Source organism: Cupriavidus necator N-1 (genome assembly GCF_000219215.1).
GTDB lineage: Bacteria > Pseudomonadota > Gammaproteobacteria > Burkholderiales > Burkholderiaceae > Cupriavidus > Cupriavidus necator.
This window is the reverse complement of record NC_015724.1, coordinates 1-57,671: the sequence shown is the minus strand read 5'-3', so window position 1 is coordinate 57,671 and position 57,671 is coordinate 1. Positions and strand designations below refer to the sequence as shown.

The following is a 57,671-nucleotide window of genomic DNA, read 5'->3' as shown; positions in this document are numbered from 1 at the left end:
ACGGCTTCGGCATCGCGCAGGTTCGGGATCGCCTTGGGCGACACGAACGACGTGATCTCGATGCGGGCCAGCCCGGTGTTCGAGAGCTGGTCGATCAGCGCGATCTTCTCTTCGGTCGGGACGAATTCAGGCTCGATCTGGAAGCCGTCGCGCACGGACACTTCATTGATGCTGACCCGTCGGGGGGCATTGGGAAGCCACATGGTTATTTCCTTTCAGCTAAAGCGCGGGCTCAGACCACGCCGGCGGCGCGCAGCGCGCGCAGTTCGTCGCCGGCAATGCCGATGCCCGCCAGGATCTCTTCGGTGTGCTGGCCAAGCTCGGGGCCGATCCACCTGGTGCGTCCCGGGGTCCCGCTGAGCTTGGGCACGATGCCTGACAGTTCCAGCGGCGAGCCATCCGGCAAATGGTGTGGCTCGATCATGTCGCGCGCGCGGTAGTGCGCGTCGCTGCTGATCTCCGCCGCGGTGTAGATCTTTCCGCAGGGCACGGCCGCGGCTTCCAGCGTTGCCAGCACCGTGTCGAGCGCATGCGCGGAGGTCCAGGCGGTAATGGCGTCGTCGAGCATGGCGTTGTGCTGCACGCGCCCGTCGTTGTGCGCCAGGCGTGGGTCCTCGCCCAGGTCGTCGCGGCCGATGGCGGCCATGAAGCGCCGGAAGATGGCATCGCCGTTGCCGGCGATGATCACGTACTGGCCGTCCTGGCACGGATACGTATTCGACGGCGAGATGCCCGGCAGGCTCGCGCCGGAACGCTCGCGCACATGGCCGAACTTGGCGTACTCCGGCACCAGGCTCTCCATCACGGCAAAGACCGACTCATAGAGCGCCACGTCGACAAACTGCCCTTCGCCCTGGTTGGCGCGCAGGTGGTGCATGGCCAGCAAGGCGCCGATGACGCCATACAGCGACGCGAGCGTGTCGCCGATGCTTACGCCCGAGCGCACCGGCGGCCGGTCGGGATAGCCGCTGACATAGCGCAGCCCGCCCATCGACTCGGCGATCGCGGCAAAGCCGGGGCGGTCCTTGTAGGGACCGGTCTGGCCGTAGCCGGAGATGCGCACCATGACCAGCGCGGGGTTCACCTTGCGCAGGTCTTCCCAGCCCAGGCCCCATTTCTCGAGCGTACCGGGACGGAAGTTCTCGATCACGATATCGGCTTCGGCCACCAGCTTGCGCACGATCTCCTGGCCCTGTGCCGAACGCAGGTCCAGCGTCAGCGACTTCTTGTTGCGGCTCTGGCTATACCACCAGAGCGAGGTACCTTCATACAGCTTGCGCCACTTGCGCAGCGGATCGCCGTCCTTCGGCGATTCGATCTTCAGCACTTCGGCGCCGAACTGCGCGAGCAGTCCGCCCGCATACGGGCCTGCAATCAGCGAGCCGAGCTCGATCACGCGGACGCCCTGCAGCGGCATCGTTCCGTTGTTCGCTTCGTTAGCCATGGCGGTTTGCTGCTCCTGTGGATACGGTGGTCTGTGATGCAAGATTGGAAGAACTCGCGCGCGCGGTAAAGCAACCATTGGCGAGCCCGCCATCGCGAAAAACGATGGCAGCGCTGGCGCGCTATTCATCCTCGCGCAGCCGGTCCACCAGCAGCCGCGCCACCGCGGACAGGCCCTCATACGCACGCACGCCGATCACCAGCTGGCGCGCGGCCCACGCTTCATCGAGCGCGACGGTGCAGATGCCAAGGGTTTGCTGGTAAGGCCCGGCGCTGGACCTGGGCAGGATCCCCAGGCCCAGTCCCGCCTGCACCATCAGGCACAGCGCGTCGTAGCCGGGCACGTGGATGCGCGGCTTGAACACGCGGCCGGCCTCGCTGGCGGCCTTGGCCAGCTGCAGGTGGATCTGGCTGCCTGCGTGCAGGCTGACGAAGTCGTAGTCGAAGGCCTCGCGGATGGTCACCGAGTGCCGCCCGGCCAGCGGATGCGCGCCGGGCACCACCACGACCAGTTCGTCGCGCCGGTAGGGGAACGTCTCCAGCTCCGCTCCCACCGCACCCGCGGTGAAGATGCCGATGTCCGCGGCGTTCTCGGCCACCGCGCGCACGATGGCGGTGCTGACGCGCTCTTCCAGGTGCACGTCGATCAGCGGGTACTCGGCCAGAAACGACTTGAGCTGCGCCGGCAGGAACTGCGTGATGGCCGAGATATTGGCCATCACCCTCACCTGCCCGCGCAAGCCGCCGCCGTAGTCGCGCATGCGCACCAGGATGTCATCCAGGTTGTGCAGCACGCCGCGCGCCAGGTGCGCCAGCTCCATCCCGGCCATGGTCGGCTGCACGCCCTTGTTGCTGCGCATCAGCAAGGCCGTGCCCAGCCCCTGCTCCAGCTCGCTCACGCGCTTGCTGACCGCGGCCGCGGCAAGGTGCGCGTGCTCCGCGGCCGCGGCGATGGAGCCGGTTTCGGCCACGGCGACAAACAGGCGCAGCGAAGTGGGGTCGAGTCTCATGATGCGATGTCTCCCGGATCCGGTGGCCTGCGATGGCCCCGGCCCTTGTGTTGCATGCGGTCCGTTGCGGCTAAAATACGGCCATGACCTCCGCCGCCAAACCGTCCGCCCCCGTCGACAACGACGCTCCGCCGAAGCTCGAGGAAGGTCACCGCGACTACGTCGCGGCGCTGGCGCGGGGCCTGGCGGTGATCCAGGCCTTTACCGAGACCACGCCGGAACTGACGCTGAGCGAGGTGGCGCAGGCCACCGGCATGACGCCCGCGACCGCGCGCCGCGCGCTGCTGACGCTGCAGGCGCTGGGCTATATCGGCGCCAACGGCCGCCGCTTCGTGCTGCTGCCCAAGGTGCTGTCGCTGGGCGCCGCCTTCCTCAGCTCGATGAACCTGCGCGACATCGTGCAGCCGTTCCTGCAGGAGGTGGCCGAGCGCTTCCGCGATTCGGTCTCGCTTGCCATCCTCGACGGCGACAGCGTGGTCTACCTGGCGCATGTGCCCAGCCGCCGGCGCATTGCCTTCCGCGCTTCGGTGGGTTACCGGCTGCCGGTCCATTGCACCTCCCTTGGCCTGGCCTTGCTGGCGCACGCGCCCAAGGCCCAGCAGAACAAGATCCTCGACAAGGCGCCATTCCAGAAATTCACCCCGGTGACGCTCAGCGATGCCGACGCGCTGCGCGCGGCGCTGGCACGCGCGCTCGAGCAGGGCTATGCCATCCAGGACAGCCAGCTGGAGTTGGGCGTGCTGTCGATCGCCGTGCCGGTGCGCGACCCGCAACAGCGCGTGATCGCCGCCATCAACTGCTCCACCGAAACCGAGCGCACCAGCGCCGACGAACTGGTCGCCACCCGGCTGCCGGCGCTACGCGAAGCCGCCGCGTCGATCGAGGCCGCGATCCGGCGCGCGCCGGCGCTGGCGCACTCCATTACCGCCGCCTCCTGAACCGCCTCGCGCGCCGGCTTACTGCGCTGCTTCAGGCTGCAGCACGATATCCAGGTTGACCAGCTGGTAGCCGTCGCGCTCCGGGTGCGGCAGCGCGTCGACAATGTGGTCGTCGATGGTTGAGAAGATGCAGTCGACCGGATTGGCCGGATCACCGGCGAAGTACAGCTGCGATGTCAGGGTCCGGTAGCCTGGCTGCATCACGCGGTAGTGGATGTGCGGCGCGCGCTGCCGGTTGCGGCCCAGCCGCTTCATCAGCACGCCCACTTCGGTATCCTCGCGCCCGATGATGTAGCCACCCGGGCGGACGGTGAACACCTGGAAGCTGCCATCTGCCTCGCAACGCAGCTTGCCGCGCAGGTTGTCTTCCGACTGCGAGTCGTCTTCGTTCTCATAGCGGCCGAACTGGTTGGGCTGCCATACGATCATCATCGCGCCCGGTACCGGCTTGCCGGTGGCCGCATCCAGCACGCGGCCGCGCACCTCCAGCCGCTGGCCAGGCTCGTCCTCCGTGGCGATATGGCACGGGTTGGAGCCTTCGGCGATCTCGTCCTTGGGGAACGGACCGGTCACGTTCTGCGGCGTGGCGTGGTCATCGGTGCGTGCCAGGTCCAGCGCCCGCATGGTCAGGCCCATCATGTCGCACAGCATGATCAGCTCATCCTGCTGGGCCACCTTGCCCATCCAGGTGGCGATCCGGTAGAGCTGCTCGTCGGTCAGCTTCAGTTCGTCCAGCATGGCGTGGAAGTGCTTCAGCGCGACGCGGAACTGCGCCTGCAGGACCGGGTCCGCGCCAGGCGCGTCCTCGCACATGGCATCGAAGGCGCGTTGCAGGGTGTGGTTGTCGGGGTTGTTCATCGTTGTCTCCGGTGATTCTGTGTCAGTGGCTGGCGGCGGCCATGTCGGTGGCGCGGGCAAACAGGGTCCCGTCCGCTTTCAGCTTGTGCTTGGCCGGCTTGTGCGTCGGGGTGTGCGGAATGGCATCCACGGCAACGACATAGCGCGGCAGCTTGTGCACGGCCAGCCGGTCCCGTGCCCAGGCTAGCAACTCGCCCGGCTCGACCGACTGCCCGGGGCGGAACTGCACCGCCAGCAGGATCTCTTCTTCGCCCAGGTCTGCCGGCACGCCGATAGCCGCCGCTTCCTCGACTGCGGGGTGCTCGCCGAAGATCCGGTCGAGCTCGGCGCCGGACACGTTCTCGCCCTTGCGGCGGATCACGTCCTTCTTGCGTGCGACGAAGACGTAGTAGCCATCACTGTCCTGACGCACAAGGTCGCCGGTGGCAAACCACCCGTCGCGGAACGCGGCCTCGGTCTGCGCGGCGTCGCGATAGTAGCCCTGCATCAGCGTCGGGGTGCGGATCAGCAGTTCGCCCGCGGCGCCGGGTGCCACGTCGTGGCCGTCGTCATCGACGATGCGCGCCTCGGGCACCGGCACGGCCGGGTCCGGGTGCGGCGAGACCAGGCCCATGGTGCCGAGCTTGTGCGGGCCGTTGAACGGATTGGCGATGACGCCGGGGATTTCCGTCATGCCGTAGCACTCGATCAGGCGCGGCACGTGGAATTCCCGCTTCATCACCTGCACCATTTCCTTTGTCTGCGGGGCAATGAACATTTTGGAGAGGCGATGGCCAGGTACGAATTCCTCGCGCGGTCGCCTGGCCAGGATGCTGCCGGCCGCGGCCACAAGGTTGACTTCGGTCGCGCCGGTCTCGGCCGCGAAGCGCCAGAACGACGACGCCGAGAACCTGCGCAGAAGCACCAGGCAGCCGCCGCAGGCAAGCGCCCCCCCGACCGAATACATCAGCGCATTGATGTGGAACAGCGGCATCACGCACATCACGCGCTCGTCTGGCTGCAAGTGCAGGCGGCCGATGAAGGCCTCCGCCGTCAGCACATAGCCGCGGTGACTGTGCATGGCGCCTTTGGGAAAGCCGGTGGTGCCGGATGTGTAGATGATCAGCGCAGTATCTGCAGCGCTGCCGGCGCCGTCCGCATAGGCACCCGCATGGGCAGCTATCGACTGCTCCAGCGTCGGGACATTGTGACTCCCGCTCTCGTTGGCACGCAGCCAGATGGCGCCGCCCAGCTCCGCCGCGATTGCCGCGGCGGTTTCCAGCGTGGCAGGCGAACATACCAGGCCGCAGACCTGCGCATGCCGGAACACGTAGAGCGCTTCGTCCAGCCGGTAGTCGGGATTGGCCGGGACCATCGTCGCGCCGATCCGCGCCAGCGCGAACATCAGCACGACAGTGGACGGATGGTTTGCAGACAGCACGCCGACACGGTCGCCGGCGCCAACCTGCATCTCCTGCGCGAGCCAGCTCGCCACGCGCGCAATCCTTGCGTCAAGCTGGCGATAGGTCCAGGTCTCGCCTTCGAACAGCAGCGCCGGCTTGTCGGGATGCGCCTCCACGCGCGCCGCAAGGAAATCGGCCAGCGTGAAATCGTGGGCGCGATACTGCCTGAGCACTTCGAGCGGCGCCACCATGGCACCGCCTGCATTGGGTATGAGCGGCTTCATGATGCTTGCGCCGGCGCGGCGCTGTAGGTGATGGCATGTTCGGCTGCATCGGAGAGGATGAAGCCGATCGGCTGCTGGCGCTCTTCCTGCAGGTGGGCAATCAGGCTCGCCACGCGGGCCAGCATCGGTACGCCCTTGAGCGCCGTGGCGGGATAGCCTGCGTCCAGCAATACCGCCGGAATCGCGCCCGAAACGTTGAGCGGTAGTGGCTTGCTGTAGTACTCAGGCACCACTGCGGCCACCGCTTCCAGCGCAGCCACGTGATCACCGGCCACGCCGAGCTCGCGCGCAACGGCCAGCAGGCGGTGAGCGCGCGGGTCACCCAGCTTGTGCGTGGGATGCCCGAATCCCGGCAAGGGCCGGCGGGCCTGCCGCAAGGCGCGCACGACGGAGTGTGCACTCTCGGCCAGCGTGCCTGCTTCCTTGCCCGATAGCACTTCTCCGAGCAGCTGCCCCGCCGTCTCCGAGGCACCCAGGATGACGGAGCCGCAGCCCAGCACGCCGGCCGCCACCGCGCCTTGCAAGGCATCAGGGGCTGCGGCGAGCGTCATGCGCGCGGCCTGGACCGAGGGCACCAGGCCATGTTCGGCGATGGCCACCAGGCAGGCATCGGTGATCGCCACCAGCTTTGCATCCGGCTGGCGGCCAGTCAGCAGGAACAGAAAGTATTCCGTAAACCCCGTCTTGCCGATGATTTCCTGGCTCAGGTCCTTGCCATGGACCGATACGCCGTGGGTATCCACATAGGCGATGGCGGTGCGGCCGGCGGGTCGGGTTGGTTTCGTGTCCGTCACGTTGTCTCCGTTTTTTTGCGCTATACGCAAATTAATGCGGCATACGAATTATATTAGGTTTTGGCCGATTCCTTTGCAAGGTCGGAAGCCTGTTGCAATGTCATTCGCCCGCGGCGCTGCGCGTCCTGCACGCAGCGCCGGCGCCTGCCCGTCAGGCGCCGTCCGTGAACGGATCCACACCGACGATCCTGGCCAGCGCGCCGTCAGTGAACGGACCGACCTGGCGCAGCGCGCCATCGGTGGCGGGATCAACCGGGCGGGCCGCACCATCCAAGTACGGGTCTGCCTTGCGCACGGCGATCTTTCGGAACTGCTCGTCCGCCATGTGGCCGGTCTGCGAGCGCTGCAACGCCTCGGCCACGGGCAGCGAGGCCTGTGCCGCACGCGCCCCATCCGTCGGCGACCGCACCGAGGCCTGCGCCGCCGAAGCCATCACCAGCATTGCCACCGCGCCAATCATTCTCGTTTTCATCACTTGCTCCTTGAAAGCTGAAGGGCAGCGCACCCGCCGCGTTGGACCGGAAGCGCCGTTCACGGAATGAAATATAGATTAAACCGTACCGTATGGTATTCTTAGATTCAGAAGATACCGTTCGGATCTTCTGAAGTCTCCCCTCGTACCTCACGCTGCCAGTTCCACCGCCGGCCTTTTGGTAGACTGCGCGGGGCCCGGCGCCACGGAACATGGCGCCGGCGTCCAATCTTTTTTTCAAAGCTGGCTACTGCATGGAATCACAACCGGACTCCTCCGCCAACGCTGCTCACCGCCCGCCTTTGCGCATGACGCGTCGCGGGGAAGAGAAGCGCGCCCTGATCCTGAGCATCGCTGCGGATATGTTCCTCGAGCACGGCTACGACGGCGTCAGCCTCGACGAGATCGTCAAGGCGTGTGGGGGCTCCAAGACCAATGTCTACAGCTATTTCGGGGGCAAGGACGGCCTGTTCGTCGCCGTGGTGGAAAGACTCTGCGACCGCTTCCTCGAGAAAACCGAGACGAGCCTGGACCTGTCGCGCTGCAACGCCGCAGAGGGCCTGCAAAAGATCGCACACAGCTTCCTGCAATCCTTGCTGGAGGAGCGCCACCTCGCATTCCTGCGACTCATTTTCGCGGAATCGCGACGCTTTCCGGCTCTCGGCAATGCGTGGTACACGCGTGGCCCCGCGGCAACCTGTGCCTATGTCGCCGGCTTTCTCGCCACACAGCAAGTGGCCGGCGCCCGGCTGTCAGCCAGCCCGGAAGTCAGCGCCCGGCTCTTCCACGGCATGGTGCTGGCCAGCGTACTGCACCGGACCCTGGCCACCGGCGTGCGTCCGGACGACAGCGAAACGGATGCGCTGGTCAATGACGCCATCGCCCTGATCGTGGCAGAAGGCGCGCCCGGGGCCGCCTGATGCCATTCGGCATCTCGCCAGTCTTTAGGCGGAATGACGTGGCCGGATATGCCACACCCTGCCTTGAAGCCCATCGGGAAAACGCTCTGGGCGCGCAGGCCGAAATCCACGATCGCCCTCGCTATGTCACCGGCGACATGATCGCCATGCCCCTCGCCGCTGTTGCCGGTGTAGGCGTCTGCCAACTTCCCGTGATGAGGGTGTGGGACTAGCTGGCGGAGAGGACGCTGGTGCCCTTGCTGCCGGCGTGGCGTCCGCGCAAGGAAGTCATCCACGCCGTGTTACCGTCATGCAGAGGGCTACTGCCCGCGGGGCGGGAAGCTGATCGACCAGCTGGCCGACCGCTTCGAGGCGTTCGAGGAAGAATAGCCGCATAAGCGCGCCCTGAGCCTCTCGGCTGCATTCGATTGCACTGTCACAGCGCGGTTCAGTATCCTACGCGTCAAACCGACGGAATCCGGATAGCAAACATATGCAACTCAGAACCGAGGAGATCGAAGCCTACCTCCTGGTCGTCGAACTCGGCAGCGTCAGCGGCGCCGCGCGTCACATGGCGCTGTCGAAGTCCGTCGTCAGCAAGCGCATCAGCGACCTCGAGCGCAGCCTGGGCGTCACGCTGCTGCAGCGCTCCACGCGCCGCGTCCAGCCGACCGAAAGCGGCCGGCACTTCTACGAGCAGGCTCGTGCCGCCATGGCACAGCTCACCCGTGCCGCGGAAAGCATCTCCAAGACCTCGCAGGAGCTGTGCGGCGAATTGCGAATTCTTGCGCCGATGAGCTTCGGCACGCTCTGGCTCTCGCCGTTGATTTCCGAGTTTGCCAAGGCGCATCCGCGCCTGCATGTGGTCATGGAGCTGGATGACCGGCTGGTGGATACGGGATACGAGCGCTACGACGTGGCGATCCGCATCACCCGCCTGGGCGACAGCGCGCTGATCGCCCGCAAGCTGGCGGTCAGCCGGCGCATCCTGTGCTGCAGCCCGGAATACGCCGCACACGCTGGCCTGCCTGAGAGCATCGACGACATCGCCAGGCATGCCTGCCTGTCCTACAGCAATTCACCGCCCGGGCAGATCTGGGCGTTCCGCGGCCACACCCCGCAGGCCGCACCGAAGATCATAGCGCCACGCGGCGTGTTCACCGCAAACAACGGCGAGGTGCTCCGCGACGCCGCCCTGGGCGGCCATGGCATTGCCGTGCTGCCGCTGTTTATCGTATCCCGGGAGTTGGCGGCCGGCCGCCTGATCGAAGTGCTTCCCGACGAGGCGCCCATTGACGATGGCGTCTTTGCGGTCTACCCGCGCACCGCGTACACCTCACAGAAGATCCGGACGCTGATCCAGTTTCTGCAGCAATCGCTATCATCGCCGCCGTGGGAGCCGCGCTGCGAAAGCGCAGCGGGGACGCTCGACGTAAAGCCGGTCCTGTCAGTCTGACCAAGCGCCCTCCTGCGGCGGGGTCGGTTCAGACGCCCAGCGGATACGGCTTCTCCGGATCGATGCCGTACTTGTGCAGCGCCTGCTGCACAACCGCACCGTCCAACGCGCCCTCATCGGCAAGCGCCTTCAGCGCGGTCAGTGTGATCCAGTACCGGTCCACCTCGAAGAAGTGCCTGAGTTGTTCGCGCGTGTCTGAGCGGCCATAGCCGTCGGTGCCCAGCACAGCGTACCGACGCGGCACGAACGGACGGATCTGGTCGGCCAGCACGCGGACATAGTCGGTGGCTGCAATCACCGGGCCCTTCGTCGGAGCCAGGCATTGCTCCACGTGCGAACGCCTTGGGGCCGTGCCCGGATGCAGCAGATTCCATCTCGCCACCGCATTGCCTTCGCGCGCCAGTTCGGTAAAGCCCGGGCAACCCCAGAGATCGGCCTGCACGTCCCAGTCCTGTTCGAGCAGCTCCGCCGCCGCAATGACCTCGCGGAAGATTGTGCCGGCTCCGAGCAGTTGCACGCGGGGCCCGTCTTCGCGGTCGTCCTTGCCGCGCCGGAACAGGTACATTCCTTTCAGGATGTCTGCTTCCGCGCCTTCCGGCATGGCCGGATGCTCGTAGTTCTCGTTCATCACGGTGATGTAGTAATACACATCCTCCTGCTCCTGCACCATCCGGCGCAGGCCGTCCTGGATGATGACCGCCAGTTCGTAGGCGAAGGTCGGGTCGTAGCTGACGCAGTTGGGAATGGTGCCACCCCACACCAGGCTGTGCCCGTCCTCGTGCTGCAGGCCTTCGCCGTTGAGCGTGGTCCGGCCCGCCGTGCCGCCCAGCAAGAACCCCCGCGCACGCTGGTCGCCGGCGGCCCACGCCAGGTCACCGAAGCGCTGGAAGCCAAAGATGGAATAGAAGATGAAGAACGGGATCATCGGCTCGCCATGCGTCGAGTATGACGTGGCGGCGGCGATCCAGTCCGCCATGGCGCCGGCCTCGTTGATGCCTTCCTGCAGGATCTGCCCGTCCTTCGATTCCTTGTAGAAACTCAGCTGCGTCGCATCCTGCGGCGTGTAGGTCTGCCCCTGCTGCGACCAGATGCCGATCTGCCGGAACAGGCCTTCCATGCCAAACGTGCGCGATTCGTCGGAGACGATAGGCACGATGCGACGGCCAAGCGCCTTGTCGCGCAGCAGCGTGTTGAGGATCCGCACGAAGCTCATCGCGGTGGAGAACTCGCGTCCCTCGCCGCTGGCCTTGAGCTGCGCATCGAAGGCCGACAGCGCCGGTACCGGCAACGACGGCCCTCGCCTGCGCCGCGCCGGCAGATAGCCGCCCAGCGCCTTGCGCCGCTCGTGCAGGTAGGTATGCTCGCGCGAGCCCTCCTCAAAGCTGAGATACGGCAGCTCGTCCAGTTGCTGGTCGGACAACGGCAGCTTGAAGCGGTCGCGGAAATGCATGAGCGCTTCCACCCGCATGCTCTTCTGCTGGTGCGTGATGTTCTGCGCCTCGCCGGCTTCGCCCATGCCGTAGCCCTTTATCGTCTTAGCCAGGATCACGGTCGGCTGGCCCTGGTGCGTCGCGGCTGCGTGGTACGCGGCATAGACTTTGTGCGGATCGTGGCCACCGCGGTTGAGCGCCCAGATATCGTCGTCCGACCAGTCTGCCACCAGTGCCTTCAGCTCCGGCGTGTTGAAGAAATGCTCGCGCACGTAAGCGCCATCCTTCGCCTTGAAGGTCTGGTAATCGCCGTCGACGCATTCCATCATCCGACGTGCCAAGATGCCGGCCTTGTCGCGCGCCAGCAGCGCATCCCATTTACTGCCCCAGACCACCTTGATGACGTTCCAGCCCGCGCCGCGGAACTCGGACTCCAGCTCCTGGATGATCTTGCCGTTGCCCCGCACCGGGCCATCCAAGCGCTGCAGGTTGCAGTTAATGACGAAGATTAGGTTGTCCAGCTTCTCGCGCCCGGCCATGCCCAGCGCGCCGCGGGACTCGGGTTCGTCCATCTCGCCGTCGCCGCAGAACACCCATACCTTGCGGCCGCCATGCTGGCCGAATCCGCGATCCTCTAGGTACTTCATGAAGCGGGCCTGGTAGATGCCCATGATCGGCGCCAGCCCCATCGAGACCGTGGGGAACTGCCAGAAGTCCGGCATCAGCCATGGGTGCGGATACGACGAGATGCCCTTGCCGCCCACCTCCTGGCGGAAGTTGTCCATCTGCTCCGTGGTGAGCCTGCCCTCCAAGAAGGCCCGTGCATAGAAGCCAGGCGACGAGTGCCCCTGGAAGAAGACCAGGTCGCCACCACGCTGTTCGGACGAGGCACGCCAGAAGTGGTTGAAGCCGACCTCATACAGCGTCGCCGCCGAGGCAAAGCTGGCGATATGGCCGCCGACATTGGTATCGCGCGCAGCCCGCAGGACGAGCGCGATCGCGTTCCAGCGAATGTAGGAGCGGATGCGGTGCTCCAGGTCCTGGTCGCCGGGGCTGCGCGCCTGTGCATCGAGCGGAATGGTGTTGACGTAGGCCGTGTTGGCGCTGAACGGCAGGTAGATGCCAACGTGGTGCGCATGCTCGATCAGCTGTCCGATGAGGTAGTGCGCACGCCCGGCGCCTTCATAGGCAATGACCGAGTCGAGCGCGTCCAGCCATTCCGTAGTTTCCTGTGCGTCGATATCGTCGTTGCGGGAATTGGGCAGTGCTTGCGCCATTGTTGAACTCCTGTGAGGCAAGGATTGGCCGAAGTGCCCGGGCGGCCATGTTTTTCGGGCCAACCGGGTGGGGCATCAAGGCTAGCACTGGCTGCCTGTCACGGTAAGGCAAGGATCGGCGAACGCGGTGTTTCCCCCTGGGAAACACTGGCAAGCCGAGCCCTGGCTCAGCCCGGTCCGCTCGGATCCGTTAAGTCGAACACCCAGAGCTCACGCTGCCTGCACGCCTGCTGGCAATCGCGAATCTGCCAGGCGTGGCGCAGGGCCTGTCAGAAGCGGTAGCGCACGTAGCCCATGCTGAAGTTTGTCCCCGGGTTGGGTTCCTTGATGCTGGCATTGGACAGATGCTGGAAGCGGTAGCCCACTGAAAAGCGCCGCCCTTTGCCGAACGCAACGCCCACACCGACCATATCTGCAAACTGGAATGCCGAGCCCATGCGGTGCCCGTCGGCGATCTCCGTGTGGCTCAGTACGCGAAAGCCCACTGACGCTTCGAGATACGGCGAGGCATATTCGCCGTCATAGTTCAGCCGGAAGATCGGCGACACCCCGAACTCCATCAGCTGGCTGGATGGCTCGCGCGACAGGGCTCGCCAGTTGGCGATATTCACCTCGCCGTCGAGGGCGAGCGAGAAGCGGCTGGACAACTGCCATTGCACGATGTCCTCCCAGTGCCCGGCGACTTCGTACTTCTCAACGCCGTGACCGTTGTCACGACCGTATCCGGCCTGCATGGAGAATGTTGCCGCGCCGGCCGCGACAGGCAGCATTGCGAGGCACGCCGCAAGGGGAAATGCGGCTGCAGCCTGCAAAAGACCGCGTCGTTTCGTTTGCTTGTTTACTGGCATTTCCTTCTCTCGGCAGCGGTGTCCGCACGACGTTCCGACGCCACCATGGCTTCTCGGTTCACGGCGAACGAGGATAGCAGCGGCACAGTTATGCGGTAGCCCGCCCGGGGCGAACACTGCGTTCCAGCGCGAGAACAATGCCCAAATGCAAATCGCCCGCAAGACAAGCGTGCCTTGCGAGCGATTGGCGGATTTGTGGGTTCTGCTTGTTTGCCGGCCGGCTGCGCGCGAATGCCTCAGGTAGCCAGCTCGGTTGCCACCGCCGGCTTGCGTGCCGTGGCCGGCTTCGTCTTCTGCTGCTCCAGGTATTTCAGCACCAGGTCCGTGGTGGCCTGGAAATGCCCTCCCAGCAACCGGCATGCTTCCCGCGCGTTGCGGGCAACGATAGCGTTGACAATGGCCTCGTGCTCCGCAGCCACGTCGCGCGTGCGGGCCGCCTTGGGCACCGCGAGCGAGAGGAAACGATATCGCGCGGTCTGGTCGCGCAACACGATCGAGAACCGCCGCAGCCACGCCGAGCGGCAGCCGGACACCAGCACCTCATGAAACGCGGCGTGCGCTTCTTCCCATTCAGGGTTGAGGGACCCGTCCTTGCCGCGCAGCACCATCGGAATGCGTGTCAGCCGGTGATGAGCGGCGACCACCTCCGCCTCCCAGCCGATATCGCCTGCCTCGATCGCGTCGCGCAGGGCGCTGGTGTCGATCTGCTGCCGCACGCGCGTGATGTCGAGCAACTCGTCTGCGGACAGCGGCGCCACGCGAAAGCCCTTCTGGTCGATCGCCAGCACGAAGCCCGTCGTGCACAGCCGCGACAACGCTTCGCGCAGCGGGATGACACCCGCCTGATAGCGCTCAGCCAGTTCCTTCAGGCGCAGCTTGCTGCCGGCCGGCAGCTTGCCGTTGATAATGTCTTCGCGAACGCTCTGTTCGAGGACGGAAGCCCAGGTGCGCCCGCCCAGGTCCGGTGCCTCCGGAGAAGAGATGGCGGCCTCGCCCGCTACGGTCGTGGCTGACTTGGTTCTCGGCACGGTACGGCCTCGCTGGATGATAAATAGTAGCCACTATTATATATTTTGCGAGGCCCACTGCAGGAACTACGCGGCCTGGCGGCGGCCGGCTTGGTCGGGCCGGCCGAGTATGTCCCGGATCGCATGTTCCAGCGCCTGCGCCGCATGCGCATCGATATTCTCCCGCCGCCAGCCGACAAATCGATCCGGCCGCACCAGGATCGCGCCGGAATCCGAGATGCTGCGCAGTTCGCTCCAGGTGCCATAGACGTCGTGTGCATCGCAGTTCGGCCCCCCGATGCTGACGACTTCGATGTCGATATCGAGCGCGGCTGACACGTCTGCGGCAATGCGACGCCAGCCAGCGCCACCGACACCGGTAAGCAACGTAAAGCGACCGTGCCCCACCAGGTCCAGGGTGGAGACCCGCTCCTTGCTAAGCTCCAGCCATGCGTGAGGAACGACACCACCTGGCGAAGTGCTCGGGTGATAGTAGAGATCCGGGTCCCGCGTGTAGGGATCCCGGGGCCGGCCATCGGACACCACGGCATCCGAAGCATAGACCTGCCCCATTTCCACGCCGTGGCAGTTGAACTGGTAATTCTGCAGCCTGACCGCCTCCTCCAAGGCACGGCGCCGCTCGCGGCCCCGCTCAGTATCGCCGAAGAGTTCGTCAACGTTCTGCCAGCCCTGCGCTTCACTCTGGCCAGGCTCAAACCCGAGCGCCTTGGCAATCGGCAGCATGTTGCGGACCGACTGCATCGCCCGGTCAACCACGCGTCGCGCCACCGGCTGGCGCTCGGCCGAGTAGGTGTCGAGCAGGCTGTCGTCAGCGTTTCCGCGGATTACATGCGCAAGCTTCCAGGCCAGGTTGAACGCGTCCTGGATCGACGTATTGGTGCCGAGCCCGTTGGCGGGCGGATGCCGGTGGGCAGCGTCTCCGGCGATGAACACGCGGCCCTTGCGCATGTCCTTCGCCGCGACATGATTGATCTGCCATTTGCTGACCGCCTTCACCCGGATGGGCAGCGAGTCGTCACCAATGGTTGCCCGCGCGCGTCGGATTACAGCCTCTTCGCTGAGGTCGGGCTCGCCCCGTGCCGGGTCGTACATGAAGAGCAGCACCCATTCATTCCACGGCCGCACGCAGATGTACGTACCGCTACCCACCCAGTAGTCGTTGCCCGGCTGGGTCATCCAGTACAGTACGCCAGGACGATGCTCGCAGAATTTGGCAAGATCCACCTCTAGCCAGCAGTTGACCGCTGCCCCGAGCCCCATCTGGCCTTCCATCTCGAAGCCGCACTGCGGCACCACCGTGCTGGCGCCACCGTCCGCGCCCACAACATAGCGCGCCTTTACCTGCGTGATTTCGCCCGTGATGCGGTCCGTCAGCAGGGCCATGATCTCATCCGCGGTCTGCGAGATTTGCGTCAGTTCGGTGTTGAAGAGGAATTCCGCGCCGCGCTCGCGGGCGCAATCCAGCAGCACCGGCTCCAGCAGATGCTGCGGCGCGTTGCACATCGGCGACGGGCTGGCCGTCGCATAGTCGGCCTTGCGCTGCTCAGAACTGCCCCACGTCTGCAGCCGCGCGATTTCCGTGCCGGCAAAGCTGGTGGCCCACACATTGTTGCTCATCAGCGCGTTCGGTGTCGCCAGCGCCAGCACGCGGTCCTCAATGCCCAGATCGCGGAACACCTCCATGGTGCGCTGGTTGGTGATGTGGGCGCGCGGCGAATTGGCAGTGCCCTGGTACTTGGTGATGGTCAGAGTACGCACGCCGTAGGTTGCCAGCAGCGCAGTTGTGGTCAGGCCTGCGGGCCCGGCGCCCACCACGAGGACGGGTACTTCGATGGTCTTCATGCTCTGTCTCCTCGAATGGCAGAGATGCGGCCTTATCTGGCTTGCGGTGCGGATTCGTCGAAGATCGGGTTCGACAGCGTGCCGATGCCTTCGATCGATACCTCGCACACGTCGCCATGGCGCATCAGCAGCTGCGGCTTGCGCGCCCAGCCGATGCCCGACGGCGTGCCGGCCACGATGACGTCCCCCGGCTCGAGCGTGATCGCCTCGCTGATGATCGCGATCAGAGAAGCCACGTCGTACAACATGTCCGAGGTACTGGCCGACTGCACCATCTGGCCGTTGAGCCTTGTTTCCAATTGCAGGCCCGCCGCGCCTGGCGGCAGCTCGTCGGCGGTGACCACAAACGGGCCGAACCCGCCGGTGGCATCGAAGTTCTTGCCCACCGTCCATTGCGGCGACTTGAACTGGTATTCGCGCACCGAACCATCATTGAAGATCGAGTAGCCGAACACGTGGCCCAGCGCTTCCTCTCTGGCAATATGCCTGCCGCCCTTGCCGATGATTACGGCCAGCTCGCCTTCGTAGTCGAGCGAGTCGCTAACCAGCGGCCGCACGATCGCGCCATTGTGGCCCACCAGGCTGGTCGCCACGCGCAAGAACAGTGTCGGATAGTCCGGCTGCTCGTAAGGCGATTCCTTGGTGTGGTCGGCATAGTTCAGCCCCACGCACAGAATCTTGGGCGGACGGCCCACGGGCGGCAGCCATGTCAGGCTGTCAGCGTCGGCCACCGGCGTGGCCTGTGCGTACAGGGCACGCCAACGCTCGCTGTCCGTGCCAACGGCAACCAGCGCGCAGACATCGTTGCCCGCCGCTTCAGGCAGGGCCAGTACACCATCTGCAGACACCACGCCAACGCGCGCACGGCCATCCAGCAAAAAGGTTGCAAGTTTCATGCTTCAAGCTCCGGGGAATGATCGCAGCCCGTCGGCCTACGATATAAAGATCAACTGAAAATATATTTTCAGAAAGGAAATGCAAAACGCCGCTGCGCGCCAGCGCCTCAGGCTTCCGTATTACGGATGAAGTAGTCGGGCACGTCGGGCCCCCACTGGTAGAGGGAGTCCTCCGGCGCAAAGTCGCCTGTGGGCCAGTCGTGGCCCGCGGGGATGTAATCGATATCCGCCGAGAACTCGCAGAACGAGCCCCAGGGATCCAGCACATAGAAAAAGTAGTTCGAACCCAGTACGTGGCGCCCGGTGCCCCAGCCACGGGTGTAGCCAGCATTGGCCATCTGGGCCGCGCCCTGCCCCACCTCGTTTACGCTGGCCACGTCCCAGGCGGCATGGTGCCAGCCCTTGGCGGAACTCTTCACCAATGCCAGCAAGTGATGATCGCAGCCGTGCGGGGCATGGGTGAAGGCGATGATATCGGCCGAGCGGTCAGACAAGCGCAGCCCTAGTGCGTCGCGATAGAACGCAACCAAGTTCGGCACGTTGGGCGAGAACAGCAGCACATGCGAGAGCCGGCGCGGATGTACCTTCTGCACCTGGCTGCGTACCAGGGCGCCGCGCTGCCCGGCTGGCGTGCTTTCCAGCCCGGCCTTGATCTTGGCATCGGGCGACGTCTTCGGGCCGGCCTTGACCTGTACGAGATTGCCGTCGGCATCGAAGAACCAGATGCCTCCGGCCTGTCCATGGGGTGCGTCATTTACGAACGCCGCGCCGGCATCGGCCAGTTGCTGGCGGATGCCCGCCAGGTCTTCGGCATAGCAATTGAAGCTCAGATAGGCCAGTCGCTTGTGCTCGCCTTCATGGAAGCGCGCCCAGCAATGCCCGTCCGTGGCATAGGCTTCGAGCCAGCCCGCGTTGTGGCGTAGCGTCAGCCCAAATGCATCGAGGAAGTGCTCTGCCACGGCCAGGTCCGGCACTTCGAGTGCATAGTGGTCGATCGAGTGGACCGCGTACCTCGGACCGGCTGCAGCGGTGCCTGGCTGTGCTCCGTTCGTATTCATCCTCGTCTCCTGTCGTTCTTATGACTTGCCGCGCGGTGCCTGCCCTACCCTGCACGCACGTCTGGCTTCGGTTTGGAAGCTATACTAGCCAATAAAATATATAAAAACAAGTTTTGCATATCTATGGACATCGGTCGCAGACCGGCGTCCGAATGCCGTAAAGCACGGCAACGGGCGGGGAACGGCCATCCGGCCCAGATGGGTGGGGAGAGTGATGCGACGTGAAAATCACCGGGCCCGCACTTGCATGCGGCCCCGGTACGCGGCGACCAGGCTTCAGCGCCGCTGCGGTTTGAGGTGCATGCCCGTCACGTCAGGCGCAACCAGGCGTGCACCGACATCCCCGGCAACTTCGCCAAATCGGCTGGAGCCGCTGTTCCAGTCATGCGTGGCGGCCTCTATCTCAGCCGCGTTGCGCGCAACGAAGTTCCACCACAACACGATCCCCTCTCCAAACGGGACCCCGCCAATCAGCAGCAATTCGGCCGCCCCATCGCTGCGCACTGCAATCTGCTGTCGTCCGGTACCGAGGTAGAGCAGCGTGTCAGGACCCAGCACCTCGCCCTCAACTACCGCCTCACCGCTCAGCGTGAGCGCCGCGTATTCGAAGGCAGGATCGGCGGGAACAGCCGTGCTGGCGGCCTGCCCGGTCGCCAGGTCCATGCCGACCAGCGGCGAGTGCACGGCCACGGGAGAGGTCTGGCCGAACGCTGTTCCTGCCAGCACAGTGATGTCAAACCCGCCCGACGTCACGCTCGGCAGGTCCGGATAGTTCTGGAATGCCGGTGCCATGTGCCGCCTGTCTTCCGGAAGTGCAATCCAGAGCTGGGCGGCGTGCAAACGGCCGCCGGTGCCTACCGAATGCTCCGCATGGGCAATACCGTTGCCCGCCGTCATCAGGTTGACCTGCCCCGGCCTGACCAGCTGCTCGTAACCGAGGCTGTCGCGGTGCAGCACCTCACCCTCGATCATCCAGGTAAAGGTTTGCAGACCGATGTGTGGATGCGGCCCCACGTTCAGCCCCTGGCCGTCAGGAAATTCGATCGGCCCGGCATGGTCAAGGAAGCACCACGCGCCAACCATGCGCCGCTGCCGGTTGGGCAAGGCACGGTGGATGACCAGGCCTTCGCCGACCTCCGCCGGGCGCGTCGGGATACGCTCCAAGACCGGCTTACCGGGGCAAGGCGCACAGTCGCTCGACAGCGAAGCCGTGGCTTCCGCCATGGTGTTGCTCATGATGTACTCCTTGCCGCTGACGACGGCGCGCTGGTGGGGAGGCGGACCAGATTACCGGGTGGCCGGCGCAGCCGGTAGCGATGCGACACCGAACACCATGTTTCCTCCGACCGAACGCCCGCCGAGGGTTTCCTGAACTATGATCACGCCGTCGCAGCAACAGAAAAACATACTTCACCCATCGTGTCCATGCGGCGCAATTTCAACGCGCGTCCCTTGCGCAACGCCCTCGGGCGCATCATCCGCACGCGACCGTGACCGCCGCAGCCAAGTCCATTGCGCCCGTCCGCACGTGGCTTGCCGACGCGGCCAGCGCCTGGTGGCAAGCCGATCGCGGGCGCTTGGTCCATGCCTCGAAGACCGTCGCCGCGGTGCTGCTTGCCACGTGGCTGTCGATGCGGCTCGAGCTTGCCTCGCCGCGCACGGCGATGGTCTCGGTGGTCATTCTGATGATGCACCAGCACAGCGGCATGGTACTGGCCAGAGGCTTCTATCGCGCCCTCGGCATGCTGGTGGGCAGCTTCGCCGCGCTGTTGCTGTTCTTTGTATTTCCGCAAGAGCGCGTGCTGTTCCTGCTTGGCCTGTCGATGTGGATCGGCCTTTGCGTGTGCGGCGCGACGTACTACCGGAACTACCAATCGTATGGCTTCGTCCTGTCAGGCTATGCAACCTGCATCGCCGCGGTGCCGTCCATCGCCAACCCCTATGCCATCTTCGAAAACGTCGTCGTCAGCCTGAGCGAGGTCTCGGTCGGCATAGCCTGCGCGGGCCTGGTGAGCGGCCTGGTCTTCCCGCAGCGCGTGGCGGCCATGCTGCTGGCGGCCGGGCAGCAGCACATCGCCACCTTCACCGGCTTTATCCGCGACGCCCTCCAAGGCAGGCAGACCGCGGCCGGGCTGGGCGCGCTGCACCTGCGCCTGGCCGGCGAACGCGCGCAGCTGGAAAGCCTGCGCAGCGCCGTGGTATTCGAGGACCCGGAAATGCGTGCCAACAACGCGCTGATGATCCGGCTCAACCATGATTTCCTCGATGCGCTGGCCCGCTTCCACACCATCCACCAGCTCAGGGCGCGCATGGCAAAGGCGGTCGATCACCGCGCGGGCGATGCGCTGGACGCTCTGTTCGGGCGCCTTGCCGCCGTGCTACCCCCAACGGCCGGACGCACGCGGCTTGAACTGGCGGAGATCGGCACGCTGCATGACAACCTCCTGGGCCTGAACGCCGCGCTGCCATCGCACATCGCCGCGGCCAGCGCTACCTTGTCCGACGCGCCGCCGCTGTCCACCGACCGCTTTGCGGCCGGCGCGTCGGCGTTGCGAGATGCGGTGGCCGACCTGCTGTCATATACGGGCAACTTCCTCGCGCTGCGCTCGCCTGGCGTCGCGTCAGCGCCGCGACCGCGCGCGCAGGCCCGCCGGCGCGCCAACCCGGCCAACCGGGCCTTCGCGCTTGCCTCGGGCGTGCGCGCCACCGCCGCGGTGCTGGCCAGCGCGTGGCTGTGGATCGTGTCGGGCTGGGCCGGAGGCAGCTCTGGCGTCATTGCCGCCACCATCGCCATCGCGCTGTATTCGATCATGCCCCAGCCCACCGCCATTGCGCGGCAGATGCTGATCGGCTGCGCGCTCGCGTGGCTCGCGGGCCTGTTCTTCAACTTCTTCCTGCTGCCGCATCTCGACGGATTCCTCCTACTGGCGGTAGCGCTGGCACCGTTCATCGCCCTGGGCAGCTACGTGGGGACCTTCCCGCCAAGGGCGGCGATCGGCCTGGGCTTCGGCATCTACTTCTGCTTTCTCGGTAACCTGAGCAATCCGATGGTCTTCAACCCCGCCGGCTATCTCGACTCGGGCATCGCCACCCTGCTGGGCATTGCCATCGCTTCGCTCGCCTTCGCCACGATCGTGCCGCAGGGCGGCCACTGGCTGGCCGAGCAATACCTGAAGCAGTTGCGCACAATGGTGGCGACTGACATCTGCCGTGCCCCCCTTGGGGGCCTACGGCTGCACTTTGAGACCCATATCCGGGATTTCATCCAGTTTGCCGGCTCGCGGCCGGCGGCAGGCCGGGCGGGCCAGGCCGAACTGCTGGGCTGGGCGTTCGCCGCGCTGGAAATCGGCCTCGGTATGATCGCCCTGCGCGAGGCCACGGCACAGGGCAGCCGTCCCGCCGCGTGGGAAAGCCGGCAGGAGAACCTGCTCGCGGCCATCTCCGCGCTGTTCCTGGCGCCTTCGCCTCGAGGGTTCGAACGCGCGCTGCAAGCCATGGAAGACGCCATCGGCTGGACCGTCGACCACGCATCCCGGCCGGCCGCCGAGGCACGGGCCATCCTGCACACCATGCGGCTGTCGCTGCTTGACGATGCGCTGCCGCTGGTCGTCGCTTCTTCCACCAACGAGACAGGTACACCGGATGCGCCTTGAAGCAATGCCGCAATCCTGCGCCGCCGTGGCAGGCCGGTTCCTGTTGCTGGCCGGCGCCTGCCTCGCCCTTCTGACGGGCTGCGCCAATACGGGCGGCATCGTGCCCGCATCCACGCCGGTGGATGCAGCGACCGTCGATCCCGGTTCGGCGCTGCGCGCCACACAGCAGGACGCGGGCTGGCCACAGCGGGCGTGGTGGACGCGCCTGGGAGACCACAGCCTGGATGCCCTGGTCGCGCACGCGGTAGCCGGATCGCCCGACATGCGCATCGCGCAGGCGCGCAGCGAGCTGGCGCTGTCGCAGGCAAAGATCGCGGGTGCCGCCATCGAACCCAACTTCAATGCGGGCGGTGCCTTCGGGCGCACGCGCTTTCCGCGGCTGGCCACGCCGCAGCCCCTGGGCGGCCACACCACCTGGAACAACCATCTCGCCGTCGACCTTTCCTACGACCTCGACCTCTGGGGGCGCAACCGTGCCGCGCTGCAGGGCGCGCTGGACAACGTGCAGGCAGCGGCGGCGGATGCACGCATGGCGCAACTGAGCCTGGAGACCTCGGTGGTGCGCGCCTACATCGACCTGGCGCTGCAGTATGCATTGCTCGACGTGAGCCAGGCCAACCTAGCGCGGCAAACCCGCATTTACGACATCATCCGCAAGCGGGCCAGCCGTGGTCTGGCAAGCGAACTTGAGCTCAGCCAGACACACACGCCGATCCCCGCCCTGCAGGCACAGGTGCAGCAATCGGAGCGCGCCATCGCGCTCGTGAAGAACCAGCTCGCAGTGCTGAGCGGCGACGGCCCGGGCGCCGGCGATCGCCTGCCGCGCCCGGCCCTGGTGCTGGAAGCGCCGATTGCCGTGCCGGCCTCGCTGCCGGCGGAACTGGTCGGCCACCGCCCGGATGTGGTGGCGCAGCGCTGGCGCGTGGAAGCGGCGGCGCAGGGTATGAAAGTCGCAAAGGCCGACTTCTACCCGAACATCAATCTGGTGGCGAGCATCGGCCTGGCATCTGCGGCGTTCGGCAACTTCTTCACCTTTGTCGACAGGGATGCGATCGGGCACAACGTGGGCGCGGCGATCTCCCTGCCGATCTTCGACGGCGGCCGCCGGCAGGGCAACTATGGCGCCGCAACACGCAACTACGATATCGCGGTCGAGACCTACAACAAAACCGTGCTGGCCGCATTCCAGAGCGTGGCGGACGAGGTCATCTCGCTGCAGTCGCTGACGCAGCAACAGGCCGGCATTCAGGACGCGCTGCGTTCAGCCAGGCAGGCGTACGGGCTGGCCGAGCGTGGGTATCGCAGCGGCTTCACGGACTACCTCAATGTCCTTGCCGCCGACAACGAGTTGCGGCGCCAGCAATTCAGCCTGGCGCTGGTGCAGGCCGCCCGGCTGGATGCGTGGGCGCTCCTGATGCAGGCGCTGGGCGGCGGCTTCGACTCCACCGCCGTCGCGGAGCAGCCGTAATGCGGAGAGGAGCCCGCCATGCCGCGTGAGATTGCACTGTCTTCCATCCTGATGCCGTCGCTGCTGCCGGTGTTCATCGGCTGCCTGCTGCTGTACCTGCTGGTCGACCGGCTGCTGGCGCGTCTTGGGTTCTATCGGCAGGTGTGGCATCCGGCGCTGTTCCGGGTGTCGCTGTTCGTGGCGATGTTCAGCGGCATCGGGCTTGGGCTCTGGCGCTGAGCAGCATGCCTCGCAATGACAGATCAAGAAGCGGATCGAAACATGAAACCGAACGGACCCGCCATCGTGCGTGTGCTGGCCACAGCCTTGCTACTGACAGCCGCTGCCCTGCTTGGCTACAGCCTCTGGCAACACTACATGTATTCGCCCTGGACACGCGACGGCCGCGTGCGGGCCGACGTAGTGAACATCGCCGCCGATGTCTCCGGCCTGGTGTCGCGCGTGCCGGTGCGGGACAACCAGGAAGTGCGCAAGGGCGACCTGCTGTTCGTGATCGACCAGGAGCGCTTCCGGCAGGCGCTGGCGCAGGCCGAGGCGCAAGTGCAGGCACGCAAGGCCGAACTGGACATGCGCCACCGCCAGGCCATGCGGCGCATGAACCTGGACAGCGCCGTTGTCTCATCCGAAAGCCGCGAAGACATCAGCGCCCAGGAGAAGCAGGCCCGGGCCAACTACGACGCCAGCCTGGCTGCGCTGGACACCGCCCGGCTGAACCTGCACAGGAGCGAGGTCTCCGCGCCGGTGGACGGCTATGTGACCAATCTCAACCTGCACGCCGGCGACTACGTGAGCGCGGGCGCGGCGCGCATGGCGCTCATCGACAAGCACTCCTACTGGGTCTACGGGTACTTCGAGGAAACCAAGCTGCCGAACGTGCATGTCGGCGCAAGGGCCGAGGTCCGGCTACTCTCCGGCGGCAAGCCGCTGGAAGGGCACGTGGAAAGCATCGCGCGCGGCATTGCCGACCGTGACAACCCCACCACGGCGAACCTCCTGGCCGACGTGAATCCGGTCTTCACGTGGATCCGGCTGGCGCAACGCATCCCCGTACGGATCCACCTGGATGCACCACCCCGCGACCTGCTGCTGGCAATGGGCACGACTTGCACCGTCACTATCCTGCCGGAGCGGCGATAGCGATCAGTTGGCGATCGGCCTCTCGCCCCTCCGTCAGGTCACCAGCTTCATCCGGTAAAACAACTCCACACTCTCCACCGCATCGCTGCCCTCCTCCTGGAAGCGGCGGATGTGGTCGGTCTGCGTGTGATGCGCCTCCTGCGTGGCGGGACTCTCCCAGTGCTCGACGAAAATGAACCGGCGCGGATCGTCCTGCTGTTCGAACATCTCATAGCGCAGGTTGCCCGCATCACCGCGGGATGGCTCCACCACGGCCCGCAGCTTCTCCCGTAGCTCGGCTTCGCGCCCGGGCTTCGCGTACAGGACCACCAGCACATAAAAGTCATCCATCACGTGTGTCCTCCGCACGGATAGTGTGAGCACAGCCTAGTCAAACGCTACCGTGCACGCAAGGAGAATCCGGCGCCGCGCAGATCGTTCTTTCATAACGAACGGCGTGTTTGGCAGATGACTATCACGCAAGTCCTGATCCTTGGCTTATTCTGCAAAGGCTCAACGCGACAGGCCATCGCTAGCGTTGCCTGCCCCGATGCGCCGCGTAGCAGCAACCCACTATTTGCTCTGGAGAAAACCATGGCCAGCGAAACCATTCGCGATCCCGCAAGCGACCACCTGCTGACTCCGCAGAACTCAGCCTTTGTGATCATTGACTACCAACCGGTTCAGGTGAACTCCATCGCCTCCATGGACCGGCAGTTGCTGATCAATAACATCGTCGGCACGTCCCGTGCTGCCGTTGCTTACAAGCTGCCGATCGTCCACTCCACCGTGAACGTGAAGACCGGGCTGAACAAACCGCCAATTCCGCAACTGCAGAAAGTGCTGGGCGACTTCCCGACCTATGACCGCACCTCGATCAACTCCTGGGAGGACGTCGAATTCCGCGCAGCAGTGGAGGCCACCGGGCGCAAGAAGCTCATCATGACCGCGCTGTGGACTGAGGCCTGCCTGACCTTCCCGGCGCTCGACGCGCTCAAGGAAGGCTATGAGGTCTACGTCGTCGCCGATGCCGTCGGCGGCACCTCCGTCGCAGCACATGAAGCCGCGCTGCGCCGCATCGAACAGGCCGGCGGGAAGATGATCAGCGTTGCGCAACTGTTCTGCGAACTGCAGCGCGACTGGTCGCGTTCGGAAACCGTTCCGGCCTTCATCGACCTGTTCATCCAGACAGGCGGCACTGCCGGCATCCAGTTCTCTTACGACCGCACCTGATGCAGGACGGGCCGGGACAATCTGGCGCACCGGCCCGCCTTTTTTCCGCGCCCGCGCCACTGCGCGGGCGAATCTACCGTTCCCCCTGTTTCAAACCGCGCAACCAGGAGCCGGCATGGCCGACTACTACCTCCTTTCCGGCCGGGTGTTCATCGCCTTCATGTTCGTCCTCAGCGGCGCCAACAAGCTGGTCTTCTTCAACCACGGCCTCGACGAAGTCCGCTCGCGCAACCTGCCGTTCCCACGCGTGGCGCTGTCGCTGACCATCCTCGTGCAGCTGTCGTGCGGCCTTGCCATCATGGGGGGATACCAGACAGCCATCGCTTCCTTCCTGCTGGCGATCTTCACGCTGGCCACCGCCGTGGTCTTCTATGACTTCTGGAACCAGAAGGGCGCCCAGCGCACGGTGCTCTTCACCGGGTTCCTGGAGCACATCAGCATTATCGGCGGCTTTGTCATCCTGATGGCGGCCGGGCCGGGGAATCTCGTGCTGCGCTTTTCGTAGCGTGAGCCTTTTGCTCACAGCCTGCTTCCTGGCGTGCACAGATCGCCCCTGGCTCGCCAGATTGTGCGCGGCAGCAGCAGCGAAACGCCTGCCCGGGCCAAAAGACAATCCAATGAAACAGCTAGCGACACGGACGCTCGCACTCGCCTGCGGCGCCCTGATGGCATCCGTCGTTCATGCAGAAGTGGGACTCCCGCCGATGAATCTCGGCAATACAAGCTTCCTGGACGGAATCGCCGCTCCCGGCTTCCTGTTTGAGCTCAGTACCAGCTATTACCGCGCAACAAGGATCCGGGACAACGACGGCAACGCTGCACCTGGCAGCCCGCGTGTAGAGACAGCGGCCATCGTGCCACATATTGCCTATATATCCCCGGATGTCACGCTCCTGGGCGGACATCTCGGCGGCGAGGTACTGCTACCGCTTGTGTACGCCAATATCAGGCCCGGATCGGGCACCGGAGATCACGACTTTGCTGCCGGCGATATCCAGTTCAGCCCCTTCATCGTTCAGTGGACCGGCCAGACGCTGTTCGGCATGCCGTTCTTCCAGCGATTCGACCTGCTCTTCTCCGCGCCCACCGGGCAATATGACGCCAATGGCATGGCGAATGCCGGCACCCATCTTTGGACGGTGACGCCGTACTACGCGTTCACTCTCATGCCAACCGGGAAGCTTGAGATCAGCGGCAGACTCAATTACCAATGGAACGGAAAGAACACGCGGCCCGCGCCTGCTCTGCACGCGAGTTCCGTCCAGCCCGGGGATGCGCTGTACCTAAACCTCTCCGCTTCCTACGCAATCTCGAATGGATTGAGAATTGGTGTGGCCGGCTATATGCTTGGACAAATCGGCGAGGACCGGATCGATGGCATACGCCAGTCGGATTCGCGCGAGCGAGTCTTCGGCGCGGGCCCGGGGATCCTGATCCAGGGAGACGCCTGGCAGGTCTTTCTGAACGCCTACAAGGAATGGGGCGCCAGGAATCGCCCCCAAGGCAGCAAAATAGTACTGCGCGTGCTGGCGCCGTTCTGAACCTCGCCCGCGCGGCGGCACCGGACGCTTGGTGCAGGAACACCATCTGACGCAAAGGTAGCTCGCCATGTCATATCTACTGGATCCGCTGTTCCTGGGCTTGTGCGTCGTTACCTGCGATTTCCTCGCCTGGCGCCTGATCCGCCCGGAACGCAAGCGGCTGCGCGCCTTCTCCCGTCTCGCGATGTTCGCGCTCCTGACCATCGCGCTGGTGCAGGGCGGCATGGTGCCGCTGCATGCCGCGCCTTGGCCCGACCAGCCGGTTCGGCATTTTCTTGTACAGGCACTGGACATCATCTGGTGGCTGCTTGGTGCCCGCGTCCTCACGATCGTGCTTGGTACGCTGTTCCTGCCACAGGCTTGGCAAGGCGAGCGCCTGTTCCAGGACGTGCTTGGAGCGCTGATCTTCGTGGCTGCGGCCGTCGCCGCCGTCGCCTACGTCCTGGAACTTCCGATAACCGGGCTGCTGGCAACGTCAGGCGCGCTGGCCATCATCGTCGGCCTGGCTATCCAAAGCACGCTGAGCGACGTGTTCTCGGGGCTGGTCCTGAATGCCACCCAGCCCTATCATCCTGGCGACCTGGTATCCATCGACGGTATCGACGGGAAAGTGCTGGAGATCAACTGGCGTGCCACGCATCTGCTGAGCGCGCAGGGCAACCTGTATCGTGATTCCCAACAATGCCACTGCACGCGCAAAGATCACGAACTTCAGCCGACCATCGGAGTTGCATGGCGTCAGTGTGATCATCGAGGTGACGCCGGAAGCGCGCCCGCAGCGGGTACTGGACGCGCTCGACCGCGCGATCAAGGGTTGCCGGGTCGCCCTGCCGAGGCCGGAGCCGTCGGTCATGGTCAAGAGAATGGGCGCAAACGCGGTCGAATACGAAATGACGTGCTACGTGGCGTCCATGTCGAACAAGTCTGCCGCTGCGAACCAACTCTTCGACCTTGCCCACCGGCATCTTGCATCGGCCGGCATCGACCTGCGCCCGCTCGCGGTTCCCTACAGTAAGCCCGCGGTTTCCGATCACCGCCTGCGGCTGCTTTCGACGGTGAGCATCTTCCAGGCACTTGAGGAGAGCGGCCTGTCTCAACTGGCCGAGCGTCTGTCGCGGCATGAATATGAGCCCGGACAGCCCGTTGTAGCAAGTACCGACTGTTACTAGTGGACGCAGGCGTTCTCTCCGTCGCTGCAATGAAGAATGGAGATAACGTGGAGATTTCGCGCCTCGGGCCCGGTGACGCGTTCGGCGAATCCGGGGTGCTCGCAGGTATTCCGATGCAGGTCGCCATCACCACGATCACCAGCGTCGTGCTCTACCGGCTGGACAAGGCAGACCTCACGCCAGTCCTCCAGGCACGCCCGGAAGTCGGTTCAGGGATGTGCCGTCTGCTTTCCGAGCGCAAGGAGTCCAACGATGCCCTCGCGCGGATGCCCGACATGTCGGACGTTAACAGGATGGGCCTTCTGCAATGGCTTCAGGACAAGATGCGTGCCCTCCACCACGTTGGCCTCAATGACCAGCGTCGAGAAACAGCGTCTTGACGCTTCACCGCCAGCGCTCGCCTATTTGCGCTGGGCACCGCTGCTCACGGAGCGGCAGACCTGTCTGCCTTATGGGCACCAGTCCGGCCGTCATTCATTCCTCCATCATGCCCGCGAAGCCATCCGCCAGATGATCCACCAGCAATCTGACCGAGGGCAGTAGTCCGCGGCGCGACGGAAAGACCGCGTGCAGGATTTCAGCGCGCGGCGCCCATTGCGGCAGCAGGCGCACCAGCGAGCCGGCGGCCAATTCTCGGGCCACCATCATCACCGGCAATTGCGCCACGCCCACGCCGGCATGCGCGGCATTGCGCAAGGCGACCATGTCGCCGGTGACAAAGCGCGGCTGGTGGTGGACATCGGCCACCGCGCCATCCGGGCCGAACAGCTTCCAGACATGATCGGGCCGCGGCATTCCCAGGCCAAGGCTGGGCCAGGAGCCAAGATCGGGCGGCACGCGCGGCATGCCCAGCACCTTGATTAGTTGCGAACTGGCGATCAGACATTGCTTGCGCTCTGCAAGCACGCGGATGACGAGGTCGCTGTCCTGCAGAGGAGGCGGCCGCACGCGAATGGCCACGTCAACCGCCTCGGCAACCGGGTCTACGTTTCGGTTGGTCGCCTCCAAGTGGATTGTCACATGCGGGTGGCGGACCATGAACTCGGCCAGCATTGCACCCACATGTACCTGCAGTAGCGCAACCGGGCACGTGACCCGCATCACCCCGCGCGGCTCCGCGCGGGTCAATTCGATAGCTTCCTGCGCGGCCTCGGCTTCCACCAACATTGCCTTGCAGTGCTCGTAGTAGGTGCGCCCGATTTCCGTCACCGTGAACTGGCGCGTTGAGCGGTGAATCAGGCGCACGCCGAGTCGCTCTTCCAGCATGGCAATCCGGCGGCTGAGCTTGGACTTGGGCATGCCCAGCGCCCGACCCGCCGGGGCAAAGCCGCCATGCTCCACCGACTGCACATAGTAGTAGAGCTCGTTCAAGTCTTGCATGATTCCCACCGTCATCGTTCACAAAACAGGACTATGAGGTGTGAATTTTACCTCTACAGCCCAAGACGTCCCAGTACTAAGCTTCTAACCACTGATCCGGCGTAGCTAGTTGCTAGTTAATTGGAGATGCAAATGAAAAGAGTACTGGGCGTTTATAGCGCGCCACGTCCCCACTGGGTGGGAGACGGCTTTCCGGTCCGCTCCATGTTCTCGTACCAGGGCTACGGCAAGCAGCTCAGCCCGTTCCTGCTGCTGGACTATGCGGGGCCGGCCGACTTCGGGCCCGCCGGCGCGCCACGCGGCGTGGGCATGCATCCGCATCGGGGATTCGAGACCGTCACCATCGTCTACAAGGGGGAAGTCGCCCACCGCGACTCCACTGGCCAGGGCGGCGTGATCGGTCCGGGCGACGTGCAGTGGATGACAGCCGGCGCCGGCATCCTGCACGAGGAGTTCCACTCCGACGCCTTTACGGAGTCGGGCGGCGCCCTGGAGATGGTCCAGCTCTGGGTGAACCTGCCTGCCAGGGACAAAATGACCCGCCCCGGCTACCAGGCGATTCTCGATCGCGAAATTCCGGCGGTTGCGCTCCCAGGTGAAGCCGGAACAGTCCGCGTGATCGCCGGTGAATACGCCGGCCATGCGGGTCCTGCGCGAACGTTCACGCCCATGCATGTGTGGGACCTGCGGCTGCGCCAGGGCGGTCTCACCGAACTGCCGGTTCCCAGCGGCTGGAACGCCGCGCTGATCGTCCTGCGCGGCACCGTGCGGGTAAATGACTCGGCCGTGGCCGGCGAAGCCCAGATGGTCTTGCTGGACAGCGCCGGCACGGGCACCTGCATTGAAGCCAGCACTGATGCCGTAGCCATCCTGCTCGCGGGCGAGCCGATTGACGAACCCATCGTCGGCTATGGCCCCTTTGTAATGAACAGTCAGCAGGAAATCGCCCAGGCCCTGACCGACCTGAACAGCGGCCGCTTCATGCAGATGGCCAGCTGAAACCGATCCCGCCTGCCGCCCGACCCCGCGGCGGGTTTTCAAGCCGGTGCCAAGGCACCCACCGTTCCAAGGAGATACACCATGAGCAGCCCAGCAAACTTCAACGGCAAGCGGCCCGTGATCGATCCGGCCGATACCGCGATGCTGCTGATCGACCATCAGAGCGGTCTGTTCCAGACTGTGGGCGACATGCCCATGCCGGAACTGCGGCAACGGGCCGCCGCACTGGCCAAAATGGCCACCCTGTCGAAGCTGCCGGTCATCACCACCGCTTCCGTGCCGCAAGGCCCGAACGGCCCGCTGATTCCCGAGATCCATGAAAACGCCCCCCACGCCAAGTATGTCGCACGCAAAGGCGAGATCAACGCCTGGGACAACCCCGACTTCGTCGCGGCGGTGGAAGCAACCGGGCGTAAGACGCTGATCATCGCCGGCACCATCACCAGCGTGTGCATGGCCTTCCCAGCCATCAGCGCGGTGGCTGACGGCTACAAGGTCTTCGCCGTGGTCGATGCGTCGGGCACCTATTCGAAGATGGCGCAGGAAATCACGCTGGCGCGTGTAGTGCAGGCGGGCGTGGTGCCGATGGACACGGCTGCCGTCGCATCCGAGCTTCAGCGCAGCTGGCACCGCGACGATGCACAACAATGGGCAGAGATCTACACCAAGATTTTCCCCGCTTACCAGCTGCTGATCGAAAGCTACATGAAGGCGCAGGACGTGCAGAAAAGCGGCGAGGTCCTCGACTCGGCCCGCTGATCAGGTAAGCGCCGCACGCCAGTCCTATGCGGGCGTGCGGCGCTCGCTGCCGGCTTTACAGCAGGGCGGGTCCGGGGCTACATGCCGGGCATCGCCGCGCATTGTTAGTGCGCGGCTGGAAAGCGCGATCTGGCACTATAGTTGAGCACAGGGAGCCGTCACGGATCGCCGCCAGGCGGATCCGGCACGCGAACCCGCCAGCTGTCGCCAACACTGAGCCGCGCTGCGCGCGCATCGACAAGAATGAAGACGATTCTGCGAGGCCCATGGGTGGCAGGTCGCCTGCCGGCGTGCCCGGCATTCGGCCTTGCGCTCGCCGCCGCGTCCTGCGGCGCGCTTGCCCAAGCATTGTCGCCGCCCACCGCGGAAACGCCTGCCTACAGGTTCCTTCGCTATGACGATGACTATCGATACCTGCAGGATCCGGCGCGGCGCAGCGACCCGTGGGATCCCGTCAAATACATCCCGCTCGGTGCGCACGGCGCATTCCTGAGCCTTGGCGGCGAAATCCGCGAGCGTTTCGAAGACTACTCCGCCGCGAACTTCGGCGTACCGGGTAGGACCGCCGACAGCTATCTATTGCACCGCATCCTGCTCCACGCCGACCTGCACGCCGGCGACCGTCTGCGCGGCTTTTTCCAGTTGGGCGACCACCTGGCGCCCGGGAAGGATATCGCGGCTCCGCCGTATGAAGACCGCCTTGACCTCCAGCAAGGCTTCATCGACTGGCGCGTGCCAATAAGCGCCGATGTGCCGTCTGACCCAAACTTGCGCGTGGGCCGCCAGGAAATGGCGTTCGGGTCGCAGCGGCTGATCTCGGTCCGCGACGCGCCCAACGTCCGTCGTGCTTTTGACGGCGTCCGCCTTGGCGGCGCCGCCAGTGATATGCGGATCGACGCCTTTGCCACCCGGCCGGTTTTGCTGAAGGCTGGCAACTTCGACGACCAGCCCAACCATGCGCAGGGCTTCTGGGGTGTCTACGCCACGTTTCCCCGGACCTTCATTCCCGCGTCCGGCGCCGATCTCTACTACCTTGGCTTCGAGAACAGCCGCGCCCTGTACAGCATCGGCTCTGGCGTGGAGCGGCGTCATTCGGTAGGCACGCGTATCTTTGGCACTGGCGGACAATGGGACTGGGACTGGGAAGCACTTGCGCAATTCGGCAGCTTTGGCCAGCAGACATTGCGGGCGTGGGGCTTTTCCACCGACACGGGCTATACGTTCGCTATCTCCGACTGGAAATTGCGCACCGGCATCAAAGCCACCGTCGGCAGCGGCGACCATGATGCCAATGATGGCAAGCTGGGCACCTATGGCGGGCTGTTCCCCAAGCTGGCCTATTTCAACCAGGCTGGCCTGCTGGGCGCCTCGAACGTGCTCGACCTGCAGCCATCGATCACGCTGAAGCCCATGGCACAGCTCAGGTTTACCATCTCGTGGGACCTGATCTGGCGGGAAACCACGCGCGATGCGGTGTACACCGCCGCGGCCATTCCCATTGCCGGCACCGCCGGACGCCCGGGGGGATACACGGGCAGCCAGCTCGCCTTCGACGTTTTCTGGCAGGTGGATCGCCATATCGCAATCAATGCCGGCCTGGTACATGTCGACGTTGCCAAGGTACTCAGTGCGGTCGGCGGGCACAACACCCTCTTCACGTACGTCTCGGCGGCCTACACGTTCTGACGACGGCCCACAGATGCCCCCGAACCGCACTCAGCCCTTCTTGCCGGCGCCCTACCTCCCCGGCTTTGTCTGCCCCGCCCTACCGGCCTTCCAGCTCGAAAGTCTGCTTGTAGCTGTAGCGTTCGGAAGGATGCACGCTCAGCGTCACCTCAATCACTTCTTCTGCGACGTAGTAGGTGCGGACAATGCGCAGCGCCGCAGCGCCGGGATCGACGTCCAGCAAGCGGGCCTCGTCCTTGCTGACCAGCGCGCCCTGGATGTCCTGGTCCACGCGTGTCACGCGCACGCCGTACTGCCGTTCGATCAGGGCATGCACCGGTACGTTCAGCGTGGCGCCAAGCTTCGGCAGGCGGGCGTACTTCGGGCTTACGTAGATATCGGCCAGCGAGATCGGCAGGCCCCGGCCCTGCGTGGTTCGCAGCCCGGCGATATGCAGCCATTTCTCCGCGCCTGCCGACACTAGCGGCACGCGGGCCTCATCTGACGACAGCAGACCCTTGGACAAGATGCGGAAGTTGGTTTCCTGCGCGTAGCGGGCAATGTCGTCCAGCCCGGCAATGGTCTGGTTGTAGCGCGCCCGGGTCTGGTTGCTCAGCACGCGCGTGCCGATGCCCTGCTGACGCGACACCAGCCCCAGGTCGATCAGTGCCTTGATGGCGAGCCGCACGCCGTAGCGGCTCAGCTTGTACTTCCTGACGAGTTCGGGCTCGGGCGGCAGGTGGTCACCCACCGCCAGCCGCCCGGCGAGGATGTCCTCCATGAGTTCATTGGCGACAGCCAGGTACTGGGGTTGAGGGGCCTGCAGGAATTGCGACATAGGCGGCATTGACCGGCTTGGGGCCCGGAGAATCATTCGAATGTTTGACATGATACAAAGTCTCGCTATACTTCACAACATTCGAATGTTTGGACGTTCGACGGAAAAGGAACCCATGTATCCGATAGACTTCTTTTGGCGGGCCGCCGACCGCTACCCCGCGCGGATTGCCGTGCGCTCGCCGGCGGCCGACCTGACCTTCGCCGAACTGGCCGCGCGCGTCGGCAGCCTTGCCGCAGCCTTTGCCAGGATCGACCCCGAGCCCGGCTCGCGCCTGGCGATCGGCGCCGCCAACAGCGTCGACCACCTGGTGGCGCTGCTGGCCGCCATTGCGGCGGGCAAGGTATGGGTGCCGCTCAATCCGCGCAACGGCACGCCCGAGCTGGAGCGGATCCTGGCGTTCACCGAGCCGTCCATCGTCGTGCTGGACGCCGCCATGCGCGAACGACTGCCTGGCGTGAGCGGCCACATGGCCCCGCTCGAAGACATCGAAAAGGTCATCCGCGAGCACGCCGGCAGCGCCCGTCCCGCCCTGAACCTTGGCCTCGATGCCACCCAGGCCATCAAGTTCACTGGCGGCACCACCGGCGTGCCCAAAGGCGTGATGCAACCGATGCGGGCTTGGAACACCACCGTGCTGACCCAGTGGCACGAGTTCGACTTTCATGCCGATGACCGCTTCCTGGTCAGCGCGCCGCTGACGCACGGCGCCTCCACCTATGTGCTGGCCGTCCTCGGCTCCGGCGGCGGCCTGGTGTTTCCCCCCGATACCTCGGCGCCCACACTGCTGGACTGGACCGCACAAGCCGGCGTGACCTCGCTCTTCCTGCCGCCTACTGCAATCTATGCGCTGTGCGCTGAGCAAACCCGCGCGCCCCGCGACGTGTCGAGCCTGCGGCTGCTGATTTACGGCGCGGCGCCGATGCCGCCGGCACGCATCCAGGAGACGCAGCGCGTGTTCGGCAACGTGGTGGCCACCACCTACGGCCAGACCGAGGCGCCCACGGTACTCACCTGCATGCGCCCCGACCAGCTAGCAGACCCGCGCAACCTCGGCTCGGTCGGCCGGCCGAGCATGAACACGCTGGTGGCCATCATGGGCAAGGACGGCACCCTGCTCGGGCCAGGCCAGGAGGGCGAAATCGTCGCTCGCGGCGACCTGCTGATGACCGGCTACTGGCGCATGTCCGAACAGACCGCGACCACCATCGTCGATGGCTGGCTGCATACCGGCGATGTCGGGGCCTTTGATGAACGTGGCTTTCTGTTCATCAAGTCGCGCGTGCGGGAAGTGATCATTTCCGGCGGGTTCAACGTCTATCCGTCCGACGTGGAAGAAGCCATCGGGCGGCACGCGGCAATCTACGAGAGCGCCGTGGTCGGCATTGCCGACGACAAATGGGGCGAGGCGGTGCATGCCGCGGTGCAGTTGCGGCCGGGTGCGAGCGTGTCGCCAGAAGAGCTGATCGGCTTCGTCAAACGAGAGATCGGCGCTGTCAAAGCGCCCAAGGTAGTGCACATTTTCGACACCCTGCCCAAGAGCCCGGTGGGCAAGACCTTGAAAGACGAAGTCGTCCGCCGCATCCATCAGCAGGCGGCCACGCAGACCGGGAGCAAGGCATGAGTCAGGCCAACCGCGACAACCCTACGTCGGCCCTGTGCCGCCACAACGCCGAGGCGATCTGGTATCGCGACCAAAACCTGGTGGACGACCTCCTAGGCAAGCAGCCCTTTGTCGCCACCGCGTGCCGGCATATCCTCGGCCACGAACTCGCGCCCGGCCAGCTCGCGCTGGTCGAGGCCATACTGATCGTGCTGATGGAACACGGCATGACGCCCAGTGCCATCTCCGCCCGCCTGATCTACATGAGCTCGCCGGAAAGCCTGCAGGCCGGCGTCGCGGCGGGCCTGCTCGGCGTCGGCAGCGCTTTCATCGGCACCATGGAAGAGTGCGCCCGCATGCTGGCCGTGATCGCCGACGCCGGTCAGCCGGATGCGGCCGACACCGCGGCGCGCACGCTGGCGCAGCGGTTGGTCAGCGAAAAGCGCACCTGCCCCGGCTTCGGCCATCACCTGCACAAACCGGACGACCCGCGCGCCATCGCCCTGCTCGCGTTGGCCGAGCGGCACGGCGTGGCCGGCCGGCACACCGCTGCGCTGCGCAGGCTAGCCGCAGCACTGGACGAGGCGCGCGGGCGCCATCTGACCATCAATGCCACCGGCGCAGTGGCCGCGATCCTCGGGGACATCGGCGTGCCTGTCGGCGCGATGCGCGGTTTTGCCCTGCTCTCGCGCACGGCCGGCCTGGTCGCTCACCTGCTGGAAGAACAAGAAACACCAAGCGGCCGCTTCATCTGGAATCTGGTGGACCGCGCCATCCCGTTCAGCGCGCAGGAGGAAGGCGCATGAGCACGCCTATGTACTTCATGGTGATCGGCACCGACAAGCCCGATTCGCTTGCGCTGCGGGTGGCGACGCGCGCGCGCCACCGTGACTGGCTGCGTGGCGGGCACGAGCGCGTGACGGTGGTCGCCAGCGGTGCCTCGCTCGCGGGCGAGAGCACCGTCATGAATGGCTCGCTGCTGATTGTCGCCGCCGCCTCGCATGAAGACGTGGTCGCCTTCAGCCACGCCGATCCCTATTTCAGCGCCGGCCTCTTCGCCAGCGTGGACATCCGCCGCTGGGACTGGACCTTCGGCAACCCGAACGGTCCGACCCCTTCCCTCAACCCCGTCTGAAAGGCCTATCATCATGCACTGGATCATCTACGCCGTCGACAAGCCGAGCATGCTGCCGACGCGCACCGCGAACGTCGACAAGCATCGCGAGTACCTTGCCGCCCATCCAATCCGCACCCTCATCTCAGGGCCGCTGACGGACGATGCCGGCACCAATATGACCGGCAGCTTCTTCCTGGTCGAGGCCGACAGCCGCGCCGAAGTGGAAGCCTTCAACCGCAACGATCCGTTCTGGTCGTTGGGCATCTGGGAGTCGGTTGATATCCACGCCTTCTACAAGCGTGTCGACGACCGCGCGGGAGCGCCACAATGAGCGGCATGCGGAGCTTCGTCTACAGCCAGTTTGCCGGCCGTGTGGTGTTCGGGGCCGGCGCCGTTCGCGATGTAGCGGAGGAAGTGAGGCGCATTGGCTGCAAGCGCGTGCTGGTCCTGTCCACGCCGGAGCAACGCGGCCCGGCCGAATCCGTGCGCGAGCAACTGCGCGAGCTTGCTGTCGGCGTGCATGACGGCGCGCAGATGCACGTTCCTGTCAGCGTCGTGCGCGAAGCACAGGCCGTTGCCACGCAACTGGGCGCGGACGGCTTCGTCACGATCGGCGGCGGCTCGACCACCGGGCTCGGCAAGATGCTGGCGCTTGAAAGCGGGCTGCCGCTGCTCGCCATTCCCACTACCTATGCCGGCAGCGAAGTCACGCCCTTGTATGGCACGACCCAGGACGGCGCCAAGACCACGGGCAAAAATCCCGCCGTGTTGCCAAGGACGGTCATCTACGACCCCGAGCTGACGTTGGACCTACCGCTGCCGGTCAGTCTCGCCAGCGGCATGAATGCCATCGCGCATGCCGCCGAAGGGCTCTATGCGGTAGACCTCAACCCCGTGGTCCGGCTGATGGCACTAGAAGGCATCGGCGCCCTCTCGCGTGCCCTGCCCGCCCTGCGGGACGCCCCGCGCGACACCGGCCTGCGTGCCGACTGCCTGTATGGCGCTTGGCTGTGCGCGATGGTGCTGGCCAATGTCGGCATGGGCCTGCACCACAAGGCCTGTCATGTGCTCGGCGGCAGCTTCGGACTGTCGCATGCGGAGATGCACGCGGTGATGCTGCCCCATGCGCTGGCCTACAACGTGCCGGCGGCCGCACCGGCGTTGGCCAGCCTGTCGGCAGCGCTGGGCGGTTCCGGGAATGCCGGCGACGCGCCGGGAGAAGTCTTCACGCTGCTGGACCGCCTGCACCTGCCCACGGCCCTGAGCGCACTGGGCATGCCGGAAGACGGCCTGGACCGCGCCTCCCGGCTGATGGCCGAGCGGGCCTACCCAAACCCGCGCCCGCTGGAGCAGGCGCGCCTGCGCATGCTGCTGGCTGACGCTTTCCACGGCCGCGCACCACGCATCGACATCGGGAGTCTGTCATGAATATCGGCTGGATCGGCGCAGGAAAGATGGGCATGCCGATGATGGCAAGCCTGCTGGCGGCGGGTCATGCGGTCCGCCTGTACGAGCCGGCCAACATTGCACGGGAGCAGGCGCAGGCGCTGGGCGCCACCCGGGCGCAAAACCCGGCGGACGCGGCCCGGGACGCGCACGCGGTGTTCTCGTCCTTGCCGGACGATGCCGCGTTGCTTACAGTGGCGCCCGCCGTGTTCGAAGGCACCGCGCCGGGCGTCCTGTATGTCGACACCAGCACGGTATCGCCGCAGGCATCCGCCACGGTCGCGCGCGCCGCAGAAGCGGCCGGCGTAAGCTATCTGCGCGCGCCGGTCTCAGGCACGCCGGTACAGGCGCACGAACGCGCGCTGACGACCATCGTGTCCGGCCCGCGCGATGCGTTCGAGGCAGCCCGGCTCCTGCTTTCGCGGTGGGGGCCGAACCTGCGCTACGTCGGCGAGCAAGAGCAGGCGCGCAGCATGAAACTGGTGCTCAACCTGATGGTGGGCGCCACGGCGGCGATGATGGCCGAAGCCCTTGCACTCGGCAGCAAGGGCGGCATCCGCTGGGATGATCTGCTCGACGTGATGGCATCCAGCGCGCTGGCCTCGCCCCTGCTCAAGGTCAAGGCGGCGCAGTTGCGGCAGCGCGATTTCAGTCCGCTGTTCTCGTGCGCGCAGATGGCCAAGGACTTGCGGCTGATCCTCGCTGCGGGCAGCGATGCCGACGTGCCGCTGCCGCTGGCTGCGCTCGTCAGCCAACTCAACGCCATCTCGCTGGCGCATGGCCGCGGCGGCGAGGACTATATCGCCAGCGTGATGACTGCCGAAATGCTGGCGGCTGCCGGCCCGGTTCTGGATGACGACGATACCGGCGACGCGCGATGACCTTCTACGACGACCTCATCGTGGGTGCCGGCGCGGCGGGTTCCGTGCTGGCCAACCGGCTGTCGGCAGACCCGCAACGGCGCGTGCTCCTGCTGGAGGCTGGCCGCGACATCCGGCCCGGCGACGAGCCAGCCGATATCCGCAGCATCTTCCCACTTTCCACCTTCAATCCGGCCTATATGTGGCCGGACACGCTGGTGCACTGGGGCCGCGCCAACGGCACCGCGCCGTCCTTCTTCCCGCAGGGGCGGCTGCTGGGCGGCACCTCGCAGATCATGGGCATGTTCGCGCTGCGCGGCCGTCCTGAAGACTATGACGACTGGGCGGCGATGGGCGCCGCAGGTTGGGGCTGGGATGACGTGCTACCTTTCTTTCGCAAGCTCGAGTCGGACCACGATTTCTCCGGCACCATGCACGGCTGCGACGGCCCGGTGCCGATCCGTCGCGAGCCGCAGGCGCAGTGGTCGCCGCTATCGGCGCGCCTGCATCAGGTGGCCGCTGCGCGCGGCTTCTCCCACGTCGCCGACATGAATGCAGACTTCGGCGATGGCTACGGCACGCTGCCGATCAGCCGCTATCCCGACAAGCGCGGCTCGGCCGGCATTTGCTACCTGGATGCCGCGGTGCGGGCTCGGTCCAATCTGACCGTGCAGGCCGGCGCCACCGTCAGCCGCCTGCTGCTGGAGCGCCGCGACGGCGCACTGCATTGCACCGGCGTGGCCTGCACCGACGCGCAAGGCCAAGTGCGCCAGATACGCGCACGCAGGGTGCTGCTGGCCGCCGGGGCGCTGCGCACACCGGCCTTGCTGCTGCGTGCTGGCATCGGCCCCGGCGATGAACTGACCCGCTTGGGCATCGCGCCACAACTGGAACGCAAAGGCGTGGGCCGAAACCTGCAGAACCACGCCATCCTCTACGTCGTCGCCTTCCTGGCGCGGGCGGGACGCGAGCCAGGAGGCGTGCGCCCCGCCTGCGCCACCACCATGCGCTGGTCCTCGGCGCAGCACGGCGGCACGCCAGGTGATATGGGCATGTATATCCGCAGCTGGCTGTCGTGGCATGCGCTCGGGCATCGCATGGCGTCGCTGGCCCCGGTGCTGAACAAGCCCTGGTCGCGCGGCTCCGTAACGCTGTCCGCGCAGGCGCCGCAAGCGCAGACCGTGGTCGAGTTCGACCTGCTCTCCGACCCGCGCGATCTGGCGCGCATCACGTCGGCGTTCCGCTTCACAGCGTCGCTCTTCGGTGAGCTGGGCGGGATCTGTGGCACGCCCTACGTGCTGTCCGACGCCCGCAACCTGAGCCGGCTGATGCGCTACAACGAGCCCACCAGCGCCAACGCCGTGCGCGCAGCAGCCGCCGCGCGGCTGATCGACGCCATGCCGGGATTCGGCCAGCGCATGGTCGCAAAGCTTTCGAAGATGACACCCGCCGCCGAAGTCCTGCGCAGCGACGATGCCCTGGCTGACTACGCCCGCCGCAGCATCAGCGGCACCGGCCACGTCAGCGGCACCTGCCGCATGGGCGCGGCATCCGATCCGCTCGCCGTGGTGGATCCACACGGTCGCGTGCACGGCATGCAGGGGCTGTATGTCGCCGATGCCTCGGTGATGCCGACCGTTCCGAGCGCCAATACTCACCTGCCGACCATCATGGTCGCGGAGAAGATCGCGCAAGGCCTGCTGGTCTAGCCGGCAGCACCAGCGTCGAGGGTAACCCCGCATGTTTAAACATTCGAACGTTCGCAATAATTAGATCCAACCACCACACCGGAACAACAACAGGAGACAAGCCATGTTGAAACGCACCCTGATCCGCAATGCCAGCGTCATCACCGTCGATCCGAAACTCGGCAACCTCGACAAAGGCGACGTACTGGTCGAAGGCTCGAAGATCGCCGCCGTCGGCGTCGGCCTCAAGGCCGACGATGCCGAAATCATCGACGGTACCGGCACCATCGTGATGCCGGGCATGGTCGATACCCATCGCCACGTGTGGCAGACCACGCTGCGCAATATCGCCGCCGACTGGACGCTGGATCAGTACTTTGCCGGCGTGCGCGGCCAGCTCGGCGAGCATTTCCGCGGCGAGGACATCTACACCGCCAACCTGGCAGGCGCCTGCGAGGCCTTGAACGCCGGCATCACTACCGTGCTCGACTGGTCGCACAACATGAACACGCCCGCCCACACCGACGGCGCCGTGCAGGGCCTGCGCGACTCGGGCGGCCGCTTCGTGATGTGCTACGGCAACTCCAATGCCGAATGGCTGCCGGTCAGCAACCTGCCGACTTCGCGCGACGCCTACCGCGTCAAGAAGGAGCACTTCTCGCGTGCCGACGACCTGGTCCAGATGGGCATGGCGCTGCGCGGCCCACAGTACGCTACCGAGAAAGTGACCATTGACGACTGGGCGCTCGCGCGCGACATCGGCGCGCTGATCTCCGTGCACGTCGGCGATGGCGCGTGGGGCAAGAACCGCCCGGTAGCCTGGCTGGCCGAACAAGGCCTGCTCGGCGAAGACGTGGTCTGCGTGCACTGCAACTCGCTGGCCGACGACGAGTTCCGAATCATGGCCGACCATGGCGCCTGGGCCTCGATGACGCCCGATATTGAGCTGCAGATGGGGCACGGCTGGCCCGCCACGCGCCGCCTGCTCGACGTAGGGCTGGCGCCGACGCTCGGGGTGGACATCGTCACCTCCAACAGCGGCCACCTGTTCCAGGTCATGCGCACGGTCCTGCTGGTCGAGCGTGCCTGGGCCCACCATCACGCGGATCAGGCCGGCGAGGTGGTGCAGCGCCTGCCGATCGACACCAGCGACGTACTGGCCTTCGCCACCCTCAACGGCGCCCGCGCACTCGGCATGGCCGACCGGATCGGCTCGCTCACGCCCGGCAAGGACGCCGATATCGCCATGATCCGCGCCGACAACCTCGAAATGGCGCCGCTCAACAACCCGGTCGGTGCCGTAGTGTTGGCGGGCCATCCGGGGCTGGTGGACTCGGTGTGGGTCGCCGGCAAGGCCGTCAAACGGCACGGCAAGCTGGTGAACGTCGACGTGCCCCGACTGATCGGGGAACTGGAGCGCTCGCGCGACCACGTGCTCGCGCTGGCCGGCGTGGCACCGGGCGAGCGCTTCCTGCCCGCGCCTTACTCTCACTGAATCAGGAACATCAACATGCGAAACATGACTGAAGCGGAACTGACGGAAGTGGTCCTACAGCGCTACCAGGACACCCCCGATCCGCGCCTGCGCGAGATCCTGCAATCGCTGATCAGGCACCTGCACGCCTTCGTGCGCGACGTTCGCCTGACCGAGGAAGAGTGGCTGCGCGGCATTCTCTACCTGACGGCGGTGGGACAGATCTCGGACGACAAGCGGCAGGAGATGATCCTGCTCTCCGACAACGTGGGCGTCTCCATGTTGGTCAATATGGTCAGCGCAGGCGTGGCGCAGGCGGCAACGGAGTCGACCGTGGTGGGCCCCTTCTATGTGCCCGGCACGCCCGAGCGGCAATGGGGCGAATCGATCCAGCAGCTACCGTGCGACGACGCACCGCTGTTCGTGCGTGGCCGCGTGCTGGATCTGGCGGGTGAACCCGTGGCCGATGCGCAAATCGAGGTCTGGCAGACCAATTCCAACGGCATGTACGACATCCAGGACCCGGAGCAGCCCGAGCACAACCTGCGCGGCTGGTATCGCGTCAATGCCGACGGCGAGTTCCTGGTGCGCACGGTGCGTCCGGTGCGCTATCCGATCCCCACCGACGGGCCGATCGGTGAGCTTTTGAATGCCACCAGCCGTCACCCGTGGCGGCCCGCACACCTGCACGTAAAGGTCACCGCCGCGGGCTGCAAGCCGCTGGTGACGCATATCTTCGATGCCGAGGATCCCTACCTCGACTCGGACGTGGTATTCGCGGTGAAGCAATCGCTGGTCCGCAAGTTCGAGCCGGTCACGGCCAGCAACAGCAGCCGCGAGTACGGCATCAGCGGCCCCTGCCTGGAGCTGCGCTACGACTTCACGATCGAGCGCACGATGCCAGCCGGCTAGACCTTCGCCGTTCCACGCCCGTGCCCGGCACGGCCGAGTCTTTCCCGTAAGCGGCAATCCCTTTGCCATCCGCAAGGCGTGGCAGGGAGTCGCCTTGCCTGCTCCCCAAGCGAAGCGCTTGCCAGGCCCATCCGCGTTCGCTCCCGGCGCACGAGGCAGGCACCTCTGTGCCCGCTTGCCGGCGCGCTGCGCGTCTTCCTTTGCCCGATGTCTTCCCATCGCCTGGAGCCAGAGATGTCTTCCCACTGTGTTGCGTTCCCCGCCCGGGGGCGCCTTCCCGCAAGCCTTGCCGCCACCGTCCTGTTCTGGGCCGGTAGCGCGTGCGCACAAAGCAGCGTGACCCTGTACGGCCGCGTCGTCGGCGGCGTCGACTATGTCAACAAGGTCGCTACCGCCAACGGACGTACCTCTGATGTCTTTCGCTATAGCAGTGACTGGGGCGCCAGCTGGTGGGGCATTCGCGTGCAGGAAGACCTCGGCCAGGGCCTGAGCGCCGTGGCCAACCTGGAGAGCATGTTCAGCTCCGACGACGGCCGCACCATCGGCGACAGCTTCTTCAACCGCTACGCCGTCGTCGGACTTTCCAGCCGCAGCTACGGCACCGTGTGGCTCGGCCGCGCGATGGCGCTGACCGACGGCGAACTGTGGGAGGTGGACCCGTTCGCCATGCAGTTCACCAGCATTGGCACCCTCGCCTATGGCCGCAACTGGGGGCCGCGCAACAATGCCATCACGTACAACTCGCCACGGTGGGGCGGCTTTTCCTTCCGCGCACAGGGCAGCCTGAGCGGCGTGCCAGGGAACATCAACGCCGGGCGACAGCTGAGCGGCAGCGTCAGCTACCAGAGCGGCCCGCTTGTGCTGAAGGGCGTCTACGAGGAGATCCGCGACGCCAACGGCGGCTTCTCCGACCTCTATGCCACTTCGCGCGAATACGCGCTCGGCGGGGCCTACCAGGCCGGAGACGTCAAGCTGTTTGCCGGCTACAGCCTGATACGCTCGGGCGGCGCCACGGTGGCAACGGCCAACAACCCCACCGCCGCAGACAAGCACCAGTTGCTCTGGCTCGGCGCCGCCTGGTCCGCCGCACCGTCCCTGACAATCCTGGGCGGCGCCTACCACGCCCGCCTAAACCAGGACGGCGGCAACGCCACGCTGCTTGCGCTCGGCGCGAACTACCACCTCTCCAAGCGCACGCTGTTGTACGCGACGGTCGGCACAGTGATCAACCGCGGAAATGCCGCGTTCTCTGTGGTAATTACGCCAGACACCAAGCCGCTGCCTGGGGCAACACAACAGGGCGTATACACCGGTGTCATGCATTCATTCTAGGGTCTTCTGTTGCTATGCCGCACAGATCCGGGCGTGCCACATTTGGCACCGGGCTCCTACCTTGGGTGCTTGACGGCAAAGCGCTGTTCGGGCCAGGGATGAAGGATTCGAGGTTCCGGAAGCCAGGCGTCCGCCAAGCGACTCATCTGCTCCCACGTCTTCCGGTCCTTTTGGCTGCGTCGCCGTAGCGTGCGTCGCCATAGGCCAGTGACGTGGTGGCGGAAGGCACTGAGCGCCCGATAATTCGTGGGCACCGCGTGATACGCAAAGTAGCCGCGTACCACCTGACCAAGCCATCTCCTCTGCAGAGGAATCGGCACATGCATGCTCCGCCGAAGCTCATCCTGTCACTGCTGATCTTCGACGCGGGTTCGATCTTGCACAGCGCCTGCACGAAGCGCTCGTGGTCCGCGCTCCTGGGCTCCTCGACGGCAAGCTTCCTCCATCCGACCAGCCATCCGAACACGCGCCGGGCCGACGGGCACGGCATCGTGCGCACGGGTACCTCGACAAGCGGTGCCTTGCCCTGTGGAAAGAGAAGTCGGACCACGCAACTCTGCACGGAGGCGCGACTCCCCGTATAGCCCCGCTGCTTGAGTTCCTGCCAGATCAGTTCAGGAAAGCGACAGCCCTGGGCGATTCGTTCCTCGATAAAGCTGCGATGGGGATCCAAAGGCGTCGGACCCCGCGCCTTGGGTGCACGCTCGGGGAAGGCCCCTGCGGTGACGAACTTGTGCACGGTTCGATTGTTGATTGAGAGCTCGCGCGCGATTCCTTTCATCGTGCCGCCCTGGGCGCGTAGCGCCATCACCCGCTCGTACAGCGCCAGCCGCGTGGCGCGTCGCTGATCGCTCAGGCGCTGCCATGACCGGCGTGAGTTGCGGCTCAGCACCCCCTGCCGGCCCAGGGTCACGCCACCGACCTCGACTTGCTGCGCGGCTTGCCGCATTTGCGGCCCGAGTCGGTACAGCAGCCTCTCGACGTTGTCGCGCAGGTTGCTCAGCAGATGCCAGCGATCCGAGACTTGCGTGGCTGCCGGCAGCGCGATGTCGACCGCCTCGGAGTAGGCCCCGGCCCGGTCCCTAGCGACGATCTCGATCGATGGGTGCGCACGCATCCACGCGGCCACCGCAATTCCTTCCCTGCCGGCGAACACTTCGATCGGCTCACGTCGCTCCAGGTCGACGATGATCGTTCCGTACTGGTGACCGCGCGCGATCGCCCAGTCATCGATGCCGACGACCCGCGGTCGTGGTTTGCGCTTGCGCCCAGGAGCTCTTCGCAACTCCCGCAGCACGGTGTCGGCACTGGTGCGCAAGCCCAAGACGTTAGCAAGCCGGGCCGCCGCCTCACCACCGAGGGCGTGGCCCAGCGCGTGCAACGCCCGAGCCTGCGATTGTGTACGACGTTGGTGCCGACCGGCCAAGGCGTGGATGTTCTCGGCAAACGTACGACGGGGACAGCCGGCGTTCGCACACTTGAAGCGACGCACCTCAACGGCGAGAACGACCGGCTGCTCGAGCATCGGACGTTCTTCCAGCCTGCGCAAATAGCGGCCGTGGAGTCGATTACTCCAACGATGGCAGGCAGGACAAGGTGCCGCGCGAACCGTACTGCGGGCTTCGACAGTGATGGTCTCCCCTCGCGCGTCGCTGGAGACGACGCGCTTACCCACACGGGCGAGAATTTGATCGATCCCACCGAGAACTTGGCTCATGGTAACGATCAACGTGGGGCCAGATCGGCCCGAAATCAAGCCCTCGATGCGCCCGTCACATAAATTGCGGGAGACCCATCTTTACTACACTTCACGCCAGTCGGCCAGAGCTAGCATTCGCATCTGTAGTTCTATGGCGATTAATTGCGTTTTTGGAGCAACAAGCCTTTGTACACAGAACGTGAATCGCCCAAGCAGACCAGCATCACCCCTTCCCCCGAAAATCGGCGAAGCCCCCAACTAAGCTCACCTCAGCGTGCAAGTAACCGCGGGAAAGTGACCGGGCGCCAGCTGAATTGAGGAGCCCCGGTTCAGCCTGCCTCCACACGGTTCCGTCCATCAGCCTTGGCGCGATACAGCGCCAAATCGGCCCGCGCCAGCAATTCGTCAAGGGTCGCTTCCCCGGCCTCGATGCTGGCCAACCCCAGGCTTGCCGTGCAGGCGGGCTGCCCCGCGAGGGCCGTTTGCTGCTCCACTGCCTGCCGCACACGCTCGGCCACCGCAAACGCGGCCTCCGCGCCGGTATGCGGCAGCAACACGACAAACTCTTCGCCGCCGAAACGGCCGAGATAGTCCGTGTGGCGCAGCGCCCGGCCCACGGTTTGTGCGAAATGAGCCAGCACGCGGTCACCCACCAGATGCCCGTGCTGGTCGTTGATGCGCTTGAAGTGGTCGATATCCATCAGCAGCAACGACAGTGGCTGGCCGCTGGCACGCCGGTTCTTCAGCTCACTACTACCTGCGTGCAGCACGGCCCTGCGGCTCAGCACCCCCGTCAGGTCATCGCGCTGCGCCAGGTACTCAAACTGCGCACGCAACCGCTCGCTCACGGTCAAAAGCAGGCCAAGGCAGACAAACAGCGACGCGAAGCAATACGCTGCAATGTACGTAGTCTGAATAACCGAAGGGGAAAACCGCGGGGTATCGACGGCATCCTGGAAAAGCGTCGTAGCTGCCCGCATTAGTAGGACCAGCCCCTGGAAAGCGAGGACAAGTGCCATGAAGCGCGGCGCAAAACCCCGACCGTGCTGCCAGCTCAGCCGCGCATGGGTCAGGCATATTGCCGCCAGCAGCGTGGTGAGCAGCAAAACGCGGATCCGATAGTCGGGATGGACCAGCAGGAACCAGCTGATGCCTGCCAGGCAGCCAATGCCCAAGGCAAGCCAGCATTTCCAGGTGCAGGGCACCCCGTAGAAACGCTGGCTGCCGAAGTAGAATAGTGCGCAGCCCGAAAGCAGCAGCGCGTTACCGCCAAGCGAGACAAGCACGGCCGGCCACTGTCCGTCCATCGCATAGAAGGCGGTGGAAAGCGCGCAAAGCAGCGGTGCCAGCGCCCAAGGCAGCAACCCTTTGATGGAGGCAGGATAGGCGCGGCGAAAGGCCAGCAGGATGATGCCCAGGGCGATATTGATCATCCCCGTCATCGCCGACATGGAGCGCAGGTCCAGGTTTAGCATGGGTCAGCCGTGAAGATACAGGATTGACCGTGGCCGGGGACAGGTCGGGAGACTGTAAGAAATGCGCTCATGTGAGGGGGTGTTCAAGCTGGCAGTGCAACCGGCAAGGTTAGCCGTGGCACGTGGCGATCGGCAATCCCACCGCAGGTGGCAGTGTATTGGGAAAACTACGGACACAAGCCGCCCGCGACCAATGGCGCGTCAACGGTGCGGCCGATGCGCTCCATCTCCTCGACCGACTCCGGACACTCACTGAAACTTCCGCATCCTTACTCCACGTCACGCCTCCAGGCAGCATTTCTTGTACTTCTTCCCGCTTCCGCATGGGCAGGGGTCATTTCTTCCGGTCTTTGGCCCAGCGGTCCGGGGGCGCGTCGCTTCCTGATGATTGGACAGTTCCCGCAGCCGCTGAAAGAATTCTCCTCGCTTGGGTGCGGTTGAGCGTTCGGTGCGCAAGCCAAGCGCGATCTCAACGTCCTCCAGATCGCCAACACAGTCGAGATCGACACAATCCTTGGCATATGCCTCCCGGATCAGGTCGATGGACTCCACCGCGTTCAAATCGAGCAGCACCGACACAATCTCCGTGTTGAGCGTCTGCTCGTTGTCCTCCAAGGACCGGAGAATGGTCATCAGTACCTGCAGGCATCGCCCACGCTGCTCTGGGTGGCCGGACGCGACCTCACCCATTGCCCTGCATGCACCACCCCTGGCATAGCTCCCGTTACGTCCGTCCGCTGCGAATGGCGCAAGCAGATCAACTGACTGCCCGCCCATCTGGCTGAAGACGCGCGGCAACTCACTGGCGATCCAATCGTCAAAGTCATCGTCAATGCGGCGCAACAGCGAAACCAAGGCTGGCAGTGCTTCGGTCGCCTTGAGTGCCCCGAGAATTCTCCAGGCGTGCACGGGGGCGAATGGCACGGGCCCGTATCCAGTGTGTAGCGCTTCATCAGCGACGACGGCAATCAACTCAGGGATGTGGCGGTTGTCAACGCCGAGCTTTGCATATCCCTTCCACGTTTCGGGTGCCCCGTTTACCTCCTCGAAGGATTGGCCCAGGGTAAGAAGCCGGCTGACAGGGTAGGAATATGAGGGGTTCATTGGCGTAGGATCACTAGGTGGGGCTGGTTCGACCACCCCGTCAAGAAGCGATGGCGCCCCGCGCCCGCGAATGGCAGCAACTTCGACACCGCTGTGCAGTGCGCTTCGCTGCTTGGCCGCCGACTGATGGCGACATGGCACAAGGGCAAAAGGCCTTGAAGATTTGGCGCCCTTCGGTTGTGGTCCCGGCGGTTTGCTTGGGCGATCATTGCCGTGGCGGTGCCTGTACCTCCGTGCCGCTGTCCAGAATGCTAAGGAAGTCCGTATAAGCGAACACCCGCCCGCGTTGCTTCCCGGTGATTTCCTTCACGATCGCCAGCTTCTCCAGTGACTCGAAGGCTTTGTTGACGGTCGGGGCGCTGAGTCCTGTCTGCTGCTGCGCTTGTGCGGCGTTGAGGAATGGGTGGGTCCGGAGCAGTTCGTGGAGCCGCAGCATGGAATTGATCTGTTCGCCGCTCGCCGAAATACGTTCTCTGTCGGCCTGGAACAGGGCTACGATCCGCATCGCACTTTCATGGGCGTTGTTGGCGGTTTCGGCGACGCCGGTGAGAAAGAATTCTGTCCAGACTTCCCAGTCTCCACGCAGCCGGACGTCTTGCAGCAGGCGATAGTACTGCGCACGGTGCGTCTTCAGGTAGAGGCTGAGGTACAACAGTGGTTCTTGGAGGACCTTCTTTTCCACCAGGAACAGGGCGATCAGCAGCCGGCCGAGGCGGCCATTGCCATCCAGAAACGGATGGATCGATTCGAACTGCACGTGCAGAAATCCGGCCTTGATGAGCGGCGGGATCTGGGCGGAGTCGTCCTGCAGGAAGCGTTCGAGATCGCTGAGGCAGGTCTGCATCTCGTTGACCGGGGGCGGCACGTAATGGGCATTCCCCGGCCGGGTCCCGCCGAGCCAGTTTTGCGAGCGTCGGAACTCGCCGGGATTCTTGGCTTCTCCTCGGCCTTTCTGCAGCAGGCGCGCATGCATGTCCCGAAGCAAACGCAGGCACAGCGGCAGCCCGTTCGGATCGCGCAGGACGCCAAGCCCGTACATCATCGCATCGACGTAGTTCGAGACCTCGGTGATGTCGTCGAGCGGTTTGCCGGCCGGCGCCGCGTTCTCATACTGCAGCAGATCATCGAGCGTCGATTGCGTTCCCTCGATCTGCGATGACAACACCGCTTCCTTGCGGACATACATGTAGAGGAACAACGCCTTGTCCGGCAGCAGCATCGCCACGCCATCGAGACGGCCGATGGCCCGGTCCGCCTCACTCAGTCGCTGCAGCAGTGGCGGCGCGAGCGTCAGTGGGGGCTCCGGCGGCAGCGGCGGCGGGACGTAGGCGTGCACCGTCTCGTCGAAGGCCACGGTCGAGACGTAGCGGCCGATTCTTGGGTTCGGCGGTTCGGGGGCCAGGGCGGTGTCGTCGGCGGGCATGGGGCTTCGCTAGTCAAGGTCGCTTAACGAGCGACGTGTGTTAATAACATGCTGGCCGCTAATTTTACTTAGAGGCTGGCGCCAAGACCGCAAGACGCCTTCCCCGGTGGCGCGGAAAATGGTGTCGAAGGCCGGTCGACCCGTGGCGGCCCGATCTCGGGCCGATGCCTCTTCGCAGGACGGGGCAGGCTTCGCCTAGGTAAGGGCGACTTAACTAGCGCCGCACGCTAATAAAATATTCGCCTTAAATTTTACTTAGATTGAGTCCGAGCCGGCAAGGCCGGCGCCGGGCTCCCGACGGCTGAACGGGCGGCGCGGGGCTGGCTGGCGGGGCGTGCCCTCCTTGGGCGAAGTCAGGGCGTGGGCGAAACGCCCCGAGCAGCTATCCTGTGATATTGGTTCGCCTTTTTTTTCGCTATTGCCCAGTTCGAGGTTGCCTGACCAAGCCGTCATAGCCGTGAACCGCTACAACATGAGGTGCAAGCGGTTACAACTTCAGGTATGCGAGCGGAAAGTGGCGTAAAGAGTACACGAGGGCACATTACTTTTCTTACCTGATAAGCGACATTATCAGGTTTAAATTTTTACCGGATTTACCGGGTTTCTCGGGCTACACTTGGGGATATCGGGGACCGGCGGAGGTGCCGGAACCGGCGCCAGGAGGCCGGCGGGAGCGGCGTGGCCGCTGCTTTCAGTGGCGTGCCGGGGGCGCGCCTCGACCCAAGCAGTGTAGCCGAAAATGGCGGCGCTGCCACGCCTGCGACGCTTTCCATGCCGCGCGCGCATGCGCCCTGCCCTGTCCGGCAACGGTGGTTCGGCCCACCTTCCACTTTTGGGGATTGAATATTATCAGGTAAGATGGGGAGCAGTTCGATCTCAACCTACCATGGCCCAACACAACCGCGTCGCTGCCGACACCCCGCGTTACACCCGGGCCGACTTCACCGCACTACGCTTCCGCCTCAACCGGATCCCGACCGAGCATATCCTTTCGCGCGTCTATGACGAAGACGCGCTGCACGCCGCCGGGATCGAGACGTCGGAGCAGCTGGAGGCCCGACTCGATGCCATGCGCGACCATCTGGTCGAGCGCGTCTGCCTCAGCAATCCGTATCTCTCGGCGAGCCTGGCGGACGCCCGCCGTTTCAATCGCTGGCCCAAGACTGCCATCGACTACCTGGTGCGCGCCGCCGACCAGGATTTCTCGGCGCCGCAACCCGACGATCCTGTGTCGGCCTGGCTGCGTCCGATCGTGTTCCGGCCGCTACGGCAAGAGGGCATCCAGACGCTGGTGCAACTGCACGGCTATATCGCGCTGCGCGGCCGGCGCTGGTATGTGCCTGTGCCGCGGCTCGGGGCCGGCAAGGCCCGCGCGATCGAGCGTTGGCTACAGGGCCATGCGGCCACGCTGGGACCGCTCCAGGTCGACGACACGCCCCGGACGGGCTGGGTCGAATTGGGCCAGGATCTCGCCTGCCAGCTGGTACCCCTGGAGCAGGTCCAACGGATCGTCCCAGCGCTCGACGGTCATCGTGGCCGCAACCGGGCGCCCGGCTTTTGCCTCATTGCGGCGCGCCATGACCTAGACGCGATCCACGCCTACCTGTCCCGGTTCCGGGACCGGGACAAGACGGCCCGCGCCTACCAAAAGGAACTGGAGCGCTTCCTCCTCTGGTGCGTCGGCGTGCGTCGCATGGCGCTGTCCAGCGTGGGCGCCGACGATTGCGAGCACTACAAGGAGTTCCTGGCGCAGCCAGACCCGGCCTGGATCGGCCCAAAGACAGCACGCACTTCGGCGCGCTGGCGCCCCTTCGCGAGCGCCCTGAAGCCGGAATCCCAACGCTACGCGGTACTGGTGCTGCGGGGGTTTTTTGCCTGGCTGGTGGGCGTACGCTACCTGGGCGGCAACCCCTGGTTGCTGGTTTCCGATCCCCTGACGGTCCGGCGCGAAGTGCCGATCGCGGTCGAGAAGGCGTTGCCCGGGCGGCTGTGGGCGGCGCTCACGCAGCCGGAGGGCCTCCTGGACCAACTCTGTGGCAAGTGGCCGTCGGTGCCGGTGTCCGCACCGCTGACCGCGAAGGACACCGAGGCGCCCGGGGCGCAGTATCGCCTGGCGCGCGCGGTGGTGCTGCTGCTGGGGTGCAGCGGGGCCCGCCGCGAGGAGGCCGCTCGCACACTGCGCTGCCACCTCCAGCCGGTCCCGGAGCAGGCTGGCGTGCCGGCCGGCCTGTGGGAACTGGCGCTCCTGGGTAAGCGCGACAAGTGGCGCACCGTGTTCTTGCCGCCACGGGTCATTGCGGCATTGCGTGCGCACTGGGCCGACCGGAGCCACGATTTCGAGAACGCCGCTCAGGCGCTGGCGCTGCTCTCCCCGGTGGTGGTGCCGTCCACGCGCACGGCCCAAGCCAAGCACCTCAGCCTGGAGACCGGTGATCCGGTCCTGACCGGCATGGGCTTCTCGCCAGATGGACTGTACCAGTTGCTGACGACGATGCTACGGCGCATCGCCGGCGATGCCTCGCTGCCGCTGTCCGAGGCCGAGCGGGACCTGCTGCGTCACCTCACACCCCATGCGCTACGCCATACGTTTGCCACGCATGCGGTGGCCAATGAGATGCCCGCGGATGTCCTGCAACGGCTATTGGGACACGCCTCGCTGCAAACAACGTCGCTGTATGTCCGCGCGGAGCGCGCACGGGGCCTCGCCGCCGTGGCGAAGCTCTATCCCGACCCCACCTAGCTACGGCCCCGGCCTCTTAACCTCGCGGCTTCGGTGGCGTGGCGAATTAGAAACTGGGCAATCTGACGCGTACCCGGATGCAACTCGTGCGCGAGATTGCCCGCTGCAGCGGCGACTGCCCGTCCACTACCTAGTGAACGGACTGCTGCCATTCCAAGCCCTCCTCCCGAAACGCTCTTCTTCGCTCTCGCGCACTCAGCCCTGCAGCCCTCCGTCATCCGAATGCGGCTTCGCGGGGGAAGTCGGGATGGCTAAAGTCACCAATATTGGCCGAACGGCAATCCTGAGCCAAAGATATGGTCACCAAAATTGTACGAACGTCCATTTTGACTGCGATGAGCGTAAAGGGCCTTGCAGCCTGCCGCCATTGCCCTTTCTCGCTATGGTTAGGTCACGAAATTGTACGCAGCGCTGCAGGCGGCCTCTCGTAAGGTAACCAATATTGTCCGGTTCAGGTGCTCCGAGCCAAGCAAAGTCACCGTCAATTGTCCGTTTGCGGCAGAGGCCGGCGCTAGACAGGTCAGCGCGTGGGTCCTACAGAGGCCTTGCAACCGGGATTCGTACAAACGTTGTGACCTTGCCTTAGGCTAAGGCGCCATGGTGTCGCCGGTTCCCGCCGGGCATGTCTCTAACGGAGACGCTACGAGGGCCGCGGGCATGCACGCCCTTGGTGACCTGATGGAACTCATTGAGAGGTGTGACCACCGATGGCATCGTTCGATAGCACCAGCTTGCGCCAGCTCTGGCACGTGCGTTTGCGCGGTGGTTGCTCGCGGCCACTCAGACCGCGCAGGGTGCGCCTGCATGGGTACCCGGAGAATGTTCTCGCCACTCCCAGCCTCGCGCGTCATTGTCACGGTGTCATTTGTACCGATCGCTACGGTCGTTCAGTCTCTAGGTGGCAGCCCGCGCGAGTAGCGGACGCGCTCACTGCCACGAGGACTACAAGGGCATTCTGGTCGCAGTCGCACGGACTGGGCCAAGTCGAGGTTTGTGCGTATTTCGCTGCGGTCGAAGGGCCGCTGTCTCTCCGGTTTTCGAAGCGCACTATCCGGGTCAAGAGCTCAGTGTTGGAGTGGCCATCGGCGTGTGATACCTGGGAATAGTCCATGGGCATCTGTCGCGGACCCGCTGGTCGAAGTGAGGGCATTCGAGATGGGCAATAGACAAGGCGCTACGTCCCCGCTCCGGCTTTTGGACGCTGAGGCGCCAAGCATGTCGCGCGATGAACTCAAGCCTCGGCGCCCTTAATAGGGTCACACTCTTCCGGCGGCTGGTTGGTGTCCCAGTCGTTAGCGCGCCGTAATAGTGCAATCTTGCGCCGTAAAGCTGTTGTCGTTGTGCAGCCCTGCCGGCACACATGCTCCTGTGGGCGAGCTCCTTCTACGCCCAGGACGCGCTCGCCCACGATTCCGGCGGGACGCCAGATATTCTTCACTAACTCAGCTGCGATTCAAGTCAGATCCAGGACACCGGCACGACCCGCCTTTGTCGGGTGATGCTGCTTTAGAACCTTAAGTTTCGTGTTCCGACTCGGAACACGAAACCTTTCAGCGGACCTACGAGGAAGCGTTAATCATCTAGGGCATCTCCTGTAGGCAACATTTGGCAGCCGGGGATCATTTGAAGAATCAGATGGCCAGTTGATATTGCGGCGGTCCGATGCCGATCTGCGCCAACTAGAACTGAGCGGGCAAATTGCTTACCCCGGGGGGTGTCAGGAGGCCAGCGCGCTCAGGATCGGTGACAGCCCTTTTCCCACAATGGCATAAGAGTTCGGCGAACGTGTGCTCCAAGGCTCAATGACTTCCAGATGCAGCGTGCGGGTCGTGCACTGGGGGTCATTAATACGTTCGCGCAGAGCCTCACGCAATTCGGCGCTCTTCCTTCTGGCATTGCCTTTGACCAGAGCGGCAGGCCGTCGCGGTACAGTGGGAGATCTCAGGCACGAGTTGCTTGGGGTACGCGGGCAGTTCCTGAATGCTTGCCGCCGGCGAGAAGCTCTACCGATTCAAGCCATGGGCGCTCAGATCGACAATCCACATCGCATTGTCCACGTCGGTTATGTGCCCGAGCACGTTACGGCTCTGCTGGTCAAACATCAACTGCAAGTTGGCCTCATGATGCGCAGCAACCGCTTCCAGTACACCCAGGAGGCTTCTATGACCGCATAGGCACGGCCGTTTGCAGCGCGAGCCAGTCGGCCTGCTAGGCGACTGGCTCGCGCTGCAAACGCTAGTCATTTCGTGGTCCGCGAGCGCCAGGCCCACGACGGATCCTCATGAACATTGAGTCCGGCCCGGCCGGGGGTAGAGCACTTGCAGGAGGCTCTGGCCGCGGCAACAGCATCGGCAGCAGCGCTGTCTATTTGGGCATTCCCGGGTGTCACCATTCGGGCTCGCAGTTCGGGGGGCAGGGCTCCGGCTCCAACTAACGAGCGGACTCAGGTACCGCGTTGGCCGACATCGTTGCACCAAGTGGCCTATTATGCAGATCCAATCGCAAAGCACGGGCCCCACTCCGCTTCGTACTTCCGGATCGTATGCGCCCCATCGACATCTATTGATGTGCCGTTCATGATGATGTTGTGTTCCGAGTCGGAACACCATTGCCTGGCCGACCGTCTGGACCATATTGCACCGATTGCGACACATCCGCTCCTAACCGGGGCCACGGGGAAATTCAGACCGCGTCTGTGCAAGAACGAGACCGTGTTCCGACTCGGAACACAAAAAAACCCCTCGGTGAGGGGTTCGACTGATCTGGGGACGACGACGGCTAGCGTTGCGGTCCACCGTCGAAAAGTTCATTGATAACCGTCCGTATCCGTTCCTCTTGAGCCGCAGTCAGGACTGCACTCTTGAGCTTTATGGTAAAGCTCACGGAGTCCTTTGTGATGCTGCCGGCTTGAGTCTTACCGGCATAGACCTTATGAATGTCACGCTGCGAAGTTACAGGCGTCGCTTCACGGCGGAGTAGTGACGCCTCCAGCAGCTTGGCGAACTTAGACTGCTCAAGGCTACCATCTACAAGTTGCTTCCAGACCTCGCGAGCCACTGTCACAGCTGGCTCGCCATGCTTCTTGAGCACGGCGTAGGTGTCACTTGCCGCAGTACCACTAAAAAGCGAGGGGTTCTTCTCCAGATCTACACGGATGAATTCGGGTAGATTGTCGAAGGCAAAATACCGATAGAGTGTGCTCCGGCTCATCCCCATGGATTCGGCCATCCGCTTCCTGTCGGGAAATTCCTTCTCCACACGGCGCATCGCCTTGCCAATCTCGTAGTCGGTGAGGTTTTCACGGCTGACGTTCTCGGCCAAAGCAAGCACGGCCATATCTGCATCAGACGCATCCGAGACGAGCGCCTTGATTTCAGGCAGACCCAACACCTGGTGAGCGCGCCAACGACGTTCCCCGGCAATAAGCTCGTAGTACGACTCTCCGTTGTCCGCTGTGAATCGTCGAACCAGAATGGGCTGCATTAGGCCCAGTTCCTTAATGCTATCGGCAAGCTCAGTGAGGCTGCTTTCGTCAAACCTTATCCGCGGCTGCCAGGGATTCGGCCGAATCTTCTCAACCGGAACCGTGCTTGCAGCCCCTTGGGACTCCAATTCCTGAATCCGAAGCTGTGCCGCGCTCAAGGCCGCCATCATCCCTGGCGCAGTCTTCGGACGGTCTGCAACTTGGGGGGCGACTTCCACTTTGATTTCATTAGCAGGAGTCAAATTTGCGGTTTGCTCCAGCATGCGCTTGCGCATATTCATTTACGCGTCCTCCCACTTTCCGGCGTAAAACTCATCGACCCAACGGCAATATTCGTCGAACGGAATCCGCACACGCTGGAATGTCTTGTTGCTGCCCTCGAACTTACTAATGTCGAACACCGTCGCAAGCGCGAGAGCCCCGTTACTCATCACGGAGCTCGCCGGCACTTCAATCGGGCTCATCCAATCGCCATAGGCTCGTTGTACCCAGGAGCGAACGATCGGAGCCGAAGACGCCACGCCATAGTCAACCTTTGAAAGCAGAATGCTCACGAAGTCGTAGGTTTTGTTTCCTTCGATGTTCTTGAAGCTGTCCGCCATATCGGAGAACAGACTCCAGAAAGATACCGAGCTAATGAAGTCGAGACTTTCCGGCACCAAAGGCATCACCATGGCGTCCGCAGCCATCAGGCCGTTGATGGTTAGGTAGGATAGCGAAGGCGCCGAATCCAGCACGATATAGTCGTATTTCTTTCGGAGAGGCTCCAAGCCCTTACGTAACAAGGTCCAGAAGCGATAATTCGCCGACTTGCTTGCCATTGCCGGGATATGAAACTCGGCAGAGAACAAAGATGGATGCGCAGGGATGACATCAACCCCGTCCCAATACGTCTCCTGAATGACACTCTCGAGCGTAAAGTCGTCAGGGCTGTAGATGTACGGCAGAACGGTGCTTTCCTCGACAATCATCTTCTCGGCATACAGGCCGCACAATTCGGTCAGTGATGCTTGCGGGTCCAGGTCAACCAGCAGCACCTTGCGGCCGCGCAAACTCAGCCCCTGCGCCAGGCACATACTCGAAGTTGTCTTGCAGCTACCACCCTTGAAGTTGGCAGAAATAAGAACGCGACCGTCCGCTTCGCCTTTTCTTAGCAGCGGGGACGGCTTCACCTGCGAAGCTTGTTGAACCCACTTCCGAGTCTCAGCAAGCGTAAATTGGCGTACGCGCCCATGAAGCTCACCCGCTGGAAGTGTGCTTCCGTCTTTCGTTGCAAGATAATGAAGCCGCGCGCGGTCAATGCCACACATCTCGGCGACCTGGCTGGAGGTGAACGTGGGCGGACTCTTCCGAGGGCGAGGTGCCAGGATATGTTCGCGAAGTTCCTCAGTTAGCTTTTGAAGCTTCTTCGAAAAGTCACTCATTGAACCAATCGTGACAGTCCGGTCAATCTCGGTTAATTCGCTCTTCACCACCATATTCAACGTTCCATGTGAAATTCGGGATGAAACGTAGAATACGCGACCACCGGGAAAACTTCACGCACTTGTAAGCACTTTTGGCGAAAAAGTGACGTCC

The 57,671-nt window shown here is 64.6% G+C and carries 49 protein-coding genes and 2 pseudogenes (1 of these 51 running past the window's edge); 28 read left to right on the top strand and 23 right to left on the bottom strand.

The window, feature by feature from the left end:
- The 3 genes from CNE_RS36955 to CNE_RS36945 form a co-directional block, all read right to left on the bottom strand.
- Positions 1-203: the 5' end (the start) of a hydroxymethylglutaryl-CoA lyase gene (locus CNE_RS36955; protein ID WP_013954151.1), read on the bottom strand. It extends 742 nt beyond the left edge of the window; the window shows 203 of its 945 coding nt (coding positions 1-203); it begins with the start codon at positions 201-203; its stop codon lies off the left edge, out of view.
- A gap of 29 nt (positions 204-232) precedes the next feature.
- Positions 233-1,444 (bottom strand): CaiB/BaiF CoA transferase family protein, encoded by a 1,212-nt coding sequence (locus CNE_RS36950; RefSeq protein ID WP_013954150.1) that lies wholly within the window; start codon positions 1,442-1,444, stop codon positions 233-235.
- Between the two features lie 121 nt (positions 1,445-1,565).
- Positions 1,566-2,453 (bottom strand): LysR family transcriptional regulator, encoded by an 888-nt coding sequence (locus tag CNE_RS36945; protein WP_013954149.1) that lies wholly within the window; start codon positions 2,451-2,453, stop codon positions 1,566-1,568.
- Between the two features lie 83 nt (positions 2,454-2,536).
- Here CNE_RS36945 and CNE_RS36940 point away from each other — a divergent pair, with 83 nt between their 5' ends.
- Positions 2,537-3,391, top strand: coding sequence for an IclR family transcriptional regulator domain-containing protein (locus tag CNE_RS36940; protein WP_013954148.1), 855 nt, complete (start codon positions 2,537-2,539; stop codon positions 3,389-3,391).
- Positions 3,392-3,409: 18 nt separating this feature from the next.
- Here the strand turns inward: CNE_RS36940 and CNE_RS36935 are convergent, their stop codons facing one another.
- The 4 genes from CNE_RS36935 to CNE_RS36920 form a co-directional block, all read right to left on the bottom strand.
- The gene (locus CNE_RS36935) at positions 3,410-4,249 is read right to left on the bottom strand and encodes a dioxygenase family protein (protein ID WP_013954147.1); all 840 of its coding nucleotides are present in this window, start codon (positions 4,247-4,249) and stop codon (positions 3,410-3,412) included.
- Positions 4,250-4,271: 22 nt separating this feature from the next.
- Positions 4,272-5,915 (bottom strand): class I adenylate-forming enzyme family protein, encoded by a 1,644-nt coding sequence (locus tag CNE_RS36930; RefSeq protein ID WP_013954146.1) that lies wholly within the window; start codon positions 5,913-5,915, stop codon positions 4,272-4,274.
- Positions 5,912-6,709, bottom strand: coding sequence for a citryl-CoA lyase (locus CNE_RS36925; RefSeq protein ID WP_013954145.1), 798 nt, complete (start codon positions 6,707-6,709; stop codon positions 5,912-5,914). The genes CNE_RS36930 and CNE_RS36925 overlap by 4 nt, the downstream gene beginning before the upstream one ends.
- Positions 6,710-6,860: 151 nt before the next feature.
- Positions 6,861-7,181, bottom strand: coding sequence for a hypothetical protein (locus tag CNE_RS36920; protein ID WP_013954144.1), 321 nt, complete (start codon positions 7,179-7,181; stop codon positions 6,861-6,863).
- Between the two features lie 212 nt (positions 7,182-7,393).
- Between CNE_RS36920 and CNE_RS36915 the strand changes: the two genes are divergently transcribed.
- Positions 7,394-8,101, top strand: a complete 708-nt coding sequence (locus CNE_RS36915) for a TetR/AcrR family transcriptional regulator (protein ID WP_013954143.1) — start codon at positions 7,394-7,396, stop codon at positions 8,099-8,101.
- A gap of 472 nt (positions 8,102-8,573) precedes the next feature.
- Positions 8,574-9,536 carry a LysR family transcriptional regulator gene (locus CNE_RS36905; RefSeq protein ID WP_013954141.1) on the top strand — a complete coding sequence of 321 codons (963 nt, stop codon included), beginning with the start codon at positions 8,574-8,576 and terminating at the stop codon, positions 9,534-9,536.
- Positions 9,537-9,564: 28 nt separating this feature from the next.
- Here CNE_RS36905 and aceE read toward each other — a convergent pair whose 3' ends face one another.
- The 7 genes from aceE to CNE_RS36870 all read right to left on the bottom strand — a co-directional run bounded on the left by aceE (position 9,565) and on the right by CNE_RS36870 (position 19,151).
- Positions 9,565-12,243: a pyruvate dehydrogenase (acetyl-transferring), homodimeric type gene (gene aceE, locus CNE_RS36900; protein WP_013954140.1), complete on the bottom strand. Its 2,679-nt coding sequence runs from the start codon at positions 12,241-12,243 to the stop codon at positions 9,565-9,567.
- A gap of 269 nt (positions 12,244-12,512) precedes the next feature.
- Entirely contained in the window at positions 12,513-13,091 is a 579-nt protein-coding gene (locus CNE_RS36895) for an acyloxyacyl hydrolase (protein ID WP_013954139.1), read from the bottom strand.
- A 236-nt stretch (positions 13,092-13,327) separates the two neighbouring features.
- Positions 13,328-14,119 (bottom strand): GntR family transcriptional regulator, encoded by a 792-nt coding sequence (locus CNE_RS36890; protein WP_013954138.1) that lies wholly within the window; start codon positions 14,117-14,119, stop codon positions 13,328-13,330.
- 66 nt (positions 14,120-14,185) lie between these two features.
- Positions 14,186-15,961 (bottom strand): FAD-dependent oxidoreductase, encoded by a 1,776-nt coding sequence (locus CNE_RS36885; RefSeq protein ID WP_013954137.1) that lies wholly within the window; start codon positions 15,959-15,961, stop codon positions 14,186-14,188.
- 32 nt (positions 15,962-15,993) lie between these two features.
- Positions 15,994-16,857 carry a fumarylacetoacetate hydrolase family protein gene (locus CNE_RS36880; protein WP_013954136.1) on the bottom strand — a complete coding sequence of 288 codons (864 nt, stop codon included), beginning with the start codon at positions 16,855-16,857 and terminating at the stop codon, positions 15,994-15,996.
- A gap of 107 nt (positions 16,858-16,964) precedes the next feature.
- A complete protein-coding gene (locus tag CNE_RS36875) occupies positions 16,965-17,915 on the bottom strand; it encodes a VOC family protein (protein WP_013954135.1) in 951 nt (316 codons plus the stop codon).
- A gap of 276 nt (positions 17,916-18,191) precedes the next feature.
- Positions 18,192-19,151, bottom strand: coding sequence for a pirin family protein (locus CNE_RS36870; protein WP_013954134.1), 960 nt, complete (start codon positions 19,149-19,151; stop codon positions 18,192-18,194).
- Positions 19,152-19,405: 254 nt separating this feature from the next.
- On the opposite strand from CNE_RS36870, the gene CNE_RS36865 reads away from it, so the two are divergent.
- Genes CNE_RS36865 through CNE_RS36850 form a run of 4 tightly spaced genes read left to right on the top strand, consistent with a single transcriptional unit; the run spans position 19,406 to position 24,173 of the window.
- Complete coding sequence (locus CNE_RS36865; RefSeq protein WP_013954133.1) at positions 19,406-21,568, top strand: FUSC family protein; 2,163 nt, start codon at positions 19,406-19,408, stop codon at positions 21,566-21,568.
- Entirely contained in the window at positions 21,558-23,036 is a 1,479-nt protein-coding gene (locus CNE_RS36860) for an efflux transporter outer membrane subunit (RefSeq protein ID WP_013954132.1), read from the top strand. The genes CNE_RS36865 and CNE_RS36860 overlap by 11 nt, the downstream gene beginning before the upstream one ends.
- Positions 23,037-23,054: 18 nt before the next feature.
- Positions 23,055-23,255: a DUF1656 domain-containing protein gene (locus tag CNE_RS36855; RefSeq protein WP_013954131.1), complete on the top strand. Its 201-nt coding sequence runs from the start codon at positions 23,055-23,057 to the stop codon at positions 23,253-23,255.
- Between the two features lie 42 nt (positions 23,256-23,297).
- A complete protein-coding gene (locus tag CNE_RS36850) occupies positions 23,298-24,173 on the top strand; it encodes an efflux RND transporter periplasmic adaptor subunit (RefSeq protein WP_049800765.1) in 876 nt (291 codons plus the stop codon).
- Between the two features lie 33 nt (positions 24,174-24,206).
- On the opposite strand, the gene CNE_RS36845 is transcribed toward CNE_RS36850, so the two are convergent.
- Positions 24,207-24,503: a putative quinol monooxygenase gene (locus CNE_RS36845; protein WP_013954129.1), complete on the bottom strand. Its 297-nt coding sequence runs from the start codon at positions 24,501-24,503 to the stop codon at positions 24,207-24,209.
- Positions 24,504-24,746: 243 nt separating this feature from the next.
- On the opposite strand from CNE_RS36845, the gene CNE_RS36840 reads away from it, so the two are divergent.
- From CNE_RS36840 to CNE_RS42615, 6 genes and pseudogenes are all read left to right on the top strand, one after another.
- Positions 24,747-25,385: a hydrolase gene (locus CNE_RS36840; RefSeq protein ID WP_013954128.1), complete on the top strand. Its 639-nt coding sequence runs from the start codon at positions 24,747-24,749 to the stop codon at positions 25,383-25,385.
- A gap of 115 nt (positions 25,386-25,500) precedes the next feature.
- The gene (locus CNE_RS36835) at positions 25,501-25,890 is read left to right on the top strand and encodes a DoxX family protein (RefSeq protein ID WP_013954127.1); all 390 of its coding nucleotides are present in this window, start codon (positions 25,501-25,503) and stop codon (positions 25,888-25,890) included.
- Positions 25,891-26,002: 112 nt separating this feature from the next.
- On the top strand, positions 26,003-26,926 hold the full coding sequence (locus tag CNE_RS36830; protein WP_238553256.1) for a SphA family protein: 924 nt from the start codon (positions 26,003-26,005) through the stop codon (positions 26,924-26,926).
- 67 nt (positions 26,927-26,993) lie between these two features.
- Positions 26,994-27,578 (top strand): annotated as a pseudogene (locus tag CNE_RS42625) (mechanosensitive ion channel domain-containing protein); the annotation flags it as partial.
- A gap of 16 nt (positions 27,579-27,594) precedes the next feature.
- Complete coding sequence (locus CNE_RS42620; protein ID WP_238553264.1) at positions 27,595-28,095, top strand: mechanosensitive ion channel family protein; 501 nt, start codon at positions 27,595-27,597, stop codon at positions 28,093-28,095.
- Entirely contained in the window at positions 28,095-28,475 is a 381-nt protein-coding gene (locus CNE_RS42615; RefSeq protein WP_269148764.1) for a cyclic nucleotide-binding domain-containing protein, read from the top strand. Before CNE_RS42620 ends, CNE_RS42615 begins: the two co-directional genes overlap by 1 nt.
- A 94-nt stretch (positions 28,476-28,569) precedes the next feature.
- On the opposite strand, the gene CNE_RS36820 is transcribed toward CNE_RS42615, so the two are convergent.
- Positions 28,570-29,475 (bottom strand): LysR family transcriptional regulator, encoded by a 906-nt coding sequence (locus tag CNE_RS36820; RefSeq protein WP_013954125.1) that lies wholly within the window; start codon positions 29,473-29,475, stop codon positions 28,570-28,572.
- 132 nt (positions 29,476-29,607) lie between these two features.
- Between CNE_RS36820 and CNE_RS36815 the strand changes: the two genes are divergently transcribed.
- From CNE_RS36815 to CNE_RS36805, 3 genes are all read left to right on the top strand, one after another.
- Positions 29,608-30,474 carry a pirin family protein gene (locus CNE_RS36815; protein ID WP_013954124.1) on the top strand — a complete coding sequence of 289 codons (867 nt, stop codon included), beginning with the start codon at positions 29,608-29,610 and terminating at the stop codon, positions 30,472-30,474.
- An 81-nt stretch (positions 30,475-30,555) separates the two neighbouring features.
- Positions 30,556-31,233: a hydrolase gene (locus CNE_RS36810; protein WP_013954123.1), complete on the top strand. Its 678-nt coding sequence runs from the start codon at positions 30,556-30,558 to the stop codon at positions 31,231-31,233.
- Positions 31,234-31,476: 243 nt separating this feature from the next.
- Positions 31,477-32,919, top strand: a complete 1,443-nt coding sequence (locus CNE_RS36805; RefSeq protein ID WP_013954122.1) for an alginate export family protein — start codon at positions 31,477-31,479, stop codon at positions 32,917-32,919.
- A gap of 79 nt (positions 32,920-32,998) precedes the next feature.
- Here the strand turns inward: CNE_RS36805 and CNE_RS36800 are convergent, their stop codons facing one another.
- Positions 32,999-33,736, bottom strand: coding sequence for a GntR family transcriptional regulator (locus CNE_RS36800; protein ID WP_041229372.1), 738 nt, complete (start codon positions 33,734-33,736; stop codon positions 32,999-33,001).
- A gap of 115 nt (positions 33,737-33,851) precedes the next feature.
- Between CNE_RS36800 and CNE_RS36795 the strand changes: the two genes are divergently transcribed.
- The 10 genes from CNE_RS36795 (at position 33,852) to CNE_RS36750 (ending at position 44,168) form a co-directional block, all read left to right on the top strand.
- Complete coding sequence (locus CNE_RS36795) at positions 33,852-35,360, top strand: class I adenylate-forming enzyme family protein (protein WP_041229371.1); 1,509 nt, start codon at positions 33,852-33,854, stop codon at positions 35,358-35,360.
- Complete coding sequence (locus CNE_RS36790; protein ID WP_013954119.1) at positions 35,357-36,145, top strand: citryl-CoA lyase; 789 nt, start codon at positions 35,357-35,359, stop codon at positions 36,143-36,145. Before CNE_RS36795 ends, CNE_RS36790 begins: the two co-directional genes overlap by 4 nt.
- Complete coding sequence (locus tag CNE_RS36785) at positions 36,142-36,474, top strand: YciI family protein (RefSeq protein ID WP_013954118.1); 333 nt, start codon at positions 36,142-36,144, stop codon at positions 36,472-36,474. The genes CNE_RS36790 and CNE_RS36785 overlap by 4 nt, the downstream gene beginning before the upstream one ends.
- Before the next feature lie 13 nt (positions 36,475-36,487).
- Complete coding sequence (locus CNE_RS36780) at positions 36,488-36,787, top strand: YciI family protein (protein WP_013954117.1); 300 nt, start codon at positions 36,488-36,490, stop codon at positions 36,785-36,787.
- Complete coding sequence (locus tag CNE_RS36775) at positions 36,784-37,884, top strand: maleylacetate reductase (protein ID WP_013954116.1); 1,101 nt, start codon at positions 36,784-36,786, stop codon at positions 37,882-37,884. The genes CNE_RS36780 and CNE_RS36775 overlap by 4 nt, the downstream gene beginning before the upstream one ends.
- Positions 37,881-38,783, top strand: a complete 903-nt coding sequence (locus CNE_RS36770; protein WP_013954115.1) for an NAD(P)-dependent oxidoreductase — start codon at positions 37,881-37,883, stop codon at positions 38,781-38,783. Before CNE_RS36775 ends, CNE_RS36770 begins: the two co-directional genes overlap by 4 nt.
- Positions 38,780-40,471 carry a GMC family oxidoreductase gene (locus tag CNE_RS36765; protein ID WP_013954114.1) on the top strand — a complete coding sequence of 564 codons (1,692 nt, stop codon included), beginning with the start codon at positions 38,780-38,782 and terminating at the stop codon, positions 40,469-40,471. Before CNE_RS36770 ends, CNE_RS36765 begins: the two co-directional genes overlap by 4 nt.
- Positions 40,472-40,574: 103 nt before the next feature.
- The gene (locus CNE_RS36760) at positions 40,575-41,945 is read left to right on the top strand and encodes an amidohydrolase family protein (RefSeq protein WP_013954113.1); all 1,371 of its coding nucleotides are present in this window, start codon (positions 40,575-40,577) and stop codon (positions 41,943-41,945) included.
- Positions 41,946-41,960: 15 nt separating this feature from the next.
- Entirely contained in the window at positions 41,961-42,836 is an 876-nt protein-coding gene (locus CNE_RS36755; protein WP_013954112.1) for an intradiol ring-cleavage dioxygenase, read from the top strand.
- Positions 42,837-43,070: 234 nt separating this feature from the next.
- Positions 43,071-44,168 (top strand): porin, encoded by a 1,098-nt coding sequence (locus CNE_RS36750; protein ID WP_013954111.1) that lies wholly within the window; start codon positions 43,071-43,073, stop codon positions 44,166-44,168.
- 367 nt (positions 44,169-44,535) lie between these two features.
- Here the strand turns inward: CNE_RS36750 and CNE_RS36745 are convergent.
- The 4 genes and pseudogenes from CNE_RS36745 to CNE_RS36730 form a co-directional block, all read right to left on the bottom strand.
- A pseudogene (locus tag CNE_RS36745) lies at positions 44,536-45,885 on the bottom strand (ISL3 family transposase); the annotation flags it as partial.
- Between the two features lie 311 nt (positions 45,886-46,196).
- Positions 46,197-47,342, bottom strand: a complete 1,146-nt coding sequence (locus tag CNE_RS36740) for a GGDEF domain-containing protein (RefSeq protein ID WP_013954109.1) — start codon at positions 47,340-47,342, stop codon at positions 46,197-46,199.
- 279 nt (positions 47,343-47,621) lie between these two features.
- Positions 47,622-48,446 (bottom strand): DUF1186 domain-containing protein, encoded by an 825-nt coding sequence (locus CNE_RS36735; protein WP_013954108.1) that lies wholly within the window; start codon positions 48,444-48,446, stop codon positions 47,622-47,624.
- Between the two features lie 205 nt (positions 48,447-48,651).
- A complete protein-coding gene (locus CNE_RS36730) occupies positions 48,652-49,869 on the bottom strand; it encodes a Fic family protein (RefSeq protein WP_013954107.1) in 1,218 nt (405 codons plus the stop codon).
- Positions 49,870-50,755: 886 nt separating this feature from the next.
- On the opposite strand from CNE_RS36730, the gene CNE_RS36725 reads away from it, so the two are divergent.
- Entirely contained in the window at positions 50,756-52,609 is a 1,854-nt protein-coding gene (locus CNE_RS36725; protein WP_013954106.1) for a phage integrase family protein, read from the top strand.
- A gap of 2,018 nt (positions 52,610-54,627) precedes the next feature.
- Entirely contained in the window at positions 54,628-54,783 is a 156-nt protein-coding gene (locus CNE_RS41650; RefSeq protein ID WP_158310056.1) for a hypothetical protein, read from the top strand.
- Between the two features lie 604 nt (positions 54,784-55,387).
- Here CNE_RS41650 and CNE_RS36720 read toward each other — a convergent pair.
- Together CNE_RS36720 and CNE_RS36715 are read right to left on the bottom strand one after the other, a co-directional pair.
- Complete coding sequence (locus CNE_RS36720) at positions 55,388-56,374, bottom strand: ParB/RepB/Spo0J family partition protein (protein WP_013954104.1); 987 nt, start codon at positions 56,372-56,374, stop codon at positions 55,388-55,390.
- Positions 56,375-57,571, bottom strand: coding sequence for a ParA family protein (locus CNE_RS36715; RefSeq protein ID WP_013954103.1), 1,197 nt, complete (start codon positions 57,569-57,571; stop codon positions 56,375-56,377).
- Between the last annotated feature and the right edge of the window lie 100 nt (positions 57,572-57,671).

What these genes read in the sequence shown, in the direction of transcription:
- CNE_RS36830 (WP_238553256.1), top strand. Translation starts at nt 26,003, where the DNA reads ATGAAACAGCTAGCGACACGGACGCTCGCACTCGCCTGCGGCGCCCTG.
- CNE_RS36895 (WP_013954139.1), bottom strand. Translation starts at nt 13,091, where the DNA reads ATGCCAGTAAACAAGCAAACGAAACGACGCGGTCTTTTGCAGGCTGCA.
- CNE_RS36930 (WP_013954146.1), bottom strand. Translation starts at nt 5,915, where the DNA reads ATGAAGCCGCTCATACCCAATGCAGGCGGTGCCATGGTGGCGCCGCTC.
- CNE_RS36880 (WP_013954136.1), bottom strand. Translation starts at nt 16,857, where the DNA reads ATGAAACTTGCAACCTTTTTGCTGGATGGCCGTGCGCGCGTTGGCGTG.
- CNE_RS36765 (WP_013954114.1), top strand. Translation starts at nt 38,780, where the DNA reads ATGACCTTCTACGACGACCTCATCGTGGGTGCCGGCGCGGCGGGTTCC.
- CNE_RS36905 (WP_013954141.1), top strand. Translation starts at nt 8,574, where the DNA reads ATGCAACTCAGAACCGAGGAGATCGAAGCCTACCTCCTGGTCGTCGAA.
- CNE_RS36945 (WP_013954149.1), bottom strand. Translation starts at nt 2,453, where the DNA reads ATGAGACTCGACCCCACTTCGCTGCGCCTGTTTGTCGCCGTGGCCGAA.
- CNE_RS36805 (WP_013954122.1), top strand. Translation starts at nt 31,477, where the DNA reads ATGAAGACGATTCTGCGAGGCCCATGGGTGGCAGGTCGCCTGCCGGCG.
- CNE_RS36835 (WP_013954127.1), top strand. Translation starts at nt 25,501, where the DNA reads ATGGCCGACTACTACCTCCTTTCCGGCCGGGTGTTCATCGCCTTCATG.
- CNE_RS36810 (WP_013954123.1), top strand. Translation starts at nt 30,556, where the DNA reads ATGAGCAGCCCAGCAAACTTCAACGGCAAGCGGCCCGTGATCGATCCG.
- CNE_RS36715 (WP_013954103.1), bottom strand. Translation starts at nt 57,571, where the DNA reads ATGGTGGTGAAGAGCGAATTAACCGAGATTGACCGGACTGTCACGATT.
- CNE_RS36920 (WP_013954144.1), bottom strand. Translation starts at nt 7,181, where the DNA reads ATGAAAACGAGAATGATTGGCGCGGTGGCAATGCTGGTGATGGCTTCG.
- CNE_RS36815 (WP_013954124.1), top strand. Translation starts at nt 29,608, where the DNA reads ATGAAAAGAGTACTGGGCGTTTATAGCGCGCCACGTCCCCACTGGGTG.
- CNE_RS36885 (WP_013954137.1), bottom strand. Translation starts at nt 15,961, where the DNA reads ATGAAGACCATCGAAGTACCCGTCCTCGTGGTGGGCGCCGGGCCCGCA.
- CNE_RS36755 (WP_013954112.1), top strand. Translation starts at nt 41,961, where the DNA reads ATGCGAAACATGACTGAAGCGGAACTGACGGAAGTGGTCCTACAGCGC.
- CNE_RS36790 (WP_013954119.1), top strand. Translation starts at nt 35,357, where the DNA reads ATGAGTCAGGCCAACCGCGACAACCCTACGTCGGCCCTGTGCCGCCAC.
- CNE_RS36935 (WP_013954147.1), bottom strand. Translation starts at nt 4,249, where the DNA reads ATGAACAACCCCGACAACCACACCCTGCAACGCGCCTTCGATGCCATG.
- CNE_RS36950 (WP_013954150.1), bottom strand. Translation starts at nt 1,444, where the DNA reads ATGGCTAACGAAGCGAACAACGGAACGATGCCGCTGCAGGGCGTCCGC.
- CNE_RS36855 (WP_013954131.1), top strand. Translation starts at nt 23,055, where the DNA reads ATGCCGCGTGAGATTGCACTGTCTTCCATCCTGATGCCGTCGCTGCTG.
- CNE_RS36730 (WP_013954107.1), bottom strand. Translation starts at nt 49,869, where the DNA reads ATGCCCGCCGACGACACCGCCCTGGCCCCCGAACCGCCGAACCCAAGA.
- CNE_RS41650 (WP_158310056.1), top strand. Translation starts at nt 54,628, where the DNA reads ATGGGCGCTCAGATCGACAATCCACATCGCATTGTCCACGTCGGTTAT.
- CNE_RS36800 (WP_041229372.1), bottom strand. Translation starts at nt 33,736, where the DNA reads ATGTCGCAATTCCTGCAGGCCCCTCAACCCCAGTACCTGGCTGTCGCC.
- CNE_RS36915 (WP_013954143.1), top strand. Translation starts at nt 7,394, where the DNA reads ATGGCGCCGGCGTCCAATCTTTTTTTCAAAGCTGGCTACTGCATGGAA.
- CNE_RS36785 (WP_013954118.1), top strand. Translation starts at nt 36,142, where the DNA reads ATGAGCACGCCTATGTACTTCATGGTGATCGGCACCGACAAGCCCGAT.
- CNE_RS36780 (WP_013954117.1), top strand. Translation starts at nt 36,488, where the DNA reads ATGCACTGGATCATCTACGCCGTCGACAAGCCGAGCATGCTGCCGACG.
- CNE_RS36795 (WP_041229371.1), top strand. Translation starts at nt 33,852, where the DNA reads ATGTATCCGATAGACTTCTTTTGGCGGGCCGCCGACCGCTACCCCGCG.
- CNE_RS36770 (WP_013954115.1), top strand. Translation starts at nt 37,881, where the DNA reads ATGAATATCGGCTGGATCGGCGCAGGAAAGATGGGCATGCCGATGATG.
- CNE_RS36735 (WP_013954108.1), bottom strand. Translation starts at nt 48,446, where the DNA reads ATGAACCCCTCATATTCCTACCCTGTCAGCCGGCTTCTTACCCTGGGC.
- CNE_RS36775 (WP_013954116.1), top strand. Translation starts at nt 36,784, where the DNA reads ATGAGCGGCATGCGGAGCTTCGTCTACAGCCAGTTTGCCGGCCGTGTG.
- CNE_RS36760 (WP_013954113.1), top strand. Translation starts at nt 40,575, where the DNA reads ATGTTGAAACGCACCCTGATCCGCAATGCCAGCGTCATCACCGTCGAT.
- CNE_RS36740 (WP_013954109.1), bottom strand. Translation starts at nt 47,342, where the DNA reads ATGCTAAACCTGGACCTGCGCTCCATGTCGGCGATGACGGGGATGATC.
- CNE_RS36940 (WP_013954148.1), top strand. Translation starts at nt 2,537, where the DNA reads ATGACCTCCGCCGCCAAACCGTCCGCCCCCGTCGACAACGACGCTCCG.
- CNE_RS36720 (WP_013954104.1), bottom strand. Translation starts at nt 56,374, where the DNA reads ATGAATATGCGCAAGCGCATGCTGGAGCAAACCGCAAATTTGACTCCT.
- CNE_RS36860 (WP_013954132.1), top strand. Translation starts at nt 21,558, where the DNA reads ATGCGCCTTGAAGCAATGCCGCAATCCTGCGCCGCCGTGGCAGGCCGG.
- CNE_RS36725 (WP_013954106.1), top strand. Translation starts at nt 50,756, where the DNA reads ATGGCCCAACACAACCGCGTCGCTGCCGACACCCCGCGTTACACCCGG.
- CNE_RS36870 (WP_013954134.1), bottom strand. Translation starts at nt 19,151, where the DNA reads ATGAGCAACACCATGGCGGAAGCCACGGCTTCGCTGTCGAGCGACTGT.
- CNE_RS36875 (WP_013954135.1), bottom strand. Translation starts at nt 17,915, where the DNA reads ATGAATACGAACGGAGCACAGCCAGGCACCGCTGCAGCCGGTCCGAGG.
- CNE_RS36850 (WP_049800765.1), top strand. Translation starts at nt 23,298, where the DNA reads ATGAAACCGAACGGACCCGCCATCGTGCGTGTGCTGGCCACAGCCTTG.
- aceE (WP_013954140.1), bottom strand. Translation starts at nt 12,243, where the DNA reads ATGGCGCAAGCACTGCCCAATTCCCGCAACGACGATATCGACGCACAG.
- CNE_RS36820 (WP_013954125.1), bottom strand. Translation starts at nt 29,475, where the DNA reads ATGCAAGACTTGAACGAGCTCTACTACTATGTGCAGTCGGTGGAGCAT.
- CNE_RS36845 (WP_013954129.1), bottom strand. Translation starts at nt 24,503, where the DNA reads ATGGATGACTTTTATGTGCTGGTGGTCCTGTACGCGAAGCCCGGGCGC.
- CNE_RS36750 (WP_013954111.1), top strand. Translation starts at nt 43,071, where the DNA reads ATGTCTTCCCACTGTGTTGCGTTCCCCGCCCGGGGGCGCCTTCCCGCA.
- CNE_RS36840 (WP_013954128.1), top strand. Translation starts at nt 24,747, where the DNA reads ATGGCCAGCGAAACCATTCGCGATCCCGCAAGCGACCACCTGCTGACT.